This window comes from Aequorivita lipolytica, assembly GCF_007997135.1.
Taxonomy (GTDB): Bacteria; Bacteroidota; Bacteroidia; order Flavobacteriales; family Flavobacteriaceae; genus Aequorivita; species Aequorivita lipolytica.
Window position 1 is genome coordinate 517,295 of record NZ_VORU01000001.1, and the last position, 46,250, is coordinate 563,544.

Genomic DNA, 46,250 nt, shown 5'->3' on the forward strand with positions numbered 1-46,250 from the left:
CAAAGAATTTGGAAATGCTTAGATGCTTGATGTCGAATGACTGATGTTTTTAATCTGAAACTTGAAACCAGAAACCCTTCAAAAGAATGAAATACCAAACACGAAAAAAAGCACTTATTTTACTTGCAGACGGAACCATTTTCTACGGAAAAGCGGTTGGAAACAAAGAAGGCTCAGCCTTTGGCGAAGTTTGTTTCAATACAGGAATGACCGGTTACCAAGAAATTTTTACAGATCCATCTTACTTCGGACAGATTATGGTTGCCACTAATGCCCATATCGGAAATTACGGTGTCAACAAAGATGAAGTGGAATCTGAAGGAATCAAAATTGCAGGTTTGGTTGTGCGTAATTTCAGCTACCATTATTCCCGCCCTGCTGCCGATGATTCTTTGGAAGAATTTTTAAATAGAAACAATTTGCTCGCCATCAGCGATGTTGATACACGTGCTTTGGTAAGTTACATTCGCGACAATGGTGCAATGAACGCAGTAATTTCTACCGAAGTTGATAATATTGAAGACCTTAAAAAGCAATTGGCAGAGGTGCCTGATATGCACGGATTGGAACTCGCTTCAAAAGTGTCTACAAAAGAGCCGTATTTCTACGGAGATGAAAATGCCAAATATAAAATTTCAGCCTTAGATTTGGGTATTAAGAAAAACATCCTTCGCAGGCTTGCTGAACGTGATTGCTACATAAAAGTGTTTCCATACGATGCAAGTTTTTCAGAAATGGAAGCTTTTAATCCCAATGGTTATTTTATTTCAAACGGTCCTGGTGATCCGGAGCCGCTCCACAGTGCAATTGAAGTTGTAAAGACAATTTTGGAAAAGGAATTGCCAATGTTCGGGATCTGTTTGGGACACCAAATGTTAGCTTTGGCCAATGGCATTTCCACCTATAAAATGCACAATGGTCACAGAGGGATAAACCATCCTGTAATGAACCTCGTGACTGGTAAAGGAGAAATAACTTCACAAAACCACGGTTTTGCAATAAGTAGAGAAGAGGCGGAAGCTAACCCAAATATCGAAATAACACACGTTCACCTAAACGATCATACTGCTGCGGGAATACGTTTAAAAAATAAACCTGCATTCTCCGTGCAATACCATCCCGAAGCTAGCCCAGGGCCGCACGATGCATCGTATCTTTTTGATCAATTCATCGAAAGTATAGAAAAGCATAAATTGGAAACTGTATAAGATTCTAAGCCTGAAAGGTTTCCAAAACCTTTCAGGCTTTTTAATAGTAAACAATAAGTAATAACAATATATAATAAACCAATGAGCATCATCATCGACATCAAGGCCAGACAAATTTTCGATTCCAGAGGAAACCCAACAATTGAAGTTGACGTAATCACCGAGCACGGTTTTATGGGTCGCGCCGCTGTTCCTTCGGGAGCTTCAACAGGAGAGCACGAAGCTGTAGAGCTTCGCGATGGCGGAAAAGCTTATATGGGCAAAGGCGTTTTGAAAGCTGTTGAAAATGTACAGGGAAAAATTGCTGGGACACTTTTGGGAATCTCTGTTTTTGAGCAGGAACTTATCGACAAAACAATGATCGATTTGGACGGTACCAAAAACAAATCAAAACTTGGCGCCAATGCAATTTTAGGAGTTTCCCTCGCTTGTGCAAAAGCTGCAGCCAATGAACTTGGAATGCCTTTGTATCGTTACGTGGGCGGTGTGAGCGCAAAAACGCTTCCCGTGCCAATGATGAATATTATAAACGGTGGTTCGCACAGCGATGCGCCTATCGCTTTTCAGGAGTTTATGGTGATGCCCATAAAAGCGAAAAGCTTTACGCATGCCATGCAAATGGGTTCCGAGATTTTCCACAACCTTAAAAAAGTATTGAAAGATCGCGGTTTGAGCACCGCTGTTGGTGATGAAGGTGGTTTTGCGCCAACCCTAGACGGAACTGAGGATGCTTTGGACACAATCGCAAAAGCTACGAAAAAGGCAGGCTACAAATTAGGAGACGATGTAATGATAGCCCTGGATTGCGCTGCCGCGGAATTTTATGTGAAGAAAAAATACGATTATACCAAGTTTGAAGGCGAAAAAGGAAAAGTGCGCACTTCCAAAGAACAAGCCGATTACTTGGCTGAACTTTGCGAAAAATATCCTATCATTTCAATTGAGGATGGCATGGACGAAAACGATTGGGAAGGGTGGAAATATTTAACCGAAAAAATCGGAAATAAAGTACAATTGGTAGGCGACGATTTGTTTGTGACGAATGTAGAAAGACTTTCAAAAGGTATTTCAGAAAAAATAGCCAATTCCATTTTAATAAAAGTGAATCAAATTGGAACTTTGACCGAAACTATTGCGGCAGTAAGTATGGCGCACAATGCTGGTTATACTTCCGTAATGAGCCATAGAAGCGGCGAGACTGAGGATACTACCATTGCAGATCTTGCAGTGGCGCTTAATTGTGGCCAAATAAAAACCGGTTCTGCTTCCCGAAGCGATAGAATGGCAAAGTATAATCAATTGCTGAGAATAGAGGAGCAGTTGGGCGATGTGGCTTATTTTCCGCAGCAAAACGCTTTTAAGATTTAATCCAAAATTTATAAATTGAAAAACCCTGCCAAGTGCGGGGTTTCTTTTTTCTGAAAAAATCCGTTATATGACGCATCATTTAAGGTTTTTTTAACCTAAGATATTGAGGAGATGTTAAAAAAATTTGTTCTATATTTTGTACCTTAGCATTTCTGAACAAATAAATAATACACTATATTTTATGGCAAAGATGGCAACCCTCGAGATAGATGGTAAAAAATATGAGTTCCCCATCGTGGAAGGAACTGAAAATGAATTAGGAATAGATATAAAAAGTCTACGTAGTGACACCAAAGGTGTGGTTACGTTAGATCCAGGATATAAAAACACGGGTGCATGCGAAAGCGCCATTACTTTTCTTGATGGAGAAAAGGGAGTTCTTAGGTATCGCGGGTACGCTATTGAAGAACTTGCAGAAAAAGCTCATTTTTTGGAAGTTTGTTACCTTCTCATTTTTGGTGAACTGCCGACCGAGCAACAACTCAGCAAATTTCACACAGATATAAAAGCACAATCACACGTTGATGAAGACGTGAAGCGTATTTTGGACGGCTTTCCAAAGGCCGCACACCCTATGGGAGTGCTGTCTTCGCTTACTTCGGCCTTGGTTGCGTTTAATCCTTCTTCCGTAAATGTGGACAGCGAGGAAGATATGTACAAAGCCATTGTGAAAATTCTTGGAAAATTTCCTGTTCTTACTGCTTGGACGTATAGAAAGCGAATGGGGCTTCCGCTAGATTATGGCGGCGATTCATTGGGTTATGTGGACAATTTCTTAAAAATGATGTTCAAAAAACCAAGTGGCGAATATACTACCAATGAAACCGTTCTGGAAGCTTTAGATAAATTACTGATTCTTCACGCAGACCATGAGCAAAACTGTTCAACATCAACCGTGCGAATTGTAGGTTCATCTCACGCAGGTCTGTTTGTTTCTATATCAGCAGGAATCGCAGCACTTTGGGGACCACTTCACGGAGGGGCAAACCAAGCTGTTATTGAAATGCTTGAAGCCATTAAAGAAGATGGTGGCGACACCAAGAAATTTATGGCAAAGGCAAAAGACAAAGATGATCCATTCCGATTAATGGGCTTTGGGCACAGAGTTTACAAGAACTTTGACCCACGTGCAAAAATCATCAAAAAAGCTGCGGATGATCTTTTGGATAATTTAGGAATTGATGACGATGTCTTGGATATTGCTAAAGCTTTGGAAAAAGAAGCATTGGAAGATCCTTACTTTGTAGAAAGAAAATTATACCCAAACGTAGATTTCTATTCAGGAATAATCTACCGTGCGCTGGGTATTCCAGTTGAAATGTTCACTCCAATGTTTGCATTAGGCCGTTTACCGGGCTGGATTGCACAATGGAGAGAGATGCGTTTGAACAAGGAACCAATAGGTCGTCCACGTCAAATTTACATCGGTGAAACCCACAGAGAATTTTTGCCGGTAGAAAAAAGATAAACGCTAATTTTTATATATTTGAAAGCACTTCGGTATCGAGGTGCTTTTTTTATATTTGCCCTATGATCAAATTAAACATCAACGACGAAATTTCACGATTACGAGCTGTAGTGTTAGGCCGCGCAGATAGTAATGGACCGGTGCCGAAACTGGAAGACGCCTACGATCCAAAATCTGCAGAGCACATAAAGGCGGGAACCTACCCAAAAGATGAAGATATGGTGAAGGAAATGGAAGCCGTAGCTGAAGTTTTCAAAAAATACGAGGTACAGGTTTTTAGGCCTCATTCAATAAAAGATTACAACCAAATTTTTTCGCGCGATATCGCCTTTGTAATTGAGGATAAATTTATAATTGCCAATATTCTCGATGACCGTTCTATGGAAATTGCGGCCATTGAGCATGTAATTAACCAAATTGATCCTTCAAAAATTATTGAATTCCCAGAGAATGCGCATATAGAAGGTGGCGACGTAATGCCTTGGGGCGAGTACATTTTTGTGGGCACCTATTATGGCGAAGATTACCCAAGCTTCATAACGGCACGTACTAATATGAATGCGGTAAAACATCTTCAGAAATTATTTCCACATAAAAAGGTAAAATCTTTCAACCTTAGAAAAAGCAATACAGTTGCAGATGAAAACGCTTTGCACTTAGATTGCTGTTTTCAGCCACTTGGCAAAGGAAAGGCAATCATCCACAAAGAAGGTTTTTTGATTGAAGAAGAATATGAATGGTTGGTAAATTTCTTAGGAAAGGAAAATTGTTTTCATATTACCAAAGAAGAAATGTACAATATGAATAGCAATGTGTTCTCTATTTCACCTGAAGTTGTTATTTCAGAGAAAAACTTTACACGATTGAATACTTGGCTGCGTGAACAAGGCTTTACCGTGGAAGAAGTTCCCTATGCAGAAATTTCCAAACAAGAAGGCTTGCTTCGTTGCACAACTATGCCCCTTATTCGGGATTAGTATATTTTTTTTTACTTTCAACCAAAAAGCCATTGTTTACGTAAATATTCTAAATAATCCTTTTTAAAGAAAAGTTCAATGAAGATACTAAGCTCGCTTATCTTTTCCTTATTCGTTGTTTCAAATGTTTTTTCACAAGGCAAAATTGATGGTTTTTATAAAAGTAAGAATAAAGGCTCCATTGTTTTAGGCCTCGGTTTTGAAGACCCAAAAAGTTATTTTGCCGGCACCGAAAAAATTGATTTGAGCCGAAATCTCTACTACATAAATCTATTTGCCGCTTATGGTATAACAGATAATCTGAACGTAAACACTTCTCTTCCATATCTCAATAGCAATAAAGAAAGTAATTTTCAGGATATTTCTATAATGTTGAAATACCGCTTTTTTCAATCTGTTTCTGAAAGTGGAAAAATTGAATTTAGTTTGGGCCTAGGTTTTTCAACGCCTATTTCTGATTATAAAACTGGCGGATTAAATGATCTTGGCCAACAGGCCACAATCATTGAAACCCGTGCAATGGCACATTATAAATGGAATTCCGGTTGGTTTGCGACACTACAAAGTGGCTTTTCTTTAAAATTTGAAGAAACGCCAAATAGTATTCCAGCAACTTTCAAAATAGGAAAAGCAGCTGGCGACTGGTATTACGATGTCTTTTATGATTACCAACATTCTTTTGGAGGCATAGATTATTTGGGAACGCCAAGGCCGCAGAACTTCAGGGCATTGGGCGTTGATTATCACAAAGTGGGAGGAACGCTTTATAGATCTTTTTCAGAACATTTCGGTTCCGCTTTAAACCTATCTTATGTATTGGGTGGTCGAAATACCTTTCAAGGGCCTGCTTACGGTTTATCAGTAGTGTACAATTTGTAAGGCATTGTAACTATTTGAAATTCGCATTAAATAACGCTTCAAAGGCTTATTTAACAAAAAAATCAAGGGCTTTTTCACAAAAAATTAGTAAACTTGGCGTATTAAAATTTTAACACTTTGAAAAGATTTAACTCCCTAACTTTTTTGCTGCTGTTTCTAACAGCCTTTGCTACCCTTACTGCCCAACAAAAAAACATAAGCCTCGAAGAAATTTGGGGTGGAACTTTCCGTACCGAAGGTCTTGATGCCCTGCACTCCATGAACAATGGAAAAGAATATGCAGTGTTAAATTATGACAGGCAAAACAAAGTTTCAACCGTAGATGTTTACGATTATAAAAGTGGTGAAAAAGCCAGAACGCTTTTAAATTCTGCCGATTTAAAAGGTATTGATTATGTAATTTCTTATGAATTCAGTGAAGATGAATCTAAAATTCTTTTTACAACAGAGCTACAGAAAATCTATCGCCATTCTTCCCGTGGTACTTATTATGTTTACGATGTAGCTTCCAAAAAGTTTAGCCTTGTTTCAACCAATAAAATTCAGGAGCCAACTTTCAGTAACGATGGTAGCAAGGTTGCTTACGGTTTTGAAAATAATCTTTATATAAAGAATTTGGAAACAGGTGAAACCAAGCAAATAACTTACGATGGCAAAAAGAACAGCATCATCAACGGGATTACAGATTGGGTTTATGAGGAAGAATTCGCTTTTGTACGCGCTTTTGAATTTAGTAAAGATGGCGATAGGCTTGCCTATATAAAGTTTAACGAAACCGAAGTGCCACAATTTAATATGGATCTTTATGGCGACCAGTTATATCCAACAGCAGACACTCTTAAATATCCAAAAGCGGGAGAGGCAAACTCCAAAGTTTCATTACATTTTTATGATTTAGTTAGCGAAAAGACTTCTGAAGTCAATCTTTCAAAATACAACAGTTATTACATTCCGAGATTGCTGTGGACAAAAGATAATAATCTTTTAAGCGTGCAGTTAGCCAATCGCCATCAAAACGTGATTGATTTGGTTTTTGTGGATGCTTCAGACAACACTTCAAAATTGATTTTGGCTGAAAAGGATGACGCTTATGTAGATGTTACAGATAATCTTACCTTTTTAAATAACAACAGCTTTTTCTGGACTAGTGAAAAAGATGGCTGGAACCATATTTATCAGTACGACAAAAACGGAAAACTATTAAACCAAGTAACAAAAGGTCCTTGGGAGGTAACAGCCTATTACGGTTTTGATCAAAACACTGGGCGTGTTTATTACCAAAGTACGGAAAGCGGAAGCATTAACCGCGATGTGTATTCCATCCTTCCTTCGGGAAAAAATAAAGTGCGTTTAACGCAACAAACTGGAACAAACGCAGCTGATTTTAGTGCAGACTATACTTATTTTATTAATACATTTTCAAACGCGACTACACCTTATGTTTTCACTCTTCACGAAGCTAAAACTGGGAAACTGCTTCGCGAAATAAAGAACAATAACGACGTAAAAAGCCTTTTGACTTCCTATAAAATTTCGCCTAAAGAATTTTCTACCATAAACATAAATGGCGAAGACTTAAATATGTATATGATAAAACCGTTGGATTTTGACGAGACAAAGCAATATCCATTGTTTCTGTATCAATATTCCGGTCCTGGTTCTCAAAATGTTTCCAACAGTTGGATGGGAACAAATGATTATTGGCATGAAATGCTAGCAAACGAACAAGATATAATTATAGCTTGTGTTGACGGTCGCGGCACAGGTTATAAGGGAAGAGATTTCAAAAAAATCACCCAAAAGGAATTGGGTAAATACGAAGTGGAAGACCAGATAGCGGTTGCAAAAAAACTAGGTTCAGAAACATATATCGATGCCTCCAGAATTGGAATTTGGGGCTGGAGCTATGGAGGATTCATGTCTTCAAACTGTCTTTTCCAAGCGCCAGATACTTTTGAAATGGCTATTGCCGTTGCCCCAGTTACAAGCTGGAGATTTTATGACAGCATTTATACGGAGCGCTACATGCAGACTCCTCAGGAAAACGCTTCGGGTTATGATAACAATTCACCGCTTTCTCACGTAGATAAGTTGAAAGGAAAATTTCTTTTGGTACACGGCAGCGCTGATGATAATGTACACGTTCAAAACAGTATGCGTTTAATAGAAGCTTTGGTACAAGCCAAAAAGCAATTTGATTGGAGAATCTATCCAGACAAAAACCACGGTATTTACGGCGGCAATACACGCCTTCATCTTTATACTTTAATGACCAATTTTATCAAGAACAATTTATAAAAATCAACCCTAACTAACAATTAATCTTATGTCAGAAGCACTTCAATATCAAAAGCAAAAGGAACTATTCGGCCATCCAGTTGGTCTTTATATCTTGTTTTTTACCGAAATGTGGGAACGTTTTTCCTACTACGGTATGCGCGCCATTTTGGTGCTGTATTTGGTAGCGGAAGCTTCCAGCGGAAACCCTGGTCTAGGTTGGAGCAATGGAGACGCACTTTCACTTTACGGTACATATACCATGTTAGTTTACGTAGCTTCCATACCAGGAGGTTGGATTGCCGATAAATTTCTGGGACAAAAACAGTCCGTTCTCGTTGGTGGGATTTTACTTGTTTTAGGTCACGGTATTCTTTCAATTGAACAAATGTGGGCCTTTTACACGGGCCTTGGGCTAATCGTTGCGGGTGTTGGTATGTTAAAACCAAATATTTCAACAATGGTTGGAGGTCTTTACAAGCCTGGAGATATTAGAAGGGATAAAGGTTTTACCATATTTTATATAGGTATAAACGTAGGTGCATTCCTTTCCAGTTTAATCGTGGGTTATGTGGGTGAAGTTTATGGCTGGCACTATGGTTTTGGACTGGCCGCAATAGGTATGGCTTTAGGACTTATCCAGTATTTGGTTGGACAAAAACATTTAAAGTTTGTAGGTAATAACACTAACAAATCTTTGGATCCCGAGGAACAAGCGGCAATGAAAAGACCGCTCTCGAAAATTGAGAAAGATAGAATGATTGTCTTGTTCATTTCCTTCATTTTGGTAATTGTATTCTGGGGCGCTTTTGAACAAGCTGGTGGACTTATGAATATATACGCATCCGAAAAAACAGATAGAATGTTGATGGGTTGGGTAGTTCCGGCTTCTTGGTTTCAATCGCTGAATGCACTTTTCATTATTATTTTAGGTACATCTGTTGCGGGTTATTGGGCACATAGAAAGCTAAAAGGGAAAATCTCGACCTCACTTTTCAAAATGTGTTTGGGATTGATCATTATGGGTATGGGCTTCTTTTTTATGACCGCCGCTGCAGCACAATTTAATAGCGATGGATCTTCTGCGATGTACTGGTTGGTGCTGGCCTATTTGTTCCATACTGTTGGGGAGCTTTGTCTTTCTCCAGTTGCGCTTTCATATATCACCAAATTAGCGCCACTAAAATACGCTTCATTAATGATGGGGGTTTATTTTGCTATGACCGGTCTTGGTAACAAAGTTGCTGGTCTTTTAGGCGAATCTGCTTCAGATTTGGGAGAGTTTACCGTGTTTACCGGAATAGCAGTCTTCTGTGTTATCTTTGGATTACTAGTTTTACTAATAAGAAAGAAACTAGAAAAACTTACCCATGGAGCTGAGGATAATGAGCGCGAAATTGATGGCGACAACGAAGGATTTGAAATTGCAGATCCAAACATCAATAAGGTTCAATAAACTCTAAATAATTTTACTAAAGTTAAGATCCATGAATACAGATATAGAAAATCTATTTAAAGACAAAGTTTTAGGGCACCCGGCGGGACTTTTTATACTTTTCTTTACTGAAATGTGGGAACGTTTTTCCTTCTACGGAATGCGAATTCTTTTAGTACTATTTCTTACCGCGCCACTTTTAAGTGACAACCCCGGTTGGGACTGGCCAAGAGAGCACGCGCTTGCACTTATTGGTACCTATGCTTCGCTTTTATACTTAACGCCAATTATTGGTGGTTGGATAGCAGATAAGATTACGGGTTATCGTATGGCTGTAGTTATTGGCTGTATAATTATGACGCTGGGTCACGCATCTATGGCGCTGGAAACTACTGCTTCATTTTACTTGGGGCTTGCCCTTTTAGTTATAGGTACAGGTTTCTTTAAGCCGAATATTACTTCCATCATTTCTGAAATGTACAAAGGCAAAGAGTCTAAAAAAGACGGTGCTTACACTATTTTCTATATGGGTGTAAATGCAGGTGCTTTCTTCGGAATGATGCTTTGTGGCTATTTGGCTGAAAATTATGGATGGGCTTGGGGCTTTGGTCTTGCTGGTATTTTTATGTTCTTCGGAATGCTTCAATTTTTATTGGCGAATAAAATTTTTGGCGAAATTGGTGCAAAACCTTCCAAAGTACACGAAGTGGAAATACCTCAAAATATAAATGAAGAAAGACCAGAATTACGTGAAGATGGAGTAGAAGTGGCACCAATAAAGATGAATCCGTTTACAATGTTTGATTATGTTTTAATAATATTATCATCCGTTGGAGGTTTACTTTATCTATTCAACGATCCTTTAGAGAAAATTGGCGGCACCTCATTGGTACCCTTTGAAATTGGTGGAATGAGCGGAACTAATATCGTAGTTCTTGCAGCCTTGGCAATGTTCTTGGTTTTATTAGTTACTCGAATTGCACGCTATTTACCAATTGTTAGGGACAGATTGATTGCGGTATCCATCTTCGGATTATTTACCGTTTTCTTTTTCGCATTTTTTGAGCAATCATTGGGTTCTATGACCCTTTTTGCGCAAGACTATACCGATAGAAATCTTACCGGTGACTCTGCCTTTATTTTCAAAATAGTTGACGCGCTTTTAACCACGGTTCCCTTAATTATAATTTCATATGTAATCTATCTGCTCGTTAAGAAAACCCATAATAGAATAGCACTATCCAATGTTGCACTCGTAATTGCCTTTATAGGTATTTGGGGGCTAGTTATTTTTAGATTGTACGACAAGTTTAACCAAACCGAATTAGAGGTAGATGCCACTTGGTTTGGAATTCTAAATTCGTTTTTTATCATAACCTTGGCACCCATATTTTCTAAATGGTGGGAAAGTAAATACAATCCAAGTGCGGCCGTAAAATATGGAATCGGTTTAATTTTGTTGGGATTGGGCTTTGCCATTCTATCATACGGTGCATCAGATATTCCTCCGGGCGCGATGACCGCCAAAGTGAGTATGGTTTTCCTTATTTTAGCATATTTATTGCACACAATGGGCGAGTTGTGTCTTTCTCCATTAGGACTTTCCTATTTAAGTAAATTAGTACCAGCACGTATGATTGGCTTTATGTTCGGGGTTTGGTATCTTGCCATAGCCGTTGGTCAAAAAGCAGCAAATACTATGGGTGGAATGATAGATAAAATTTCAGCAGAATATTCCATGGGAACTTTCTTTTTAATATTTACTTTGATTCCTATTGGCGTTGGTCTTATTTCAATGATGTTGAATCCTGTACTAAAAAAACTTATGCACGGCATTCGTTAATACACAATACTTTACAGTAAAATAGCGTTCCTTTTTATGGAACGCTATTTGTTTCAAATACAAAAATTTTTAAAGCCTTTAGAATGAAATATTTAGTACTACTTTTTATTGTTTTTTCCGCAGCCACAGTTCATTCCCAAAAAATCAATTGGATGACAATGAATGAAGCGTTAGAAGCACAAAAAAAAGAACCGAAAAAGATTTTTATGGACGTTTACACCACTTGGTGCGGTCCCTGCAAAATGCTGGATAAAAATACGTTTAGCGATGCAGACGTGATTGAATATTTAAACAAAAACTATTATTCAGTGAAGTTCAATGCCGAAGGGACAGAGGAAGTTTATTTTAATGATTTTACATATACCAATCCAAATTATGACCCTGAGAGAAAAGGAAGAAATTCGCAACATTTGTTTGCGCACGCCTTAAAAGTAACTGCGTATCCAAGTGTAGTTTTCTTTACGGAAAAAGGTGATTTAATTCAAGCAGTTCCGGGATACAGAACACCGCCACAGCTAGAAATTTTTCTAAAAATGATACAGACAGACGATTATCTAAAAATAACAACAACCGAAGCTTGGGAAGATTATCAGAAAAACTTTAAACCTACATTTTAGTTTAGCCATTACGGTTTCATATTCGGGCTATTCTATTGGGAAAGCTCCTTGTTTTGCAGTATGGCAGAACGGGAGCTTTTTTAATTTACAAGTTTTTTCCCAACGTTTCACATAAGTAAAATAGTTGCTGCCATCGGCAATAATCTGTTTAGGCTTTAGGCTATCTATAATTCGGTTGAGATTTATTTTGGGACTGTTGGTGAGCAGCAATGTATGTGTAATTTGATGATTCGGAAAAATCCCCAAACTATCTAAAACGAGGATATTTTTATCCTTATAACGAAACAACTTCGGAAGCTCTTCTTCAGAATAAGTATTAATGTTTACAGCAGTTATGAATGATTTAATAGGATACGTATCAGAAATATTTTTGGTTGAATCATTTTTAAAAACCATAAAATGCTGTCTGCTTTTATAGCCAATCAATGTTTGCTTGCTTCTCTGAAAAACCACTAATTGATTCGTTGACGTACTTAACTCATCATAAATATAAATGGTTATTAAAACTGAAAATGCCAAGAGCGAACTGACCAGTCTTTGATAATTCATTTTCGTGAAAAACAATGCCAAAGCAACTATCAAAAGATAAGCGCCTAAAACTTTTAGGGTTGAAAAGTGAATGTTCTGGAATAGATATTCATCTTGTGTCGCAACCCAATGTATAAAACCATTTAGTCCTTCAATCAAAAAATTATACATTTCTGCAAACCAGTCTGGCAGACTGTTTAAACTCGTTAAGACCACAATCAATATTCCGCCACACATTAAGACTGTTAAAAACGGAAGGACTACAATATTAGTCAACAAAAATAATCCAGGAAACTGATGAAAATAATAAAGGCTTAAAGGGAACACGCCAATTTGCGCACAAATTGTAACCGATACAATTGCCCAAACTTTGCGTAAAACCCAATATTTGGAATAGCCTATTTTATAAAAAAGAGGTTGCAGCCAAACTATAAAGAACACCGCCAAATAGCTAAGCTGAAATCCAACTTGGAACAGCCAAAGCGGATTAATTATTAAAAGTGTCAAAAACGAAAGGAACAAAGTATTTATGGAATTGCTTTCACGATTAAAGAGTTTGGCAAGGGCAAAAAAACTGAACATTGTAACAGCTCTTGTTACCGAAGGTGAAAGTCCCGAAAGCAAAGCAAACCCCCAAAGCAGAAGGACGATCAAAATAGCTTGGAAAAATACACCGTATTTCCATCGTAACAATGGCTTGAAAAGAAATGCAAGGATAATGTATAAAATCCCCACGTGGAGTCCCGATACAGCCAAAATATGCACCGCACCCGCGGCAGCATATTCATCGTAAAGATTTTTATCAATGTCTTTCTTTTCGCCTAAAACGAGCGCTTGTATAATTGCGCGCTCATCGGTTTTCAATTTTGTGTTTTGAAGTTTTTCAATAATGCCAGCTCGTAGGTTCTGCGCTATTCCCTTTAAGGTTTTCGAACCTTTTTTAGTCTTCAAAATGTCGTTTTCTGAAATGCGTAACTGATTGTAAACACCCAAAGATTTCAAATATGACGAATAATCAAATTGGTGCGGATTGAGCGGTTTGGAGATTTCTAAAATTGGGGTGTAAACCAGCAGCATTTCATCTGGGAATACAAATTTCGTCAAAGAATCTTTGGAGATATTCAGCAGTATTTTTCCATTCGTGGGTACGCCATTTATTGCGTTTACTGTGGTAAAATATTTTAAATTGTATTTATCGGGTTTTAGAGTTTGCGCAATTTTTAGTTGCAGCAATGTGGGTGTATTTTCAGAAGTAATGCGTGTATAATGATTCGGCTGAAACTGCGGCATTCGCATTTGATAGCTAAAATAACCGATGGCGAAAAAGCATAGATAAGTAGCAACTCCAAAATAAATGTTTTGAATCAATTGTTTTCTGGCCCATAACCAAAGCCCATAAACTCCTAAGAGAAGAAGTAAAAGATAATTCAATAAAAAGGTTGTAATAGGGAGGAAGTACGCTGTTAGAATACCCAGCACAAGTAATACCGAAAACTTTACAACTGTGAAGTTTATAAATTTCATGCCCCATAGTTTAAGTGGTACACTTAAAATTTACTGGGGGGAATGTTTTTTAGATTTTAAGAGATTCGGGGTTTTGTCTGCTATCCCAGATTCTTTGAATCAATATTTTATCAATGCTGTTTTCGTAAAATATTAAATAATCTTTAACTATTACAAATCTTATATTATCAATATCAGTCGCTTTTCCAATTTTAGGATTTAAGGAAATTGTATCAACAGATTCTTTAAACAACTCAAACAATTTTAAACTATAAACGTTGGATTTATTTCTTTCCAATAAGCCAGAATTCCCTTCCGGTCGTTGTGCGCAGTTTGTGACCAAATTATTTTTTTAGCCATTTTTCAATTTCGGCATTTGCTTCTTCATTTGTCAAATAACGGCCGTTTTTGTAATCTTCCCGCGCTTCTTCAATAGCTGCTTTTTGTGCTTCGTTCAGGATGTAAACATCTTCATTATTATGAATATTCAGAAAGCGCATCATATTTTCCAAAATTTCACTGTTTTCCGTATCTTTAATTTTGGCGATCAATTTTTTTTCAGTTCCGCAGTTTCCATATTTCAAACTTTACTCTAAGATACGAAAAAAATTGGCTAAATAACTCTGCGAACTTCCACAAAAGCTTTTTTCCAATAATTCTCACCAAGTGATGAAATGATCACGCCGGCGCGTGTTGTAGAGTGAATAAACTTCACTTCGCCACGTTTTGATTCAACCACCAAGCCTACGTGGTTAATGGTGTTCCTACTGCTGGTTTTGAAGAATACCAGATCACCTTCTTCAATATCCTTAAAAGAAATAAGAATTCCTTTAGTAGCCATATCGCGCGAAATACGTGGCAGCGTAATATTTTCCTTTTGAAAAGCTGTATAGACCAAACCTGAGCAGTCCATTCCGGAATCAGTCGTGCCTCCAAATTTGTAGCGTGTACCCTGAAAGGTTTTGGCGAAGTCGATAATGCCTTTCTTAATTTCTTTTGGACTATCTTCAGAATTGTTAGAATCTAATTCTTCTTCGTTTTGACGAGTAGTAATTTTACTGTTTTTATAAGTGTTTACCTTTCGAGTCGATTTGGTTTTAGTTTCATTTTTTCCAATAATCGCTTCGGGAACTTTTCCGGTGTTTTTCGTGCTTCCGCAGGATATGAGAAATAATGTAAAAAAGGAAAGAAAGAGTAGTTTTCTCATCGGGTTGTGATAGCGGATTAAAGCTTAAAAATATGAAATATTATTTAATTCTCCTTTAGATCGGAATATATTAGTTTAGCCGTATTTTCACTAGCGCCCCTTCCGCCGAGTGCTTTTTCAAGATCGTAATAATCCAAGAACATGGAAGCGCGTTGATAGGGATCCAGAATATTGGCCAGTTCCTCTTTCAGCCTTTTTTTGTTGAAATCTGTTTGAATAAGTTCCGTAACAACTGTTTTATTGAGAATTAAATTCACCAAAGAAATATAGTCCAGCTTAATAACCCTTTTTGCAATTTCATAACTAATTCTGCTGCCTTTGTAACAAACCACTTGCGGTACCTTAAAGAGCGCAGTCTCTAACGTAGCAGTTCCCGAAGTAACGAGCGCAGCTTCTGAAATACTCAAAAGATCATAGGTTTTGTTAGTTACAAAATGCACATTTTTAATACTGAGAAATGTTTCATAAAACGATTTCTCTTGGCTCGGCGCACCTGCAATAACAAATTGATAGTCCTTAAAACCCTCTGCCACGGAAATCATTATTTCCAGCATTTTTTTTATTTCCTGTTTTCTGCTTCCTGGGAGCAGTGCCACGATAGGGCGTTCGTCCAACCCATTTTCTTTTTTGAAGGTTTTGGGCACAACTTGTTTTCTGTTGTAAATAGCATCAATAAGTGGATGGCCTACAAAATGCACGGGAAAGTTATGTTTCTCTTCATAAAATTCTTTTTCAAAAGGAAGGATAACATACATTTTATCCACATCGCGTTTTATGTCTTTTATACGGCCTTCTTTCCACGCCCAGATTTGAGGTGAAATATAATAATGTGTTTTGTAGCCTTTTTGGCGCGCCCATTTGGCGATGCGAAGATTGAAGCCCGGATAGTCTATAAAAATTATAACATCTGGATTGAATGCGGCGATATCTTTCTTGCAGAGTTTAATGTTTTTCAGAATAGTGCCAAGATTCATCACCACTTCTGCAAAACCCATAAAGGCGAGTTCGCGGTAATGTTTTACTTCTGTCCCGCCAACGGCTTTCATCAAATCGCCACCCCAAAAGCGAAAGTTGGCTTCGGGATCTTCCTTTTTTAAGGCTTTCATTAAATTGGCTCCGTGCAAATCTCCGGATGCTTCGCCTGCTATTAGGTAGTATTTCATTATTCTTGGTTAATGGGTTGCAGGTTACAAGTTGCAAGTTGCATCAAAAAAAAACTTGCAACTTGTAACTTTTAACTTGAAACTACTTTAGTACATTTTGAATCAATATATCAAAAAACTCCGTTAATGTCATTCCTGCTTCGCGGGCTTGTTTTGGAATGATGCTTTCCGCTGAAAGGCCTGGGTTGGTATTAATCTCCAAGAAATAGGGTTTTCCTTTTTCTATAATAAATTCGCTGCGGGTGATGCCTTTCATATTCAGTAATTTGTAAATACGAACGGCTTCTTTCTTGACCATTTCCGTTTCTTCTTCTGAAATTCTTGCGGGAGTTATTTCTTGCGATTTTCCGAGGTATTTTGCTTCGTAATCAAAGAATTCGTTTTCTGAAACAATTTCCGTTACTGGAAGCGCTATTATCTCTTCGCCATTATTATAAACGCCCACTGAAACTTCAACGCCAACCAAAGCCGTTTCAACAATTATTTCGGAATCTTCTGTAAATGCTTTTTTAATCGCTGGCATCATTGCGTCCATTTCATTCACTTTGCTAATTCCAAAGCTGGAGCCAGAACGGTTTGGTTTTACGAAGCACGGCAAGCCGGTTTTCATTATAATTTCTTCCACATTAATTTCTGTGCCTTCATTCACATAATATGAATTTGCCGCACGGACCCCAAAATTTTTCAAAACTGAAAGGCAATCACGTTTGTTAAAACTCAATGCCGCTTGATAATAATCTGAACTTGTGTGTGGAATGCCAAGCAATTCCCAATAGGCCTGCAAATAGCCGTCTTCACCGGGCGTGCCATGAATTGTGTTGAAAACAGTATCGGGACGAATAATTTCACTGCCGTTGTTGAAACTGAAATCTGCTTTATTTACGGGATGTTTAGTGCCGTTTTCAGCCACGAAGTACCAGCCTTCTTTAATAATATGGACTGGATACACTTCATACTTATTTTTATCGAGCGCTTTGCAAACTACTCCGCCGCTGTTTATTGAAATTTCGAACTCGCTGGAATAACCGCCCATAGCCACGGCAATATGTTTTTTACCCATAACAATTGATTAAATGCTGCGTTTACAAAAGTATTAAAAAGTTGGAGTTGTCCGTTATCAGTTGTCAGTTATCTGTTGACAATGGATTTCAATTTCGATTTTAATTTGAACAAAAGATACTACCTTTGGGTTTTATATTTTTGTGTATTAACAAACAAACCTATGACTTTTTTCCAGTTCGTATTTTCCAAGGCATTTTTAAAGCAGTTGCTCTTGGCTATTGTAGCATTGCTAATTTTAACTTTTTTGATATTTTGGTGGTTACGCTACAGTACAAACCATAACGAAACGATAGAAGTGCCTAATCTCGCCAAACTTTCTTTGGACAAAGTAGAAGAGAAACTGGACGAAATGGATCTTCGGTACGAGATTTTGGATTCTGCAAATTACAATCCCGATTTTCCGAAGTATTCCGTAATAGAACAAATTCCGAAACCGGGTAAATTTGTGAAGGAAGACCGAAAATTATACCTGACCTTAAACCCGTCTGGCTTCCGAAAAATTGAAGTGCCCGATATTTTGGGCCGTACGCGTCGCCAAGCGGGACCGACACTTTTGGCAATGGGTTTTAAAATTGGCAAAATAAGTTACCGCCCGCACATTAGTGATAACGTTTTGGAAATGCGCTACAAAGGTGAAAAGCTGGATGTGGGCACACCGCTTCAAATAACTTCAGAGATAGATCTGATTGTTGGTGACCAATCACTCAACAGAATTCAATCTGAAGATGATCCTTCTGAAGATAATCCAGAAGCACCAATTAATAGTGAAGAAGAGAACAATGAATTTTAAGGAAGAAGAAATTGATGATACGGACGGTAATGATGATCTGTACGAACATTACCGCTTTACGGCAGACAAAGGGCAGGGCGCACTTAGGGTAGACAAATACCTGATGAATCTCATTGAAAAAGCTACCAGAAACAAAATACAAAAAGCCGCCACGGCTGGAAACATTCACGTAAACGGAGTTGCTGTAAAAAGCAATTACAAAGTAAAAGGATATGATGTGGTAACTGTGCTATTTGAGCATCCGCCATACGAGTTTCTATTGGTGCCCGAGAATATTCCGATTGACATAGTTTATGAAGACGATGCGGTTCTAATAGTGAACAAACAACCAGGAATGGTAGTGCATCCCGGCCACGGAAATTACAGTGGAACACTAATAAATGCGCTGACGTACCATTTTGAAAATCTTCCTAACAATAGTAGTAATCGTCCGGGACTGGTCCACAGAATAGATAAAGACACTAGCGGATTATTAGTAGTTGCAAAGACTGAGGAAGCAATGACGCACCTAGCCAAACAGTTTTTTGACAAAAGCACGGAGCGTGAATATGTGGCTATTGTTTGGGGAAATGTGGAAGACGAGGAAGGAACTATTGAAGGCAACATAGGTCGTCATCCCAAGAACCGTTTGCAAAACACCGTTTACGAAAACGACGAAGAGGAAAAAGGAAAACCTGCCGTTACACACTACAAAGTTTTGGAAAGGCTAGGTTATGTTACTTTGGTTTCCTGTAGATTGGAAACAGGCCGTACGCACCAAATTAGAGTGCATATGAAATACATTGGCCACACGCTTTTCAACGATGAGCGTTATGGTGGCGAAAAGATATTAAAGGGAACTACATTCAGTAAGTACAAACAATTTGTAGATAATTGTTTTAAAGTGCTGCCGCGGCAAGCTTTGCACGCGCGCACTTTGGGTTTCGTGCATCCTGTTACTAATGAATTTATGCGTTTTGAAAGCCCTATTCCAGAAGATATGGAGGCGTGTATAGAAAAATGGCGAAATTATTCACAGCACGTTGTTGAGTAGAAAATTTAGCCGTTTCGATTTTCCAAATTTCTGGATCGCGGCTGGTGTGTAGAGCTGCGATAATTCTTATTTCTGACGGATAAATTTTGTAGAATATCCCGACTGGGAAGGTTTTTAGATACACTATTCGAACATCCTCAATTCTTCTTTGAAAAGCTTCTAGGTAATTCTGAATATGAAAAATAGAAGCTTCTGTTTCTTCAAGAAGTTTATTGGCAAGTTCGGGATTTATCTTTTTGTAGAAAAGCAATATTTCACGTAAGTCCTTTTTAGCCAACGGACGAATAGACAAATTATTTTGCTTTTTTTAGTTCGGCTTTCACTTCTTCCCAAGATAGACCGGGCTCTTTAGCCTCATCTGCCTCTGCAACGCGCTCATCAATTATTTTTTTATGCGCATCACTTAAAGAATAGTCTTCGGGTTGCTCTTTTTCTTGCATCATCAAATACACCTGAAACTCCTCCATGGTTTTAAAATGGGTTTTGTCGAGGTTCAACTCTTCTTCTATGTGGATTGTAGTCATGGAATATGGTTTTATTCAAATATATGAAATTTCAAAGCTTGTTTTTATAAAATATAAAAGCCTCTTTTCGCTACTATGGAAAAGAGGCTTTTGTATCTTATAAAATAGTTTACATAATTTATTTCTTCACCCACTTAGCAGTAATCGTTTTCTTTCCATCAGAAATACTAACGAAATACAACCCACTGTTTAAATGTTTCAGATTATAAGTGGAAGTAGTTTCCAGATTTCTTTCTTCGGAAAAAACCGCTTTACCGTCTACGCTATATATTTTCACTTTTGCATTTAATATTTCCTGTGGAATATTAAACGTCAAGATTCCTTCCGAAGGATTGGGGAATATGCTGATTACTGAACTAGCATTGAAATCTGTAACGCCTACAATCTCCTCTATTTCTACAAAGCCATCGCGGGTATTATTGCCTTTGTAGCCGTTTCGTTTTATATTGTCTGGGTTATAGGGTACATTCAGGTTGTAAACATTTACGAAAGTAGAGTCAACACCTGAACCAAAGGTTTGGGTATAACTGTTGGCGGTAAGATCTAAAAGTCCGTCGTTGTCCACATCGCCAACTACGGCGCCATTTAGAAAGGTAAATCCGCGGGGGCGTAAGGGGAAGCCTGGTACTTCACCACTTCCGTCAAGGGAATAGGCGTGTATATAGCCAATACCCGCCGCATCTGTCAAAACACTCGGGAATATTACTTCAAAAACGCCATCATTGTTTATATCGGCAATGGAGAGCACGCCTTCGGTGCCGCCATATTTTTCTATTGGGAAATTGGGTAGGTTATTGCCTTCCGCTGTAAGTCCATACACGGTAGGGAGCTGTGCGCCGGGAGTACCGCTCGTATTTCTGTCTGACATAAAAATTTCAAAAGTGCCGTCCGCATTAATATCTAGCACTGTTGGTGGGGAGTAGGTCCATTCGCTGGTAGCAATTGGCCAGCCAGCTTTATAGGTACCATCGTGCTCCATAACGTAAAAACCTGGAGCATCGCCGTGGTTGCTACCTATTATTTCCAAATCTTCGTCATTATCAAGATCAGCAAGAATAGGGGACTGGTAAGAGTATTTTACGTTTGGGTCAAACACTGGAAAGCCTGGAAAAACCTGGCCTTGTTTATCAAAAATATACATTCCAGCTGAAGAAGCCGCAATTACCACATCGGCATTACCATCGTTATCTACATCTGCTATTGAAGGAGTAAAGGCTGGAGTGGCGGCTATTTCAACGGGCCAATTGGCATTGATGGGAGTGCCGTCCATTTTAATAGCATGCACAAATCCTTGCGCACTAGCTACTCGCTCTCCTGTAATAATATCCAGCACACCATCTCCGTCAACATCGGCTGCGGCAGGGGCGTTGAGCATCCAATGGTTACTGAAGTTTAATGGCCAACCGGGCAGGTCGTTGCCTAAGGGGTCTAAAAGGTAAACACGGCCTGCGTTGGGAATACCACCAGTGTTTACAATTATTTCCAACGTGCCATCATCATCCAAATCTGCTACTGTGGGCGGGAGAAGGATAGTTCCACTTACTGGTTTTTCCCACAGTACAGTTCCGTCACCTTCCAATGCATAGAGGGTATTCCAGATTCCGTAGAGTATTTCTTCTACACCGTCGTTATCAATATCGGCAAGCGTGGTGCCGCGCGTATTTTTAAAAGTTGGGTTTGCAGGTTGGCCATAGCGCCATAGCAGGTCAAACACTTGTGACTTTTCTTGATTGTAATAATTTTCAGGCAGTGTAACTATTTCAACTGAAATGGTTCCGTCTTCATTGAGGCTAGCTTTTTTCCCCTGTTGCTGGGCGTTAGTTGTTGCAATTATTCCTAAGAATAGAAGTGAAAGGAGGGTAGTGGTTTTTTTCATGGGTTTTTGCTTTAATCAGTTTTTATAAAGTTATTAAATATTATTGGGTTTTACATTATGAATCATCCTCAGATAATTAGGGACTTTCAAATGCTTTTGAATTATAAATTTCTATTTCAAAAATTTGTATTTTGTAGCATGTAATCTCCTAATTACCAATAGTGTGCTTATGAAAATAAATAAATTTTTTGCCTTGGGCGGAGTTGTGGGACCTATACTTTTCATCGTAATGACTAGTTATTTCGGAAGTATAAGATTAGGCTATAACCATATGCATCAATTTATAAGCGAATTGGGAGCAACGGGTACGGCAAACGCCCAATTGATGAACTTTGCGGGTTTTATACCTTCCGGAATTTTGATTGCCGTTTTCGGAATTTCACTTTTAATGGTGCTTAAAAAGCAAAAATATGCGGCGATTGGTTCCGCATCAATCATCTTTTTTGGACTGGGAATTTTGGTTGACGGTTTCTTTTCCTGCGATGCCGGCTGTCCCGAGGCAGGGTCAATGGAAAATATGATACATAATGCGGTTGCCCCTATTGCTTTTCTGGCAGCAATAGTGGGTACAGGTTTACTTGGTTTTTCGTTTAAAAGAACACCTGCTTTTTATTCTTTGTGGAAGTATTCTATATTCACTTGCTTTATTTCGTTTGTGTCTTTGCTGGCGCTGCTCGCTTCTCTGGAATCACGAATGTTTACCGGCCTCTGGCAACGGCTGTTACTGCTCTCTATATTTTTGTGGTGCGGCATTGTGGGGTTACGCATTTTTAAACTAGGGAATAATAAAAAGCCATAGAGTTTAATAATGGATGAGGTTTAGTTTTCTCGTTTCTTATATGCATTCCTTCCCCTTAATAATTTCAAATCAAAAGTTCATTTTTTCTTTCATGGAAGGTGGCTTTTTCTGCCAAAAGACGGAAGGGGTTTTCAGATGTTTTTAGTTTTACCTCGTGTACCCACCCCGCCCTTCGGGCACCCCTCGCTTTCAGGGTGGGGAGCGCTTACTTTTCTATAAATTCCCATACTCTTAACAAAAAGTTAAAGTTGCTTTATTTTGCTCTTTTTAGAATGGAGCAGCTATAAAAAATGGGGATTCCGTTTATATTTACCGTTCGATAAATTTTAGTTGGTTATACTGCGTGTTTATCGTATTGTTATTAATTATAAAACTCCCTTTACGAATGAAAAAATTAATTATTTGTTTTCTACTCGCTGCTTTCGTGCTGCCTGTTCAGGCCAACGAAGGTATGTGGTTTTTAATGCACATTGAGCGGTTAAACTACCGCGATATGCAAAAAATGGGTCTTCAGCTTACGCCCGAAGAAATTTACAGTATAAACAACGCCAGCCTCAAGGATGCAATTGTTCAGTTTAACCGTGGGTGTACTGCTGAGATTATTTCAGACAGCGGTTTGGTATTGACCAACCATCACTGTGGGTACAGCCAGATTGCTGAACTTTCTACCGCTGAAAACGATTATTTGACTAACGGATTTTGGGCAGGAAATAACGCTGAGGAATTAAAGCCGAAAAAACTTTCCGTTCGCTTTTTTGTAAGAATGGACGATGTTTCAAAACGTATTTTAGCTTTGGTGAACGATAAAATGACCGAAGCCGAACGTGAAGCAACTATAAACCGTGAGATTGCCAAGATTGAGCAGGAAAACAACGAAGACGGGAAATATACCGTTTCAGTGAAATCTTTTTACCAAGGAAATGAATTTTACTACTTTGTTTACCAAGATTATAACGATGTGCGTTTGGTAGGTACTCCTCCTGCAAACATCGGGAAATTTGGTGGCGATACTGACAATTGGGAATGGCCACGCCACACTGGTGATTTTTCACTTTTTAGAGTTTATGCCGATAAGGACGGAAATCCTGCGGAATACTCAAAAGAGAATGTGCCACTTAAACCAAAATATCACCTAAAAACTAGTATTAAAGGTTTTGAGGAAAATGATTTTGCAATGATTTTAGGGTATCCAGGCAGAACCAACCGTTGGATGCCTGCCGGTGGTATTGAGCAGAATGTGAAATTTGCATATCCCGCTTGGGTAGAAGCTTCAAAAACATCTATGGACGTGATGAAGACTTATATGGATAAAGACCAGCAAGTAAAGCTTGATTATGCTTCCAGCTATGCCGGAATTGCCAATTACTGGAAGAACCGCCAAGGGATGATTGATGCACTTACGCAGCATAAAACCGCCGAAAGCAAGCGCGACGATGAAAAGGCTTTTCAGAAATGGGCCGGTAAAAAGGCCAATAAACAGTATGCCGATGTAATTCCTGTTATTAATAACTATTACAGTAAAACGAACGCGGCGAGCGCTCATGACAACTATCTAGGATTGTTATTACGTACACGTATGGCAACCGTTCCGTACCGATTGGGTAACGCGATTGATTATTATTTACAACAAAACGAAGCTAAGCAGGCTGAGGTTAAGCCTCAATTGGATGAACAAATAAATGATCTTTACGAAGGACTTTACATTCCTTTGGAAAAAGATGTGCTTGCCGCACAGATGAAACTTTATTCTACAAAAGCTGAAAACATAGCGCCAATGGTAGCGAGAGTTGCCACTGCAAACAACAAAAGTGACGCTGGTTGGAATGATTATTTGAACACAGCTTTTGAGAACAGTATTTTTCAATCAAAAGAAAAGTTGGAAGCCTTTATGGCAAATCCAGATGCTGAAGTTTTAAAGAACGATCCGTTGTTTCAGCTTTCTACAGATTTATTGACGCGCTACCGCTTTCAGTCTGAAGAGGAAAAACAATTGGATGCCGATTTTGAGCGTGCTTATAGAATGATGGTTCAAGGGATGCGCCTGCAAAACCCAGACGAGAAATACTATCCCGATGCCAATAGCACCCTGCGTTTAACGTACGGGAAAGTGATAGCACTTCCAGCTGATAAGCGTAACGACGCAATAAAAAATTATTACACAACTTTAAAAGGCACCGTAGCAAAATACCAACCGGGCGATGATGAGTTTGATATGCCTAAAAAACTGATTGATCTCTATGAGAAAAAAGATTTTGGGCAGTATGCAGACGCTGATGGCTATTTGCCAGTAAACTTTTTGACCGATAACGATATTACAGGTGGAAACTCCGGCTCTCCAGTATTAAATGGAAAAGGGGAATTAATTGGTCTAGCTTTTGACGGAAACATTGAAGCTATGGCAGGAGACGTTATTTTTGATGACCAATTACAGCGCACCATAAATGTAGACATACGTTATGTATTATTCTTGATAGACAAGTTTGCTGGAGCAAGTCATATTATTGATGAGTTGACTTTGGTGAAGTAATTTTATAGCTTCTGAAAAGCGGCATTTTAAAAAAAACCACGAATTCTAAATTATGGGATTCGTGGTTTTTTTATTTTTTCAGCTGAAATAGAAATGTGCAAATTCCAATTCTCTTGCGAAGTCTTCTTTCAAAGTTGGGAAGGAAAAACTAAATGCAAATCGAAGTTTTAATATAACGAAAGACCAACTCCCACAGTAGTTTGGTTGTGGTTATAATCTATTAGGCTCTCGCCATAGCCTGTAAAAACCTGTGCGTGTACTTTTAGGTTTTTAATAAAGCGATAGCTATAATCAAGTCTTGCACTTGCGTGACTGTTACTGCCGCCCCTGAGTGAATGGCGTGTTGCCAATTCAAAATTGTGGTTTCCTGCATTATAACTGAGATCGAGTTGCGCGCGACCCATATAGTCATCAATGTCTGGGTTGTCATCATTATTTTCGGCTTCTGGCAGGCGTATCCAAGGTTTTAAAACAATCTGTACTTTGTTTACTTCCCAACCCATTTGAAAAATAACACGGTTCCAGCTTCTGCTCAACGGGTTTGAGCGGCCATTACTTTGATGGTTCAGCCCGACGCCCATATAAACCCCTTTAAAATTTCCTATGCGGTAAGGCGTGCCAAATATAAGAAAGGCTTCCGGTTGGTAATTGGTTTCCCGAAAAGGTCTTGAGAGTGTATTATTGTAGATCTGCCAGCGTGAACTTTGGGAATAGGCACCCCAAACGTCGCCGCCTATCTTTTTGCCAAAGATATTATGAAGAATTTTTGTTTTAAAGCTTATTTGAAAAGCTAACTCAATATTGTCATAGCCAATAGGCTCCTCAACAACATTGTTTTCATTAATACTGGTGGGGGTGTCATTTACATTTGTTGTATAATTTGCGAACAAAATATAAACTGGCTTGTAGGGAAGAATACTGAATTCAACTTTTTGTGATTGCGAAGTGGAATCCAGCTGCCAAGTTTCTGCCAGCGTTGGGTATTTGTTTATGTCTTGCGCACGGGTGTGGAAAGAGATGAATATTAAAAATGCAAAGAATAAAAAAGTGGGGTTCTTCATTTAAATGATTTAAGCGGCAAAGATATATGAGGATTATTAAAGCTTATGTTAATGCCTATTTTTATATTTGAACAATTAAACGGGCTTCTTCAAAGTGCGCATTAATAAAAAATTCAATTGATCGGGGATATTTAAAAAGGAATTTATGGCATCAGGAATTTTCGCAATATTAGATGATGTGGCTGCACTACTTGACGATGTGGCAATGATGAGCAAGGTTGCCGCCAAGAAAACGGCGGGCATATTAGGGGATGATTTGGCGGTTAATGCTGAAAAAGCCTCCGGGTTTGCATCTACGCGTGAAATTCCTGTACTGTGGGCCATCACCAAAGGTTCTTTTTTAAACAAATTGATAATACTCCCCATTGCATTTCTGCTGAGTGCTTTTTTGCCTTGGGCCGTCACTATAATTTTAATACTTGGAGGGCTTTATTTGGCTTACGAAGGTGCAGAAAAAATATATGAATTCCTTTTTCCACATGCGCATACCCAAGAATCTTTGGTGGATGAAGGCCTTACGGAAAGCGAAATATTAGCAATTGAAAAGGAACGCGTAAAAGCAGCTATTGTTACAGATTTTATTCTTTCTATAGAAATAGTAATCATAGCCTTGGGAACGGTAGTTAAAGAAAATTTGACTACACAAATTATTGTAGTTACCATTATTGCCTTGATAGCCACTGTAGGTGTTTATGGTATTGTAGCATTAATTGTGCGTATGGACGAAGCTGGCTACAAATTAATAAAGCACAGCAAAGAGGAAAACAGTTTTTCAAGAAAATTAGGAACCTTCTTGGTTCAAGCACTTCCGAAGGTAATAAGAGCGCTAAGCATAATTGGAACCATCGCATTAATCTTAGTAGCTGGCGGAATTTTTGTTCACAATATCGATTTTTTTCATGATTTGTTACCATCTATACCTTCAATAATTACAGAATTTGTTGTAGGCCTTTTAGTGGGTTTTCTTTGTTTGATTGTAGTGGTGGGTATTAAAAAAGCGTGGGGAGTAATGCAAAAGACAAATGAATAATGAGTAATTCTTAATGCGAATTGATGAATTCCGTCAATCACTCCCTAATTTCAAATCAATTTTACGACATTTGAAAACCTTTAAATTTTCAGATTGAAAAAACAAATTGCCGCCATATTATTCCTATTTGTGCTTTTCGCTCCTGTGGTGACAATGTTTTTATTTCTTCATTATGAAAAATCCTCGATCAAGCGCGAAATAAAATGGAAAATGATTGCCGGAATGGATCGAGAGGAATTGGTGCTTCTGAAATTTTCAAAAGAAGAAACCCAAACAAAACTTCGCTGGGAACATTCAAAAGAATTTGAATATGATGGGCAGATGTATGATGTTGTTTCCAAAGAAATAAAGGGAGATTCTATTTTCTACCGTTGTTGGTGGGATCACGAGGAAACCAAACTTAACAAAAAGCTGCAAAAATTAGTAGCCAGCGCCTTTGATAATGACGAAAACAAACAGCGAAACCAAAAGCAGCTAAACGTTTTTTTTCAATCATTTTTCTGTGTATCACTTTTTGATTGGCAAGCTTCACTTTCGGAAATACCAGTGAAGAATTGTAATAATACAAACTATCTAAACAATTTTAGTCCAATTCAAAAAAGTCCGCCAACGCCTCCTCCCAGGCATAGTTAACGTCCAAAACGATATAATAATTACCTCTTTCAATATATTTTGAAAGAGTACTCTTGTGTTATTAATTGACACGTTAACTTAAAACAAACCAATTATAAAATGAAGAAACTATTTGTTTTATGGTTATTGTTGGGTTTTGCGGGAACTTCCTTCGGCCAAACCATTACCATACTAGATAATCAAACCAACGAGCCTATAGAGTTGGTTACGCTTACAAATACCAAATCACATTTATACGCCACTACAGACTCTAAAGGTCAAGCCGATATTTCAGCATTCAAGAATATAGCAAATATTGAAATACGTAGTTTAGGGCATAAAACACTCATAAAAAGTTATGCCGAATTAGAGTTGGAAAACTTTACTGTTTCGCTCGAAATCTCCAACTTCAACTTAGATGAAGTGGTTATTTCAGGTTCGCGATGGCGGCAGAGTAGTGACGATGTGCCTTCAAAAATCATTTCTATTTCGCCAAAAGAAGTAGCGCTACAAAACCCACAAACAGCTGCCGATCTTTTGAGTATTTCTGGAAAAGTGTTTGTGCAGAAAAGTCAGCAGGGTGGTGGTAGCCCTATGATTCGCGGTTTTGCAACCAGCAGATTGCTTTATTCCGTTGATGGGGTAAGGATGAACACGGCAATTTTCCGTTCCGGAAATCTTCAGAATGTAATTAATCTTGATCCTTTTGCCATTGAGGGCACCGAGGTTCTTTTTGGACCAGGCTCCGTAATTTATGGGAGTGATGCCATTGGTGGGGTAATGAGTTTTCAAACCTTGACGCCACGACTTTCACTGAGCAATTCGCCTTTAATAACAGGGAAGGCAAATGTGCGCTATTCTTCTGCCAACAATGAAAAAACCGGCCATTTTGATGTGAATTTAGGTTTTAAAAAGTGGGCATTCGTTACCAGCGTCACTTCTTGGGATTACGACAATTTACGCCAGGGAAGCCACGGTCCGGAAGATTACATAAAAGATTATTATGTGCAGAGACAGGACAGTACAGATGTGGTAATTACACAGGAAGATAAATTGTTGCAGATTCCGTCGGCATTTTCACAAATAAATATGATGCAGAAAATACGTTTTCAGCCCAATGAACGCTGGGATTTTCAATATGGTTTCCATTTTTCGGAAACTTCACCTTATGGAAGATATGACAGGCACCAAAGGGTTCGCCATGGATTGCCCCGTTATGCAGAATGGGACTACGGCCCACAGATTTGGATGATGAACAATCTAAACATTAATCACACTGCAAACAATTCAGTATTTGATCAAATGAGCCTACGTTTGGCACATCAATGGTTTGAGGAAAGTAGGATAGACCGCTCGTTCAATAAAACAGAAAGAAGCACCCAAGAGGAAGAGGTAGCGGCATACTCTGTTAATCTCGATTTTATTAAAGCAACTGGAGAAAGAAATACTTTCTTTTATGGTTTTGAGTATGTTTTGAACGACGTAAACTCAAAAGGGGAACTAACCGATATTTCAACAGATATTTCTGAAGTGGGACCAGCGCGATATCCAAAATCAAAGTGGCAATCCTTGGCGGTTTATGTTACCGACGAATATAAGGCTACAGATAATTTCACCTTAAGCGGTGGAGCGCGTTACAACTATGTTTTACTCGATTCTGAATTTGACACTACTTTTTATCCGTTTCCTTTTACCGAAGCCAACTTAAAGAATGGTGCGCTTACGGGTAGTTTGGGAGGCGTTTACCGCCCTAGCGGTTCTTGGGTGCTAAGTGCCAATCTTGGAAGTGCTTTTAGAGCGCCAAATGTAGATGATGTGGGAAAGGTTTTTGATTCGGAACCTGGAAGCGTCGTTGTTCCCAATCCAGATTTAAAACCTGAATACGCTTACAATGCAGATTTAGGTATTGCCAAGGTTTTTGGAGATATAGTGAAAGTAGATATTACAGGATATTACACCTCTTTGAAAGATGCTCTTGTGCGCAGGGATTTTAAACTGAACGGCCAAGATAGTATTCTTTACAAAGGTGAATTGAGCCAAGTACAGGCAATTCAAAACGCAGCAGTGGCACACGTTTATGGAGTGCAAGCTGGCGTTGAGGTAAAACTGCCAAAGGGGTTTGGATTTTCTACAGATGTCAACTTCCAAAAAGGGGAAGAAGAACTTGATAATGGAGAAAGCAGTACCTCACGACACGCCGCGCCGTTTTTTGGAGTGTCCCGATTAAATTATAAAGCAAACAAGCTAAGTATGGAACTGAATGTTAACTATCAAGGTAAGTATGATTTTGATGAGCTTCCCGAAGGTGAAAAGGAAAAGACAGAAATCTATGCTTTGGATAAAGACGGAAATGCATTTGCGCCTTCTTGGTACACGCTCAACTTTAAAGCGCTTTACAAATTAACAACCACTTTTGATATAAGTGGTGGAATTGAAAATCTAACAGACCAGCGTTACAGGCCATACAGTTCAGGAATATCTGGTGCGGGAAGAAATTTTATTCTTTCATTGACCGCACATTTTTAGTCGTGTCCGCAATAATTTTAAACACTGAAAAAAAAGTTAATGATAACGCTATTTTTCTTATATTTGGATTGAGCCTTTAGGCTTATTTCTCCCCAATTAATTTGAAAAGAGCCCGTGCTGTAAAGTTGCGGGCTCTTGATTTTAATAGGTTTCCTAAAAAAGGAAATCTTACGGCACACTTGTGGGTGCGCCTTAATTCGGAAAGATGAATTTCAACTTAGAGAATGAAAACAAAGATTTCCTTCCCCCGGTTGGCTTACTAATGCGCTTGGCAAATTTAACAAAACAGGGCATAATGAAAATCTTTTTAGATGAAGTAGACATATTCAGTTATTGGGAATAATGCAAACTAAAAGCAGCTATACCCGCACTCTAGGGATTTTATTGAAATAACGGATTCCAGTAAAGGAGAAGGTTAATTTTACCATTTCGTTCTTTCTGCAGAGCAGTATAATTTCCTTATTGTTTTCACGCGCTTTTTCAGTGGTAATGTAGAGCATGTAGGCTCCTGCAGCATCAAGGTTTTCCAATGGATCCAAATCTAAAATTAAGGACGGTGTCCTGTCTAGCGCAGTTTCAATTTTATGTTGAACTTCTGAGAGGTTGCCGCTGTACAATCTACCTTCTAAGCGTAATAGGCGATTGGTTAAAAAACTTTGAAATAACATTAGAATGTGAATAAAAATTAAACTTCACATAGGTTTTTTGTAGGAAATTAAGGGCTATTCGATTTGGAAAGGAAAATTGAAGTGTGAATTTACAAAATGTTGGCAGAACTACAGTCCCAATTACTGTGGGAAGATAGCTACCAAAAGAAAGATTCTCCAATTTTTCTAAATTGACGGATAATCAATAACAAGTCTCGGGCTGTAATAGCTAATCCACTTCTTTTTAATAGTTTTGCAGCCTCAAAAATAGGACGTAAGATCAAAAGACTTAAGACGTAAGACAAAATAAATCTTTTAAGTAAAGATTTATTTTTGAAAGCATTTAGTCCTATGTCTTAAATCATACAGTCTTACGTCATTTAAGAAAAATTCACAAGTATTAAAATAAAATATGATTTCAATAGATAATTTAGCGGTCGAGTTTAGTGGTGATACGCTTTTTAGCGATGTTACTTTTGTGGTGAACGAGAACGACAAAATAGCCCTAATGGGAAAAAACGGCGCTGGGAAAAGTACGATGATGAAGATAATTGCCGGTGTTCAGAAACCCACTCGCGGAAACGTGCGCGCACCAAAGGATGCCGTGATAGCTTATTTGCCGCAGCATTTGTTAACAGATGATACTGCAACGGTTTTTGAGGAAGCGTCAAAAGCCTTTAAGCAGATTTTTGAAATGCGCGACGAAATGGATCGCCTCAACAAAGAGCTGGAAACCCGCACAGATTACGACAGTGATGCATATATGAACATAATCACCAAAGTAGCGGAAGTTGGCGAAAAATATTATGCACTCGAAGAAATAAATTACGAAGCCGAAGTGGAAAAAGCCCTACGCGGTCTTGGTTTTAAGAGAAGCGATTTACATCGCCCAACTTCAGAATTCAGTGGCGGATGGCGAATGCGGATTGAATTGGCAAAACTACTACTTCAAAAACCGGATTTGATTTTGCTGGATGAGCCCACAAACCACGTTGATATTGAATCGGTGATCTGGTTGGAAGATTTCTTACTGAATAAAGCAAAAGCAGTAATAGTAATTTCGCACGATAGAAAATTTATTGACAATATAACAAACCGCACCATTGAAGTTACAATGGGAAGGATTTATGATTACAAAGCAAATTACAGCCATTACTTGCAATTGCGAGCCGATAGAAGATCACATCAAATAAAAGCATACGAAGAACAGCAAAGATTTATTGCGGAAACCCAACAATTTATTGATCGTTTTAAAGGTACTTACTCCAAAACCAATCAGGTAAACTCTCGAGAAAAGATGTTGGAAAAGTTGCAGGTAATTGAAATTGATGAAATAGACACTTCAGCATTGGCACTTCGTTTTCCACCTGCACAGCGCAGTGGCGATTATCCGGTTGTAGCCGAAGGACTTACTAAGAAATACGGCGACCTTGTAGTTTTTAAGGATGCCAATATGAGCATTTCTCGAGGTGAAAAAGTGAGTTTTGTAGGAAGAAATGGCGAGGGGAAATCCACCATGATTAAAGCCATTATGGGCGAAATTGATTTTGAGGGAAACTGCGCTCTGGGCCACAATGCCAAAGTAGGCTATTTCGCCCAAAACCAAGCCGCACTTTTGGATAAGGAACTCACCGTTTTCCAGACTGTAGATGAGGTTGCCAAAGGCGACATCCGTACACAAATAAAAAACATTCTCGGAAGGTTTATGTTCAGTGGCGATGATATTGACAAAAAAGTAGCATTGCTTTCCGGAGGTGAAAAAACACGTTTGGCAATGGTGAAGTTATTACTGGAACCCGTAAATGTTTTGATTCTCGATGAACCTACGAACCATTTGGATTTAAAATCGAAAGATGTGCTGAAAGAAGCCTTACTTCAGTTTGACGGCACCTTGATTTTGGTGTCCCACGACCGTGATTTTCTTCAAGGCCTTTCCGAAAAAGTCTTTGAATTTAAGGACAAACGCGTGATTGAGCATTTTGAAAGCATAGACGATTTTCTTCAGCGCAATAGAATTGAGAATTTGAAGGAGATTGATTTGAAGGTTTAAAAGTTTATTGGTTTATGGGTTTAAGAGTTTATGGGTTTATAAGTTTAGATATCACTGGAGATTAAAACTGATAATGCTCTTCTTTTCTGTAATGATTAATCGCTACCTTTAGAAATAAACAAATTATGGAAAAACCAGACTTTTCAAAACTGAAAGCACTTTACATAAACTGTACATTAAAACAATCTCCGCGGATGAGCCATACGCAGGGATTGATAGATGTTTCACAGAACATAATGGAAGCTGAAGGAGTTTCCTTTGAAAACATCCGTTTAGTAGACCATCCCGTTGCTTACGGAGTATATCCTGATATGACCGAGCACGGCGCTAAGGAAGATGCTTGGCCTGAAATTTGGAAAAAAGTGGACGCTGCAGATATTTTAATTATTGGCACACCTATTTGGTTGGGAGAAAAATCTTCCATCGCCAGTAAATTGATTGAACGGCTGTATGCTATGAGCAGTTTACAGAATGAAAAAGGGCAATATTATTTTTACGGAAAAGTAGGCGGTTGCATCATTACCGGAAATGAAGATGGAATAAAGCATTGTGCTATGGGCATCTTGTATTCGCTGCAGCACGTGGGCTACAGCATTCCGCCGCAGGCAGATTGTGGTTGGATAGGCGAAGCTGGACCAGGGCCAAGTTATGGGGATGAGGAAAGTGGTGCAAAAAACAACGATTTCACCAACCGAAATACCACTTTTATGACGTACAATTTGCTTCATTTAGCAAAAATGCTAAAAGAGCAAGATGGTTACCCCGCTTATGGTAATTCTCGAAAAAAATGGGACGATGGCACCCGCTGGAATTTTGAGAATCCTGAATATCGATAATATTATGGTTGCAAGTAACAACCGTATTTCTTAATATGGTTTCAATAAAAGATCTCGTGATTTCGGCATAATGATTGCTTCTTTCTCGTTATTAAAAAATGGTAAATTATGAAAACAACAAATATTTTATCTGTAGTTTTATTTTGCTTTATTTTTGGAAGCGTAAATGCACAAGACAAAAAAGTAAAAGCACAACTGGCTAACAAAGCAGAGCAAAGTGAAATTGACATTTTATTGAACTCCAAATCTTTCGAATTTATAGCAAATACAGCTTTACCGCTGGGGCAGCCTCCAAGAAATTTAGTTGGCAGTAATTATTCGGTAACATTTTCACCAGATCTCATTATAAGCAATATGCCGTTTTATGGTCGTTCCTATAGCACTACTATGGTTAGCGGTAGGGACAAAGGAATGCGTTTTAAAGATGCTCCAGAAATTTTTACTGTGGAAAAACAGGGCAAAGGTTTTGAAGTCAGGGCTAAAGTGAAAAATGACAATGAGACCTATACTGTTTTACTTATAGTAAGTGCTTCTGGTTATGCTACACTTTCCATCACTACAAATGATCGTCAAATAATGGATTATCAAGGAGAAGTAGTAAGTATCCGGGAATAAATCGTCTTCTAAACATCTAGCAATCTAAAAATCCAGCAATCTAACAATGAGCTTATTCAACAAAATATTGGGAAACTCCAGTGAGGTTTCTGCCGAAAAATTAAATGAAAAATACGGTCGCCTTTTAATTGATGGTGAAGTTGTGGAACTCGGTTTCTCACTTTTCCGCGATGTATTTATGTTTACAAACAAACGCCTTATTTTAATTGACGTGCAAGGATTAACTGGCAGTAAGGCTGAATACAAATGTTTGCCTTATAAACATATTTCGAGATTTTCCTTAGAAACCGCCGGCACTTTCGATCTTGACGCCGAACTAAAAATCTGGATTAGCAGCGAGGATCTGCCAACTGTAAGCAAAAAATTCAATAAAAGCATAGACATCTACGAAGTGCAGAAATATTTGGCAGCAAAAGTTTTGTAGAATTATTCAAAAGTCAGCTTAGAGACTATTTAAAAAAACATTCGTGAATTCGTGGTAAAAATTTTTCAAAGCACCAATTCTTGAAATAACCGCTCCAACGTTTTTTCCAAGTCTTCGCTAAACCCATTGTGCGGCCGTGAAGTTTGAATTGAAGAGCTGCGTTGTGCTGTAAGCCATCTGAACCTGTCTGGTATTTCCCATTGTGCCACGGGACCGCCTGCTTTTGATCCCGAGCAGATTTTTTCAAAGGCGTTGAGGTTTTGTTCAAAATCCACTACCTCCAGTTCGCAGGAAAAAAGTTTTAGTTTTTCGTTATCAATTTGGTATTTGCAGTTTAGATATTTGGCACCCTTGCTAAAAAGTATGATGCCTACATTCAGAAACTCCTCGCGTTCCACACGAGGCACCAAACGTATTACCGCGTATTCATACAAGTTTTTCCCGGGCATCCTGAATCTGTTTTACAAAGTTGTTTGAATTATTTCTTCTAAGTACTAAAAACTGGTAATACACCTCCCTGATCTCTTCGGCATTCATTTCAGCGCCTTCCCAATTTAGCCAGTCTGTAGGAATTAAATTTGTTATTTCACGCAATTTTTCATCTGGAAGAAGCGCCATCATTTCGCTATTTATTTCTTCAACTAAAGTAGCTTGAGGCAAGAGAACATGGTCTTTAATATATGGAAATGTACTTAGCGCCGCCTTTTGCCAATCGCCCCAAGAATGGTGAAAATAAAAGGTAGCTCCGTGGTCTATAAGCCAAAGTTCTTTATGCCAAATAAGCATATTGGTATTTTTTACCGTCCGGTCTATATTTGTTATTAAAGCATCGAGCCATATAATTTTAGAAGCTAATTTTTCATCAACAGTTGTAACTACAGGGTCAAAAGTTAATGCGCCCGAAAGAAAGTGTAAAGCCAAGTTAAGCCCTTGGCTACCTTTTAAAAGATCTTGAATTTCTTCATCGCCTTCACTACGGCCGAAGGCTTCATCAAGGTTTGCAAAAACCAGTTCCGGAATTTGCAATCCCAAGGTTCGTGCAATTTCTCCGCCCAGCAATTCCGCAATTAATGCTTTTACTCCGTGACCCGCACCGCGAAATTTTAGAACATATTTAAAATCGTCGTCCGCTTCGGCCAAAGCGGGTAAGGAACCTCCTTCTCGTAGTGGAGTTATGTAACGCGTAACGTTTACGGTGCGGAGTTCTATTTTATTGATTGTCATCGCTTGCAAAATTAGGGTTATTTGTGAATATGGAACTAGAATTCCGTGGAGATGTTTTTAGTGGGTGTCAAAAATTGATTTTGGTTATTTTTGAAAGTTTAAATTCGTATTTTGCGTAGATGCGAAACATTTAAACTAAAAGCTATTGAATTTAACCATTGAAAACATTCTGCTTGTTGGTTCGTTATTGCTTTTTATAAGTATAATTGCGGGTAAGACTTCTTATAAATTTGGCGTTCCCACTTTAGTTCTATTCTTGGGCATTGGAATGCTTGCTGGTGAGGATGGAATTGGCGGTATTAGCTTTAACGATCCGCAGTTGGCGCAATTGATAGGAATAATTTCATTAAATTTTATTCTTTTTTCAGGGGGTCTGGACACCGATTGGAAAGCAGTAAAGCCCATAGTGAAGGAAGGTTTCGCGCTTTCAACTTTGGGTGTTTTACTTACTGCTGTTGGCTTGGGAACCTTTGTTTATTTTGTTACCGATTTTACTATTTATGAAAGTTTGCTTCTGGGCAGTATAGTATCATCTACCGATGCCGCTGCTGTATTTTCTATTTTGCGATCTAAAAATCTCGCACTCCGTTCTAATTTACGTCCTACCCTAGAGATGGAAAGCGGGAGTAACGACCCGATGGCTTATGTTTTAACCATTGCTTTTTTGGGATTGGTAATCAATCAAGATAAAGGATTGGCCTCCATGATTCCGTTGTTTTTTCAACAAATGATTATTGGAACCATAGCTGGTTTTGGCTTTGGAAAGTTAAGCAAGATTATAATCAATAAAATCAACTTAGATTTTGAGGGTTTATATCCGGTGCTTGTAATTGCTTTAATGTTCATCACCTTTTCCGTAACCGATTTTGTGGGAGGAAACGGCTTTTTAGCCATATATATTTGTGCAGTCTTTTTGGGTAACCAATACTTAATCCACAAAAAGACCATTCTTAAAATGTATGATGGTTTGGCGTGGTTGATGCAGATTGTACTTTTCTTAACTTTGGGACTTTTAGTGTTTCCTTCACAGATTGTTCCTGTTATTGGTATTGGACTTATAATTTCCTTGTTTTTAATCTTTGTAGCGCGTCCTGTGGCGGTTTTTATCAGCTTGATTCCCTTTAAAATGAAATTGCGCAGACGGTTTTATATCTCGTGGGTAGGCTTGCGCGGGGCTGTACCCATTGTATTTGCAACCTACCCTTTACTGGCTGGAATAGGCAAGGCAAATATGATTTTTAATATTGTATTTTTCATTTCACTTACCTCTATTTTGATACAGGGAACTACCCTTTCAGTAGTTGCGAAGTGGTTAAAAGTGAGTATTCCCAGTGAAGAGAAAAAATTGACTCCCTCAGAGAAATTTCTAGAAGAACATCCCAAAACAGAAATGCGCGAGATAGGTATTGCAAGAGGAAACAGGGTTGTGGGTAAAAAAATTGTCGATATTGAATTCCCCAGAACTGCCATTATTGCAATGATAAAAAGAAATGAAAAATACATTACACCCAACGGGAGTACTGAAATTAATGCAGATGACGTGCTTATTGTGCTTTCTGAAACAAAAAAGGGAATTGGAAAAGTGTACAAAGCTTTAAAGATTAAGGAGTTTTCAGCTTCGTGAATTCCATAAAAAATAAATTATATTCGTAGTAATCATATAATTAAATAATTATGAAAAGTCAAAAGCTTCTATTTATTATAGCATTGTTTTGTTCGCTAACTATTTTTGCCCAAGATATTTCTGTAGGAAAAAGAGATAAACTTCATTCAGAAATACTTCAGCAGGATCGTGAGTTCTCGGTTTATTTTCCACCTTCATATAATACTACTGTAAACCAAAAGTATCCCGTACTTTATATTTTGGATGGCGATTACAATTTTCAATATGTAGCTGGCTTTTTAGAATTGCAGGGTGCTATAAGTGAAATTATTCCAGAAATGATTTTGGTAGCCATTTCAGGAAAAGGAACCAATGAATACCGGAAAAACTGTAAACCCAAAATTGAGGGCGTGGAAGATAGCGGCAACGCAGAAGAAGTGGTGCGTTTTATTGAAAAGGAATTGATTCCGTATGTAAACAAAAACTATAAAACGGCAGATTATAAAATTCTAGGCGGGCATTCTGTTGGTGGAATATTTGTAATTAACACTGCAATAAACCATCCTGATCTTTTCAACAATTATATCGCTATCAGTCCTGCGCTTTGGTGGGGAAATAATGCGATGGAAGAGGTGATGGAAAAAACTTGGGGCAAAACCAAAAGCACAACGGCAAGCCTATACATTTCGCTTGCAAATGAAGAGGGAATGGGCGTGGATAAATTTCTGAAAAAAGTACCAAAAAGTATAATGGACAAAAATATAAAGTATCAGGAGTTCCCCACTGAAATTCACAACTCCGTAGGTCTTTCCAGCTATAAATGGGCATTGGGTGCCATTTTTAAAAATTGGTACGTAAAGGAAGAATACTTCGGTTCTGCGGAGGCCCTAAAAAAACATTATGCCGAAGTGCAAAAACAGTACGGGAGCATATTCAATATTCCGTTTACCGTTTTGGGCAACACACATTATATGCTTCAAAAAAACGATAAAGAGCGTGCAAAAGTGCAGATGGCTTTGAAGGAATTGAACCCGAATGCTTTTGTGCTATTTAATACTTACAGAGCGGGAAAACTTGTGACGAGCAAAGATTATGAGGAGGCTGAACAGTTATTGAAAGATGCCTTGGCAGTTAACCCTAATAACTTTGATAGCTATAATGTTTTGGCGAAAATTGAATCTGCCAAAGGGAATGAAATGGAAGCAAATGAAACCATCAACAAAGCTATAAATTTGGCAAACCAGCAGCGAGCGCGGCAATGGCAAATAAATGAACTGCTGGAAACAAAGGCGGAAATAAATAAAAAGCCGTAGTTTTATTAGGAATATTGAGAGATGAAAAACCTTTATTACATATTACAGATCACAAGCGTGTTTTTTTTATTTGGATTATCATTGGCCTGCGATGATTCTAAGAAAATAAGCTCGTACCATGCAAATCATTGGGAAGATCACTATGTGGATCCCGAAGCCATAGGGACAAAAAGTGATTCGCTGCAGGAGGGGAAAACTTATTTGAGTATTTATTCGCACATCTATAGTTTTTCATTAGAGAAATCACAGAATTTAACTGCTATGGTAAGCCTTAGAAATGTGAGCGCTACGGACACTATCTACATTTCAAAAGCAGATTATTACAACACCAAGGGCGAATTGATTCGTCATTATTTTAAGAAACCAATTTATTTGAAACCATTGGAAACCGTTGAAATCGTGATAGACGAAAGTGACGAACACGGCGGTAGTGGTGCAAATTTTATTTTTGAATGGTCCACAAAATCTACAACTCCCGAACCGCTTTTTGAAGCAATTATGACTTCACTAAGAGGATCGCAAGGTATAAGCTTTACTACTATTGGGAGAAGGATTGATTGAAATACGAAGTGCGAAGTGCAAACTACGAAGTGCGAAATATGAGGTGCGAAATACGAAATACAAAATCTGAGATTCTACTTGTGCTTTAGAGTTAAGTTGCAATTTTTTTCACAGCTAAATAACTCACCGCCGAATCCCAAATCAACAAATTCCGAATTAACGAATCACAAATCCCAATAGTTTTCGTTATTTTTGAAGAAAAAGCTAAGTAGATGAAAATAGTAGTTTCCCCAGCTAAAACGCTGGATTTCGAATCCAAACTTCCCACCACACGCGGCACCCAACCTAAGTTTTTGGAAGAGGCTGAAATGATAAACAACAAACTGGAGCGCAAGAGTAAAAAGTCGGTTGCGGAATTGATGGACATTAGCGATAAACTAGCTGAGTTAAATTACCAGCGATATAAAGAATTCAATACACCATTTACCAAAGAAAACGCACGTCCTGCGGTTTATGCTTTTGCTGGCGATGTTTACACAGGCCTGGACGCTTACACCATTCCTTCTGAGAAAATTGATCTTTTGCAGAACTCACTGCGCATACTTTCGGGAATGTATGGAATATTGCGGCCACTGGATTTAATGCAGCCTTACCGTTTAGAGATGGGTACCAAACTTCCGGTAAACCGCAAAAAGGATTTGCATTCCTTTTGGAAAAAAACACTCACGGAATCGTTAAATGCCGAATTGGAAGATGAAGAACTTTTCCTCAATCTTGCGAGTGTGGAATACTTTAATGCGATTGACGAAAAGAAACTTAAAGTACCTATAATTTCACCAGTTTTCAAGGATTTCAAAAATGGCAAGCTAAAGATTATTTCCTTCTTCGCCAAAAAAGCGCGTGGCAGCATGGCTCGTTTTGCCATTGATACTAATGTGAAAACTTTGGAAGATTTGAAAGCCTTTAATTATGACGGTTATGGCTATAGTGAGGAATATACATACAAAGAAAGTGAACCTGTTTTTATAAGGTAATTGAAACTGAAATTGAAATCGAAATCGAAATCGAAAAGTTTATTTCAACTATCAAATCAACCATCAACCATCAACCATCAACCATCAACAATCAACAATCAACAATCCCATTGTTTCACCACATCCACCCATACCCACCCTATATTCCCAAAAACGCAACCAAACTTATTGTCGGAACGCTGCCGCCGCCAAGATTTACAACTGGCGAATTAAAGGAAGGTGATGTGGATTTCTGTTACGGAAGCCGCGACGGGCAGTTATGGTTAATACTTGACAAAATATTCAGCCTAAATTTAAAATTTGAAACCACTGCCGAAGCCATCACTCAACGTGAACACTTTCTTAAGAAAATGGGCATTGGTATTTGCGATGTGGTAGCTTCCGCAAAGCGCGAAAAAGTAGATGCTTCAGATATTGGGATGCAAAATGTGGAGCTGCGCGATTTGATTGCCGTACTTCAACAAAACCCTAATATTGACACGCTTCTTTTTACTGGTGGAAATAGTAAAAACGGCCCCGAATATTTCTTCCGAAGAAATCTAAAAGATTACAATATTTCGCTGAAATTGGTTTCCAATGTAGTACCTAGAATCCATAATTTTGAATTGCCCGAGAGCGGGAGAATTGTTAAAACCGTTTCTTTAATAGCACCATCGGGAGCAGCAAATAGAGCTGTTGGCAGTCTTGCCGACTATAAAAAAATGAAAGACGAATTTCCCGAAAAAACCACAATTGATTTTCGCGTGGAACAGTATAAACCTTTTTTTTAAATACAATTAAAATTGCCCCTTTGGGGTTAGGGGGACGTAAAATTAAAAATCTGCAAGGGCGCATTGTTGCTCACTACCATAAACATTTCCTTACCGTTTATTTTGATGGCTTTCATATTTTTAGAATCGCTGGCTATAAAAGGTACATATTCCTTAGAATAGTTGAAACCACCCTTACCATCGCCCAATAAAACATAACCGTAGTTGCTGTCATAACGGATGGTTTCCACCTCGGCATCATAAATGGCGCCAACGCCCATAATATCCAACTTTCCATCATTGTTGAAATCGCGGGAAATGAAAGATAGTGTAGGCCCCAATTGGGCTTCGTTGGGCAATGGCCTTACTTTAAATTTTCCACCGCCCAGATTTTCCACGTAAATGCTTTCAAAATCATGACTGGTCAATTTATAAGCTTCTTTTAATTCTTCGGCCCCATATATTCCGTCCATATCTAAGTTGGAAAATTCCTTATAACTTTTTATTTTATCCAGCAGAAATGGATTTTGCTGGCTACTGCATTCCTTACCGCGAACGGGAACAAGCCTACCATCGTTTATCTTGCTCATAGCTACATCAAAGCTGCCGTTATTGTCAAAATCCTTGGCATAAATGAATAGCGGTTTTTCTGCGGAAGGATGAAATTTATTGTTTCCGCCTATATTTCCAAAAACATAATCCGCATCGCCGTCGCCATCAAAATCTGCGGCAGTTACGGAAAACCACCAACCTTCGGTATTTTCAAGTCCGGTTATATTTTCGTTTTTGGCAAACTTTCCGTTATTATTGCTGAAAATTGTTGGTGCCATCCACTCTCCGGTTACCAAAAGATCGAGGTCTTTATCGTTGTCATAATCGGTAAAAACGGCTGCAGAAATCATCCCGATTTCTTTAAGCGAAGGACTTTCTTCGGTAGCATCCTTAAAGATTCCGTTTTCATTTTTAAGAAGATAGGAGCGTGGTGCAAGCGGATATTTTCTTGGAATCACATTGCCGCCAACAAATAAATCCTGGTCGCCATCACCATCGTAATCTGCCGCCACAACGCTTTTGCCAGAAACTAACATGGTTGGCAAAGCTTCTTTTTTATAGGTGAAATTGCCTTTGCCATCGTTCATGAAAAGCCTATCCTGTAAAAGCGGACTGTTCTCATCCAGTTCATAACCTGCAGTCGCAACGTAGAGGTCTTGGTCGCCATCGCCATCGGCATCAAAAAATAGAGCTTGGGCATCTTCAAATTTTGCATTGTTTTTCCAAAGAGCTTCATTTGTTTTCATGAAACTTCCATTTGTTTTTTGAATGTAGAGAGCAGCTTCGGCATTGGCGGCATTTCCTACGAAAAAATCATCCAAACCATCACCGTTAACATCTGCTACGGCAAGACCGCTGCCTTTGGTAGATTGTTTTTGGGGAATAAGAAGCTGAAGGGAAAAATCGTCAAAATCATTCTCTTTCTGCATATAATCTATCCCAACGCTTGCTGGATCAAGACTTTCTTTTCTTGAAGCAGGGTTTTGATACGCCACGGTTCCAGCAGTTGCCGTACTGTAATCTACAGTGAGCATTTTGTTAGCTGCAGGAGCGTTCAGCTTTGAAATTTTTCCATCGGGCCACTGCACTACTACTTCATCAACTTTATTATTTTTTCCAAGCCCGAAGTGAAGCACGTCTGTTACTGAAGATTGAAAACCGCGAGCTAGGTACAACTGCTGAAATTGTATGGTGTCCGCTTTTTTTACATATACTTTAGCGCCTATTCCCAGTGAATTGTTTTTTGGACCTTTTAGCTTTACTTGCAGATAATTGGTGTTGGCGTTATTTCGGTATAAGCCTACTTCGTCGTCTATATTGTTTATTATCAAGTCTAAATCGCCATCATTATCAAGATCTACATAGGCTGCGCCATTGGAAAAAGTTGGGTCTTCCATTCCCCATTCCTTCATTTGTTTGGTAAATGTTAGGTCGCCGTTGTTTTTATAAATATAATTGTTCAGTTTCTGTGAGGGCAGCATGGCCTGTACGGCCTCCAAAGTCATCTGTCCTTTATTGGCTATTATTTTCTTCATCTCTGTTCTGAAATCTTGGTTGGTATAATCTTTAATAACGCCATTGGTTATAAAAATATCCTTCATCCCGTCATTATCAAAATCGGCGATTAGCGGTGCCCAGCTCCAGTCGCTTTTGGCAACGCCGCTAAGTAGTGCGGTTTCATTAAATTTGCCATTTCCATTATTGTAATGGAGCATATTCGCCATATACGGATGGTTATAGCCTATGTCAACCATTTTATTGAAATTTTCAGTATTCATAGAAGCCATATTCTGCTTGCTGCGCTTGTAGTTTTCCGCAGTCATATCAACGGTGATAAGATCTGGAAGAAGATCATTATTGAGGTCTGCATAATCTGAACCCATGCTGTAGAAGGAGATATGGTCTATGCGGCTGTTTATTTCGTTTTTGAAGGTACCGTCTTTTTGGTTGATGTACATTTGGTCCGGTTCCAGAAAATCGTTGGAAACATATATATCGTCCCAGCCATCGTTATTGAAATCGCCCACAGCCCCAGCCAGCCCCCAAGCTTTGTTGTAAACCCTCGCCTCGCCAGTTACTTTTGTGAAAGTGGCGCCATCATTTCGGTACAATTGATCGCTGGTAATTTCTTCAAGTTGGTTCTGAATTTCGGCACTTATGGTAGTATTGTTTTTGAAATCATAGCGATAGTTTACGAGATATAAATCTAAATCGCCATCCTTATCGTAATCCAGCTGATATATTTGCGTAGAATAACCGGGATCGTCCAAGCCCCATTTTTTTGCTTCTTCCTTAAAGGTTCCATCTTTTTGATTTACGAACAGAAGGTTTCTTCTGCCATTATCGTCGTATACGGAACCTGCTTTGCAAACGTAAATATCCAACCAGCCGTCATTATTTATGTCTAGCATGCTCGCACCTGTTGAAAAGCCTTTATAGTCTTCCGTTTTTGAAACTGTAGTAATATCTTCAAAAACAAGCTCACCTTTATTTTTGTACAATTTATTGGGTCCCATGCTTGAAACAAAATACACATCCTGTAATCCATCGTTATCAATATCGCCCACTGCCACACCGCCACCAACATATATATAGGTATAATTCAAGAAGTTGAAATCCACATCTTCTTTAATAACATTCGTGAAATTTAATTGTGATGTTTCAGAAGTTACCTTAGTGAACAAAGCAGTAGCGTTATCGGTGTACCCCGAATCGATCTTATCTTTTGGCGGTTGTGAACAGGAAAATAAGAGCAGCGAGAAAGTAAGGATGGTAATTGTTGTTTTCATAATACATAAGATTAACTCACTTAAAAATCCAAGGATTTAGAGGTTCAGGAAAAGGATATTTTTTGATTAATTATAATAATTTCTAAATATATAAAATTTTAGGTATGTGAATTATTTGTCTTTTATGATAAATTAAAGTATTTTTAAGGACTTTTTAACTATTAATCTTAAATTATCAATTTTATGAAAAAAATTACACTGTTTTTATTCGTACTGTTTGTCGTCTGTATGACGTGGCAAACTAATGCGCAGACTTATACACAGTCCACACCAGTTGCTATAAGCACTGGGGCTGGTGCAACGTACACCTCGACGCTAAATGTACCTGCAAATGGTAATATTACAGATCTAAATGTAGATCTGGATATTGCACATACTTGGGTTAGTGACCTAGTTGTTTCTTTGACGTCACCAAATGGAACTACCATGATTATTTTGGATTCTGCTGCTTCTTGTTCGCAAAACAATATAGATGTTGTATTAGATGATGCAGCGGCTATTAATGTTTCTACTGTTTGCGCTCCCTCTACTAGTACAACAAATCCTCCAACTTCTTGGGCAATGCAAGGTACGTTTGCTCCCAATAATCCTCTTGCTGGCTTTAATGGAGAAAACGCAATAGGTGATTGGATACTTACAATTGTGGATGGAGCTGCCGGAGATGGTGGTACTTTAAATAACTGGAGCTTAATTGTTACCTTGGCACCACCTCCGGGAGACATTGCCGAATGCGCCACAGGACTTCCTTTAGCGATAGACCCACCGGCATCGATAACTTCTACTATCAATGTTACTGAAACTGGCGTGATTGGAGCTGCCAATGGCGATTACCGTTTTGACGATGTTATGCTTAATGTTGCAAGTGGATGGGCAAGTGACCTAGACTTTACATTGATAGCTCCTTCAGGAACTACACTGGATCTTTCTTCTGGAAATGGTGGACAAAATGGTTTAAATCCTGCACAGAATCTAATGTTTACTGATAGCTCAGGAAATAACGTAACCACATGGGGTAGTGCACCTCCTTTGGCAGACTATCAACCAGAAGGCGGTTTATTGAACACCGTCTTTGCTGGTGAAGCAGTCAACGGTATTTGGACGCTAACTATAGTTGATAATGCTCCTTTTGGCGATGGCGGGTCCTTAAATTCTTTCTGTCTTAATATGTCAGTGATTACTGTTGTGGGTGATCCACCAGTAATTGCCTGTCCTACAAATATTACGGTAAACAACAGCGCCGGACTTTGTTCTGCTGTGGTAAACTTTACTGGAGTAGCTTTTGACACTGAAGATGGAAACATCTCGGGCGATATTATCGCGACCCCTGCCAGTGGAAGTTCTTTTGCAGTTGGTGATACCGACGTGGAGCTTTCCGTTACCGATAGTGACGGCAACACATCAACCTGTAACTTTACGGTTACCGTGGTTGACAATGAACTGCCGGTGGCAGTTTGCCAAAACATAACCGTAGACCTTGATCCGGTAACCGGAAACGCTACCGTTACCCCTGCCGAGATAAACAACGGCTCTACGGACAACTGTGGTATCGCCACCTATGCACTTGACGTTTCATCGTTCGATTGCTCGATGACGGGTGACA

At 38.6% G+C, this 46,250-nt stretch carries 40 protein-coding genes; 26 read left to right on the forward strand and 14 right to left on the reverse strand.

All coding sequences use genetic code 11. The annotated features are described in order from the left end of the window. The first annotated feature begins 86 nt into the window (after positions 1 to 86). The 9 genes from carA (at position 87) to ESV24_RS02300 (ending at position 12,072) form a co-directional block, all read left to right on the forward strand. On the forward strand, positions 87 to 1,208 hold the full coding sequence (gene carA / locus ESV24_RS02260) for a glutamine-hydrolyzing carbamoyl-phosphate synthase small subunit (protein WP_111813995.1): 1,122 nt from the start codon (positions 87 to 89) through the stop codon (positions 1,206 to 1,208). An 81-nt stretch (positions 1,209 to 1,289) separates the two neighbouring features. After that, positions 1,290 to 2,576, forward strand: coding sequence for a phosphopyruvate hydratase (eno, locus tag ESV24_RS02265; RefSeq protein WP_111813997.1), 1,287 nt, complete (start codon positions 1,290 to 1,292; stop codon positions 2,574 to 2,576). Between the two features lie 181 nt (positions 2,577 to 2,757). Beyond that, positions 2,758 to 4,044 carry a citrate synthase gene (locus ESV24_RS02270; RefSeq protein ID WP_111814140.1) on the forward strand — a complete coding sequence of 429 codons (1,287 nt, stop codon included), beginning with the start codon at positions 2,758 to 2,760 and terminating at the stop codon, positions 4,042 to 4,044. Between the two features lie 62 nt (positions 4,045 to 4,106). Further along, a complete protein-coding gene (locus ESV24_RS02275; protein ID WP_111813999.1) occupies positions 4,107 to 5,021 on the forward strand; it encodes a dimethylarginine dimethylaminohydrolase family protein in 915 nt (304 codons plus the stop codon). Positions 5,022 to 5,099: 78 nt separating this feature from the next. Then, complete coding sequence (locus tag ESV24_RS02280) at positions 5,100 to 5,900, forward strand: transporter (RefSeq protein ID WP_111814001.1); 801 nt, start codon at positions 5,100 to 5,102, stop codon at positions 5,898 to 5,900. A 117-nt stretch (positions 5,901 to 6,017) separates the two neighbouring features. Next, a complete protein-coding gene (locus tag ESV24_RS02285) occupies positions 6,018 to 8,198 on the forward strand; it encodes a S9 family peptidase (RefSeq protein WP_111814003.1) in 2,181 nt (726 codons plus the stop codon). 28 nt (positions 8,199 to 8,226) lie between these two features. Next, positions 8,227 to 9,633 (forward strand): peptide MFS transporter, encoded by a 1,407-nt coding sequence (locus ESV24_RS02290; RefSeq protein ID WP_111814005.1) that lies wholly within the window; start codon positions 8,227 to 8,229, stop codon positions 9,631 to 9,633. A gap of 31 nt (positions 9,634 to 9,664) precedes the next feature. Beyond that, a complete protein-coding gene (locus tag ESV24_RS02295; RefSeq protein WP_111814007.1) occupies positions 9,665 to 11,455 on the forward strand; it encodes a peptide MFS transporter in 1,791 nt (596 codons plus the stop codon). An 83-nt stretch (positions 11,456 to 11,538) separates the two neighbouring features. Then, positions 11,539 to 12,072, forward strand: a complete 534-nt coding sequence (locus tag ESV24_RS02300) for a thioredoxin family protein (RefSeq protein WP_111814009.1) — start codon at positions 11,539 to 11,541, stop codon at positions 12,070 to 12,072. Between the two features lie 27 nt (positions 12,073 to 12,099). On the opposite strand, the gene ESV24_RS02305 is transcribed toward ESV24_RS02300, so the two are convergent. The 6 genes from ESV24_RS02305 to ESV24_RS02330 all read right to left on the reverse strand — a co-directional run bounded on the left by ESV24_RS02305 (position 12,100) and on the right by ESV24_RS02330 (position 17,533). After that, positions 12,100 to 14,124, reverse strand: a complete 2,025-nt coding sequence (locus ESV24_RS02305) for a ComEC/Rec2 family competence protein (protein WP_111814011.1) — start codon at positions 14,122 to 14,124, stop codon at positions 12,100 to 12,102. Between the two features lie 49 nt (positions 14,125 to 14,173). After that, entirely contained in the window at positions 14,174 to 14,446 is a 273-nt protein-coding gene (locus ESV24_RS15640; protein ID WP_394364086.1) for a type II toxin-antitoxin system RelE/ParE family toxin, read from the reverse strand. Position 14,447: 1 nt separating this feature from the next. Further along, complete coding sequence (locus ESV24_RS02315) at positions 14,448 to 14,687, reverse strand: hypothetical protein (RefSeq protein WP_111814013.1); 240 nt, start codon at positions 14,685 to 14,687, stop codon at positions 14,448 to 14,450. Between the two features lie 29 nt (positions 14,688 to 14,716). Continuing rightward, entirely contained in the window at positions 14,717 to 15,310 is a 594-nt protein-coding gene (locus ESV24_RS02320) for a C40 family peptidase (RefSeq protein ID WP_111814015.1), read from the reverse strand. A gap of 44 nt (positions 15,311 to 15,354) precedes the next feature. Beyond that, positions 15,355 to 16,473 carry a lipid-A-disaccharide synthase gene (gene lpxB / locus ESV24_RS02325; RefSeq protein WP_111814017.1) on the reverse strand — a complete coding sequence of 373 codons (1,119 nt, stop codon included), beginning with the start codon at positions 16,471 to 16,473 and terminating at the stop codon, positions 15,355 to 15,357. Positions 16,474 to 16,555: 82 nt separating this feature from the next. After that, complete coding sequence (locus tag ESV24_RS02330; RefSeq protein WP_111814019.1) at positions 16,556 to 17,533, reverse strand: D-alanine--D-alanine ligase; 978 nt, start codon at positions 17,531 to 17,533, stop codon at positions 16,556 to 16,558. Positions 17,534 to 17,695: 162 nt separating this feature from the next. On the opposite strand from ESV24_RS02330, the gene ESV24_RS02335 reads away from it, so the two are divergent. Continuing rightward, positions 17,696 to 18,325, forward strand: coding sequence for a PASTA domain-containing protein (locus ESV24_RS02335; protein WP_111814142.1), 630 nt, complete (start codon positions 17,696 to 17,698; stop codon positions 18,323 to 18,325). Beyond that, positions 18,315 to 19,358 carry an RluA family pseudouridine synthase gene (locus ESV24_RS02340; RefSeq protein WP_111814021.1) on the forward strand — a complete coding sequence of 348 codons (1,044 nt, stop codon included), beginning with the start codon at positions 18,315 to 18,317 and terminating at the stop codon, positions 19,356 to 19,358. Before ESV24_RS02335 ends, ESV24_RS02340 begins: the two co-directional genes overlap by 11 nt. Here ESV24_RS02340 and ESV24_RS15645 read toward each other — a convergent pair. The 3 genes from ESV24_RS15645 to ESV24_RS02355 all read right to left on the reverse strand — a co-directional run bounded on the left by ESV24_RS15645 (position 19,291) and on the right by ESV24_RS02355 (position 21,758). Next, entirely contained in the window at positions 19,291 to 19,650 is a 360-nt protein-coding gene (locus tag ESV24_RS15645; protein ID WP_111814023.1) for a type II toxin-antitoxin system RelE/ParE family toxin, read from the reverse strand. The genes ESV24_RS02340 and ESV24_RS15645 overlap by 68 nt on opposite strands. Position 19,651: 1 nt before the next feature. Next, a complete protein-coding gene (locus ESV24_RS02350; protein ID WP_111814025.1) occupies positions 19,652 to 19,882 on the reverse strand; it encodes an addiction module protein in 231 nt (76 codons plus the stop codon). A 118-nt stretch (positions 19,883 to 20,000) separates the two neighbouring features. Next, positions 20,001 to 21,758, reverse strand: coding sequence for a T9SS type A sorting domain-containing protein (locus ESV24_RS02355; RefSeq protein ID WP_111814027.1), 1,758 nt, complete (start codon positions 21,756 to 21,758; stop codon positions 20,001 to 20,003). 169 nt (positions 21,759 to 21,927) lie between these two features. Between ESV24_RS02355 and ESV24_RS02360 the strand changes: the two genes are divergently transcribed. Together ESV24_RS02360 and ESV24_RS02365 are read left to right on the forward strand one after the other, a co-directional pair. Next, the gene (locus tag ESV24_RS02360) at positions 21,928 to 22,557 is read left to right on the forward strand and encodes a DUF998 domain-containing protein (protein ID WP_111814029.1); all 630 of its coding nucleotides are present in this window, start codon (positions 21,928 to 21,930) and stop codon (positions 22,555 to 22,557) included. A 385-nt stretch (positions 22,558 to 22,942) separates the two neighbouring features. Next, the gene (locus tag ESV24_RS02365; RefSeq protein ID WP_111814031.1) at positions 22,943 to 25,084 is read left to right on the forward strand and encodes a S46 family peptidase; all 2,142 of its coding nucleotides are present in this window, start codon (positions 22,943 to 22,945) and stop codon (positions 25,082 to 25,084) included. 167 nt (positions 25,085 to 25,251) lie between these two features. On the opposite strand, the gene ESV24_RS02370 is transcribed toward ESV24_RS02365, so the two are convergent. After that, positions 25,252 to 26,145, reverse strand: coding sequence for a phospholipase A (locus ESV24_RS02370; RefSeq protein WP_111814033.1), 894 nt, complete (start codon positions 26,143 to 26,145; stop codon positions 25,252 to 25,254). Positions 26,146 to 26,290: 145 nt separating this feature from the next. Here ESV24_RS02370 and ESV24_RS02375 point away from each other — a divergent pair, with 145 nt between their 5' ends. The 3 genes from ESV24_RS02375 (at position 26,291) to ESV24_RS02385 (ending at position 30,313) form a co-directional block, all read left to right on the forward strand. Continuing rightward, positions 26,291 to 27,175: a DUF808 domain-containing protein gene (locus ESV24_RS02375; RefSeq protein WP_111814035.1), complete on the forward strand. Its 885-nt coding sequence runs from the start codon at positions 26,291 to 26,293 to the stop codon at positions 27,173 to 27,175. Between the two features lie 93 nt (positions 27,176 to 27,268). Continuing rightward, complete coding sequence (locus ESV24_RS02380; RefSeq protein WP_111814037.1) at positions 27,269 to 27,808, forward strand: hypothetical protein; 540 nt, start codon at positions 27,269 to 27,271, stop codon at positions 27,806 to 27,808. 99 nt (positions 27,809 to 27,907) lie between these two features. Next, complete coding sequence (locus tag ESV24_RS02385) at positions 27,908 to 30,313, forward strand: TonB-dependent receptor (protein WP_111814039.1); 2,406 nt, start codon at positions 27,908 to 27,910, stop codon at positions 30,311 to 30,313. A 359-nt stretch (positions 30,314 to 30,672) separates the two neighbouring features. On the opposite strand, the gene ESV24_RS02390 is transcribed toward ESV24_RS02385, so the two are convergent. Next, complete coding sequence (locus ESV24_RS02390) at positions 30,673 to 30,981, reverse strand: STAS domain-containing protein (RefSeq protein WP_111814041.1); 309 nt, start codon at positions 30,979 to 30,981, stop codon at positions 30,673 to 30,675. A 391-nt stretch (positions 30,982 to 31,372) separates the two neighbouring features. Between ESV24_RS02390 and ESV24_RS02395 the strand changes: the two genes are divergently transcribed. From ESV24_RS02395 to ESV24_RS02410, 4 genes are all read left to right on the forward strand, one after another. Next, complete coding sequence (locus ESV24_RS02395) at positions 31,373 to 33,010, forward strand: ABC-F family ATP-binding cassette domain-containing protein (protein WP_111814043.1); 1,638 nt, start codon at positions 31,373 to 31,375, stop codon at positions 33,008 to 33,010. Between the two features lie 125 nt (positions 33,011 to 33,135). Next, positions 33,136 to 33,846: a flavodoxin family protein gene (locus ESV24_RS02400; protein ID WP_111814045.1), complete on the forward strand. Its 711-nt coding sequence runs from the start codon at positions 33,136 to 33,138 to the stop codon at positions 33,844 to 33,846. A gap of 108 nt (positions 33,847 to 33,954) precedes the next feature. Next, on the forward strand, positions 33,955 to 34,461 hold the full coding sequence (locus tag ESV24_RS02405; RefSeq protein WP_111814046.1) for a DUF4251 domain-containing protein: 507 nt from the start codon (positions 33,955 to 33,957) through the stop codon (positions 34,459 to 34,461). A gap of 46 nt (positions 34,462 to 34,507) precedes the next feature. Further along, the gene (locus ESV24_RS02410; RefSeq protein ID WP_111814048.1) at positions 34,508 to 34,885 is read left to right on the forward strand and encodes a PH domain-containing protein; all 378 of its coding nucleotides are present in this window, start codon (positions 34,508 to 34,510) and stop codon (positions 34,883 to 34,885) included. Between the two features lie 65 nt (positions 34,886 to 34,950). Here the strand turns inward: ESV24_RS02410 and ESV24_RS02415 are convergent, their stop codons facing one another. Together ESV24_RS02415 and ESV24_RS02420 are read right to left on the reverse strand one after the other, a co-directional pair. Next, complete coding sequence (locus ESV24_RS02415) at positions 34,951 to 35,334, reverse strand: DUF3037 domain-containing protein (protein WP_111814050.1); 384 nt, start codon at positions 35,332 to 35,334, stop codon at positions 34,951 to 34,953. Continuing rightward, positions 35,312 to 36,109, reverse strand: coding sequence for a HipA family kinase (locus ESV24_RS02420; protein ID WP_111814052.1), 798 nt, complete (start codon positions 36,107 to 36,109; stop codon positions 35,312 to 35,314). Before ESV24_RS02420 ends, ESV24_RS02415 begins: the two co-directional genes overlap by 23 nt. Before the next feature lie 145 nt (positions 36,110 to 36,254). On the opposite strand from ESV24_RS02420, the gene ESV24_RS02425 reads away from it, so the two are divergent. The 5 genes from ESV24_RS02425 to ESV24_RS02445 all read left to right on the forward strand — a co-directional run bounded on the left by ESV24_RS02425 (position 36,255) and on the right by ESV24_RS02445 (position 41,330). Continuing rightward, positions 36,255 to 37,733, forward strand: a complete 1,479-nt coding sequence (locus ESV24_RS02425; protein WP_111814054.1) for a potassium/proton antiporter — start codon at positions 36,255 to 36,257, stop codon at positions 37,731 to 37,733. 50 nt (positions 37,734 to 37,783) lie between these two features. Beyond that, the gene (locus tag ESV24_RS02430) at positions 37,784 to 39,025 is read left to right on the forward strand and encodes an alpha/beta hydrolase-fold protein (RefSeq protein ID WP_111814056.1); all 1,242 of its coding nucleotides are present in this window, start codon (positions 37,784 to 37,786) and stop codon (positions 39,023 to 39,025) included. A 21-nt stretch (positions 39,026 to 39,046) separates the two neighbouring features. Beyond that, positions 39,047 to 39,586 (forward strand): DUF3124 domain-containing protein, encoded by a 540-nt coding sequence (locus ESV24_RS02435; RefSeq protein ID WP_111814058.1) that lies wholly within the window; start codon positions 39,047 to 39,049, stop codon positions 39,584 to 39,586. A gap of 212 nt (positions 39,587 to 39,798) precedes the next feature. Next, complete coding sequence (gene yaaA, locus ESV24_RS02440; protein WP_111814060.1) at positions 39,799 to 40,560, forward strand: peroxide stress protein YaaA; 762 nt, start codon at positions 39,799 to 39,801, stop codon at positions 40,558 to 40,560. Positions 40,561 to 40,670: 110 nt separating this feature from the next. Then, a complete protein-coding gene (locus tag ESV24_RS02445; protein WP_111814062.1) occupies positions 40,671 to 41,330 on the forward strand; it encodes a uracil-DNA glycosylase family protein in 660 nt (219 codons plus the stop codon). Positions 41,331 to 41,356: 26 nt separating this feature from the next. Here the strand turns inward: ESV24_RS02445 and ESV24_RS02450 are convergent, their stop codons facing one another. Further along, complete coding sequence (locus ESV24_RS02450) at positions 41,357 to 44,650, reverse strand: VCBS repeat-containing protein (RefSeq protein ID WP_111814064.1); 3,294 nt, start codon at positions 44,648 to 44,650, stop codon at positions 41,357 to 41,359. Positions 44,651 to 44,833: 183 nt separating this feature from the next. Here ESV24_RS02450 and ESV24_RS02455 point away from each other — a divergent pair. Continuing rightward, on the forward strand, positions 44,834 to 46,250 hold a 1,417-nt coding region (locus ESV24_RS02455; RefSeq protein WP_146951066.1), incomplete at its 3' end, for a proprotein convertase P-domain-containing protein.

What these genes read in the sequence shown, in the direction of transcription:
- ESV24_RS02290 (WP_111814005.1), top strand. Translation starts at nt 8,227, where the DNA reads ATGTCAGAAGCACTTCAATATCAAAAGCAAAAGGAACTATTCGGCCAT.
- ESV24_RS02340 (WP_111814021.1), top strand. Translation starts at nt 18,315, where the DNA reads ATGAATTTTAAGGAAGAAGAAATTGATGATACGGACGGTAATGATGAT.
- ESV24_RS02400 (WP_111814045.1), top strand. Translation starts at nt 33,136, where the DNA reads ATGGAAAAACCAGACTTTTCAAAACTGAAAGCACTTTACATAAACTGT.
- ESV24_RS02410 (WP_111814048.1), top strand. Translation starts at nt 34,508, where the DNA reads ATGAGCTTATTCAACAAAATATTGGGAAACTCCAGTGAGGTTTCTGCC.
- ESV24_RS02370 (WP_111814033.1), bottom strand. Translation starts at nt 26,145, where the DNA reads ATGAAGAACCCCACTTTTTTATTCTTTGCATTTTTAATATTCATCTCT.
- ESV24_RS02300 (WP_111814009.1), top strand. Translation starts at nt 11,539, where the DNA reads ATGAAATATTTAGTACTACTTTTTATTGTTTTTTCCGCAGCCACAGTT.
- ESV24_RS02385 (WP_111814039.1), top strand. Translation starts at nt 27,908, where the DNA reads ATGAAGAAACTATTTGTTTTATGGTTATTGTTGGGTTTTGCGGGAACT.
- eno (WP_111813997.1), top strand. Translation starts at nt 1,290, where the DNA reads ATGAGCATCATCATCGACATCAAGGCCAGACAAATTTTCGATTCCAGA.
- ESV24_RS02365 (WP_111814031.1), top strand. Translation starts at nt 22,943, where the DNA reads ATGAAAAAATTAATTATTTGTTTTCTACTCGCTGCTTTCGTGCTGCCT.
- ESV24_RS02360 (WP_111814029.1), top strand. Translation starts at nt 21,928, where the DNA reads ATGAAAATAAATAAATTTTTTGCCTTGGGCGGAGTTGTGGGACCTATA.
- ESV24_RS02330 (WP_111814019.1), bottom strand. Translation starts at nt 17,533, where the DNA reads ATGGGTAAAAAACATATTGCCGTGGCTATGGGCGGTTATTCCAGCGAG.
- carA (WP_111813995.1), top strand. Translation starts at nt 87, where the DNA reads ATGAAATACCAAACACGAAAAAAAGCACTTATTTTACTTGCAGACGGA.
- ESV24_RS02350 (WP_111814025.1), bottom strand. Translation starts at nt 19,882, where the DNA reads ATGACTACAATCCACATAGAAGAAGAGTTGAACCTCGACAAAACCCAT.
- ESV24_RS02335 (WP_111814142.1), top strand. Translation starts at nt 17,696, where the DNA reads ATGACTTTTTTCCAGTTCGTATTTTCCAAGGCATTTTTAAAGCAGTTG.
- ESV24_RS02430 (WP_111814056.1), top strand. Translation starts at nt 37,784, where the DNA reads ATGAAAAGTCAAAAGCTTCTATTTATTATAGCATTGTTTTGTTCGCTA.
- ESV24_RS02395 (WP_111814043.1), top strand. Translation starts at nt 31,373, where the DNA reads ATGATTTCAATAGATAATTTAGCGGTCGAGTTTAGTGGTGATACGCTT.
- yaaA (WP_111814060.1), top strand. Translation starts at nt 39,799, where the DNA reads ATGAAAATAGTAGTTTCCCCAGCTAAAACGCTGGATTTCGAATCCAAA.
- ESV24_RS02390 (WP_111814041.1), bottom strand. Translation starts at nt 30,981, where the DNA reads ATGTTATTTCAAAGTTTTTTAACCAATCGCCTATTACGCTTAGAAGGT.
- ESV24_RS02415 (WP_111814050.1), bottom strand. Translation starts at nt 35,334, where the DNA reads ATGCCCGGGAAAAACTTGTATGAATACGCGGTAATACGTTTGGTGCCT.
- ESV24_RS02280 (WP_111814001.1), top strand. Translation starts at nt 5,100, where the DNA reads ATGAAGATACTAAGCTCGCTTATCTTTTCCTTATTCGTTGTTTCAAAT.
- ESV24_RS02355 (WP_111814027.1), bottom strand. Translation starts at nt 21,758, where the DNA reads ATGAAAAAAACCACTACCCTCCTTTCACTTCTATTCTTAGGAATAATT.
- ESV24_RS02295 (WP_111814007.1), top strand. Translation starts at nt 9,665, where the DNA reads ATGAATACAGATATAGAAAATCTATTTAAAGACAAAGTTTTAGGGCAC.
- ESV24_RS02320 (WP_111814015.1), bottom strand. Translation starts at nt 15,310, where the DNA reads ATGAGAAAACTACTCTTTCTTTCCTTTTTTACATTATTTCTCATATCC.
- ESV24_RS02450 (WP_111814064.1), bottom strand. Translation starts at nt 44,650, where the DNA reads ATGAAAACAACAATTACCATCCTTACTTTCTCGCTGCTCTTATTTTCC.
- ESV24_RS02435 (WP_111814058.1), top strand. Translation starts at nt 39,047, where the DNA reads ATGAAAAACCTTTATTACATATTACAGATCACAAGCGTGTTTTTTTTA.
- lpxB (WP_111814017.1), bottom strand. Translation starts at nt 16,473, where the DNA reads ATGAAATACTACCTAATAGCAGGCGAAGCATCCGGAGATTTGCACGGA.
- ESV24_RS02420 (WP_111814052.1), bottom strand. Translation starts at nt 36,109, where the DNA reads ATGACAATCAATAAAATAGAACTCCGCACCGTAAACGTTACGCGTTAC.
- ESV24_RS02375 (WP_111814035.1), top strand. Translation starts at nt 26,291, where the DNA reads ATGGCATCAGGAATTTTCGCAATATTAGATGATGTGGCTGCACTACTT.
- ESV24_RS02275 (WP_111813999.1), top strand. Translation starts at nt 4,107, where the DNA reads ATGATCAAATTAAACATCAACGACGAAATTTCACGATTACGAGCTGTA.
- ESV24_RS02305 (WP_111814011.1), bottom strand. Translation starts at nt 14,124, where the DNA reads ATGAAATTTATAAACTTCACAGTTGTAAAGTTTTCGGTATTACTTGTG.
- ESV24_RS02405 (WP_111814046.1), top strand. Translation starts at nt 33,955, where the DNA reads ATGAAAACAACAAATATTTTATCTGTAGTTTTATTTTGCTTTATTTTT.
- ESV24_RS02270 (WP_111814140.1), top strand. Translation starts at nt 2,758, where the DNA reads ATGGCAAAGATGGCAACCCTCGAGATAGATGGTAAAAAATATGAGTTC.